We start from the raw sequence: 54,206 nt of genomic DNA on the forward strand, positions 1-54,206 counted from the left end.
GGCCAGGTGCTGCGCGCCAACGGCGGAATCATCTGAAATTCCCATTTACCACTCGATAGAAGGAGAAAGCTCATGAGCAAGGTCATCGTCATCACCGGAGCGTCCAGTGGGATCGGCGCGCTCAGCGCTCGCGCCCTCGCCGACGCGGGGCACACCGTCTACGCCGGGATCCGCGACACCGCGGGCCGCAACGCCCCCCGCCTCGAAGAAATCAAGGCCTACAACGAAGAGCACGGCACCGATCTGCGCGGTATCGAACTCGACGTGTCCTCACAGGACTCTTCGGATGCCGCGATCGCGGCCATCGTCGCCGAGCACGGGCGGCTCGACGCCGTCATCCACAACGCCGGACACATGGTCAGCGGGCCGGCCGAGGCCTTCACGCCGGAAGAGATCGACCGCGTCTACGACACGAACGTCCTGGGCACGCAGCGCGTGAACCGCGCGGCACTGCCGCAGCTTCGCAAGCAGGGCAACGGTTTGGTCGTGTGGGTGTCCAGCAGCAGCACCCGCGGCGGTGTCCCGCCCTACCTCGCGCCGTACTTCGCGGCGAAGGCAGCCATGGACGCCTTCGCGGTCAGCTACGCGGCTGAACTCGCCCGCTTCGGCGTCGAGACGTCGATCATCGTGCCGGGCTCGTTCACCACGGGCACCAATCACTTCGCCAACGGCGGACGGCCCTCGGACCAGGCCACCGTCGACGAGTACGAGGTCAAGTACCCGAACCTGGTCGAGCAGGTCGCCGCGCGGCTGGGCGCACTCGCTCCGGCGGACACCAGCGTCAGCGCGGTCTCGGACGCGATCGTCGCCGTCGTCGACGCCCCCGCCGGCAAGCGTCCGTTCCGCACCCACATCGACCCGGCGAACGACGGCGCGGAAGAGGTCGCCGCGGTCGCCGACCGCATCCGGGTCGAGTTCCTCACCCGCATCGGCCTGGAAGACGTCCTCCACCCCGCGTGAGCCCCCGCCCCGCCCCGCAAGTCGCCGTCGAGTTGCGATACCTAGCGCCCGCAACGATCGCAACTCGACGGCGAGTTGCGGTCTGGTGGGTCAGGGGACGTCTTCCAGGAACGGGCTGAGGAGGCCGGGGATGGCAGCATCGGCGAGCTTGAGAGCGTCGGACTCGGCCATGTCGGTGATCGGGTACGAGCCATGGCCCGCGGCTACCGTCGCGACCAGGGTCATCAAGCCGGCCCGGTGCTGGAAGAACGACCGGTCCATTTTCCAGCCGATGATCGCGTCCCGCTTCAGCGTCAGCGTCTCCCGCTCGAGCGAACCCTTGCGGCTGAGGACATAACGTTCGGTCAGCGCGTGTCCGAGGTTGCGATAGCGATCCCAGCCGACGACCGCGGCGATCGGTACGAAGACCAGCGCGACCTTCCACAGCCAGCCCGGCAGGAACCCGATCCACGCACCGAGGAACAGCAGGACGGCCAGCAGCAGTACCCCGCCGATCGCCCGGTTGAGCCTGCGGTTGAGCGCCCGGCGAGGATGCCGCACCAGCGGCACGGTTCCCGGGTCCGACTCCTCGCGAAGCACGCTGGCGGCGACCTCGTGGGCTCGCTCGGCGGGAGCGAACGGCAACAGCACCGAACCGCCCGTGCGTGCCGTCAAGCCGCTCGCGACGGCGACGCACCGGGCGCCCCCGAGCAGTCGCACCGGCAGCGGCTGGCGCAGCAGGATGCCGCGGAGCCGGTCTTCCTCGATCGACACGGACCGCGTGGTGATCAGCCCTCGCCGCACGTGCAGCGCGCTGTTTCCCCGCGTCAGCCGGAAATTCCAGAACGACAGGACGTAGCCGGCGACCGATGCCAGCGAAACGAGCACCATCAGCCCGACGGCCGCTACGACGATCGCGAGCGCGGACGGTCCCGCGGTGAAGTACTCGGCCAACGACCGCAGCGGCCCGAACCGGCTCGGGTCCACATGCAGCTCGTGGGCGTAGTGATAGACGAAACCCACGATGGCGCCCACGGTCGCGAGGCCGGACAGCGCGAACGGTGAGAACCGGATCCAGCGCCGGTCGAACACCGCGAGCACGCTTTCCTTGGGCTGCACCGAAATCGCCCCGGCCCCGCTGTCAACCGGCGCACCGTCACCGGGTTCGGCGACTTCCGGGCGTCGATGCAGCAGCACCGTGGTCAGGCGCTGGGCCTCGGCCCTGGACACGGCGTCGAGCACGAGCTCGTCGCTGCGGTCCTTGGTGTGCCTGCCGGTCCCGACCTTCAGCGCGGTCAGCCCGAACAGCCGGTGCTTGAGCTCCGCGGTGCTGTCGACCGTCCGGACCCGGTCCAGCGGCACCGCGCGGTGCCGCCGGTGCAGGATGCCGGTGCGCAGCTCCATCTGTTCCTCGGTGACCCGGTACCGGGCGGTGAGGATGTGGGCGACGCTGACGACCACGGTGAACCCGGTGGCGGCGAGCGCGATCCACTGCCAGAACCCGCCGGCGCGATCGAACAGCAAGGCTCCGACCGGCAGCGGGAGTGAGCGGATGACGTCGACTGCGGGCCGGACCAACAACATGCGCCAGTCGAGCCGGCTCCACGCCACCTCGGTGGAGACGGGCGCGGCCGGGGCCTCGACCGTGCTCATGTCCCGTCCCCGTGCGTGGCCTGCGTGGTCGTGGTGAGCTCGTCGACCAGCTTCAGCGCGACGGCGTGGTCCAGCGCGTGGATGTGGATCGGACCGCCCGCCGACGCCGTGGTGATGGTGACCTTGGCGAGCCCGAACAGCTGCTCCACCGGACCCCTGGCCACGTCGATCGTCTGCAGCCGCGAGATCGGCGCGATCCGCCACTGCTGCTTGATCCAGCCGGCCTGCGTGAACACCGCCTTGTCGGTCGCCTCCCAGCGGTGCACCCGGAACCGCCACGACGGCATCACCAGGATGTGCAGCGGACCGAGCACCGCGGTGACGATGAGGGTGGCGTGCGCCCACTGCACGTCGGCCGCGAACAGCAGGACGAACTGCAGACCGGCGATGACCACCCAGCCCATCAGGGCGCCGAGCGTCCAGTAGGCGATGGCCTTGCGGCTGACCCGGTTCTTCGGCGGGCGCAGCCGGACGGTGCCGCGTTCGGGCGTTTCCAGGGAGCTCACTTGCTCACCGTGCCCGAATCGGCAGCATTTCGCCAGCAAACTGCCCCAGGTAGGCGGCCAAACCGTCACCTTCGGCGAGCGGAGCTGTCAACGCGACATAACCGTCCGGACGCACGATGACGAACGCGTCCTCGATAACGCCGTAACCGCTCCTCGCGTGCCCGGCGTCGTCGACCAGATCGACGTCGATCGCGAAGCACTTGACCAGCTCAGGGAACCGCTCGCCGAGCTCGCGCAGTACCGGCGCGCCGGCCGCGCCGAAACCGAGCACGGTGAAATGCGAACCGCGGAACAGGTCGAACAGCCGGACCGCGGTCCCCGCCGCGTCGGTGACCGGGGCGTCCGGTGCCCGTTCTCCGGCACGCACACCTGTCCGGGAACCGTCGAGATCGGTGGACAGCGAGCTCCCGGGATACGCGAGGCCGAGTTGGTGGCCGTCGGGGGCCATCCCGGCACCCACGCCCTGTGAGTCCTCGCCGGCCATCGACTCCACGACCCGCGCCAGCCCCGCATTGCTCACCTCGAGCGTCCATTCGGCCACTGGCAGCCGCTCTTCGCCGTAGGTGTCCAAAAGGGACTCGTCCGCGGTGCCGGCGAGTACCGACGCGAGTTTCCAGCTGAGGTTGTAGCCGTCCTGGATGCCCGTGTTCATCCCGAGCCCGCCGGCCGGCGGGTGCACGTGTGCCGCGTCGCCCGCGATGAACACCCGGCCCACCCGGAACCGGTCCGCCATGCGCACGCTGACGCGGTAGGTCGACAACCAGGTCTCGTTCGAGAACCGGACGTCCAGCCCAGCGACTTGGTCGAAGATCCGCTGGAAGTACTCCAGGCTGGGTTCGGGCAGCCGGCCCTGGTCGTCGAAGCCGGCGAACGGAACGCCCTGGAACTGCCAGGACCGCGAGTCGGGGAACGGGCAGAGCGCCACGAACCCGACCTCCGGGCGGATCCACTGGTACCAGCGGTCCCCGACCAGTCCATCGACCTCGATGTCGCCGATCACCATGCCCTGCGAGCCGCTTTCACCCTCGAAGCCCACGCCCAGCGACTTTCGGACCGTGCTGCGACCGCCATCGCAGCCGACGAGGTATCGGGCTTCGATGCGCTCACCGTCCGCACAGGTGACCATCACGGTTTCGCCGGAGTCCTCGAACGCCGTCAGCTCGACGGACTGCTCGACCTGCACCCCGAACTCCGCCAGCCGCTCACGCAGGATCTGCTCGGTCCGCCACTGCGCGATCATCACGCCGACCTCGTAGGGCATGTCGGGCGTCGGCACCCTGTCCGCGTACGGATCGGCGTCGAAGGTCATCTTGTCCCGCAGGTAGCGGCGCTGCGGCAGGTGGCTGAACCCGGCCGCGAGGATCTCCTCGACGACCCCGAGGTCCTCCAGGACCTCCATACTGCGCGCGGACAACCCCTTACCGCGCGAGCCCGCGAACGGCTCCGGCGATTTGTCGATGATCCGTACCCCGGCCCCGCACCGCGCGAGCCCCAGCGCGAGCGTCAACCCCGTCGGTCCGGCTCCAGCCACCACCACATCGATATCAGTCATCTCTCCCCTTCCCCCAGTGGTCACCATCATGCTTACCGGAGAAGCGGGGACGGATGCAGTCCATTTGTCACGAAACGTCCGCAAGGAACCGCGGCAGCGACTGGTGGCGGCCGCTCACAGGTGGTTGCGGAGGTCCCAGGTGCGGTTGACGGCGGCGGTGAACGCGTCGGTACCCAGTTTCCCGGACTGCAAAGCGCTGACCAGCGCGGCGCTCGCGGCGTCGCCCTGACTGACGTCGCGGGCCGAGCACAGGAGTAGGTCCATCCCCGCGCCGGCGGCCGTGACCGCGCGCTGGGACGTATCGCCGAAGGCCTGAAGCGCACCGGCTTCCAGCGCGTCCGTGATGGTCACGCCCCCGAACCCCAGCCTGCCGCGCAGTTCGTTCTGGATGACGGTCAGCGACAGTCCGGCCGGGTGGCTCGCGTCGAGGGCCGGGTAGGTGGCCCACGACGTCATCACCATCTTCACCCCGGCCTTGATCGCGGCCGGGTACGGCGCCTCGTCGACCGAACGCAGGGTGGCCAGCGACGCGTTCAGCGTGACCGGTGCCGCGTCGGTGTCCTGGGCAGTGGCCGCCGAGCCGAGACCCGGGAAGTGCTTCGCCGTCGCGACCACGGAAAGCTTCTGCTGCGCGGTGACGAACGCGCTACCCGCGGCGGCCACCACGGTGGGGTTGCTGCTGTACGAGCGCTGGAACCGGTCGATGAAGTTGCCCGGCTGCGTGAAGACGTCGAGCACGGGGGCGAGGTTGATGTCCATCCCGGCGCCCGTCAGGTTCTGTCCGGCACTCGTGCCGGCCTGCGCGGCTTCGCCGGCGGGGTCCGCGGAGCTGCCGATCGTCTTCTCCGAGTTCACCGGCTCGCCCGGCAGGCGGCGGACCTTGCCGCCCTCCTGGTCGGTCATCAGCAGCAGCGGCAGGTGGACCGGGCTCTGCGCGGCAGCCTGCTTGAGCTGGGCGGCCACCGCGGCGATCTGCGCGGAGCTGGAGATGTTCTCCCCGAAGAAGATCACGCCGGCGGCCTGCCCGGCCTTGATCTTGGCCAGCAGGCCGGCCGGCGGTGTGAGACCGGGATAGGAGTAGATGATCCGCTGCCCGGCAAGCTGCTGCGGGGTCAGCGCGGCGATCGACGAGCCACCGTTGGGGCCGGGCAGGAACACGAGCGGTATCGCCGCCAGAGCGGCCAACAAGATCCGGAGCCACCGTGCGGGGCTGAACCAGTTGCTCATGTCACCTGACCTCACTCCGACCGGTAAGACGCGCGTCCTGCGGAAGGGTTGGCTCTCGACAGAATCTGACCACGCTACCGAAGAACATGAACATCTTCCACAAAACGCGCGCCCTCATCGTCGGGGCTCATCGTCGAGGCCTACTGCTGCGGGTAACCCTGCGGGGGCTGCTGCTGCTGGGGCTGTTGCTGCTGTTGTTGGTGCGGTGCGCCCTGTTGGGGAGCCGCGCCGCCGGCCGGGACGACGTAGACGGCGGTGCCGTAGGCGGCGATCTCACTGGCCGTCTGCGCGATCTCGTTGCAGTCGAAACGAAGGGCGAGCACGGCGTTCCCGCCCTTCGCCATGGCTTCCTGGCAAAGTCGGCCGAGTGCCTCGTTCCGCGAGTCCGACAGGAGCTTGGACAAACCCTTCAGCTCACCGCCCGCCATCGCCTTGAATCCGGCACCCATCGTGGAGAACATGTTGCGGCTGCGGACGGTCAATCCGAAAACCTCGCCGAACACCCGAACCACCTGGAAACCGGGCAGATCGTTCATGGTGGACAGGAGGATCGGGAACTGGGGGCCTGGCTGAGTCATGGGCAGATGGTAGCCACCGCCGCGCGCCGCCACCCGGCGAAACGCAAGATTCAGTCGCCTTTCGCCGTGTCGTAACGGGCCTGCGCGGCTTCGACTTCGACCATCTGGCTTTCGACCAGCTCGACCAAGCTCAACAGACTGTCCGCGGTCTGGCGGCCCATCGGAGTGAGGGTGTAGTCGACCCTAGGCGGAATAGTGGCCTGCGCCTCGCGATGGACGAACCCGTCGCGTTCGAGCGCCTGCAGGGTCTGGGCGAGCATCTTCTCGCTGACCCCGTCGACACGACGTCGCAGCGCGTTGAACCGCAGCGTGCCGTCGCGCAGCGCGACCATGGTCAGCACGCCCCATCGGCCGGTGACGTGCTCCAGCGTGGCCCGTGACGTGCAGGCTTTGGCGAACACGTCGAAGACGAGCTTGCCGTGCTCGTCCACCCACTGCGTCATACCGCCACGGTACCGCACGATCCCCAGCGCCGAACAAACTCAGTGATCGTACTCACCCCAAGTTGTTACTTTCTAAAAGTTAGTGCATTCTCTGGGTAACCCCTAACCGAGGAGAGCGCGAAATGATCGTTGTCACCGCAGCCACCGGACAGCTGGGTCGGCTGGTCGTCGAAGGCCTGCTGAAGAAGGTCCCGGCCACCGAGCTCACGGTTGCCGTCCGCAACCCGGACAAAGCCGCCGACCTGGCCGCGCTCGGCGTGCGGGTCAAGGCCGCCGATTACAGTGACGCCGCATCGCTCGCCGACGCCTTCGCCGGCGCCGACAAGGTCCTGCTGATCTCCGGCAGTGAGGTCGGACAGCGGATCGCGCAGCACACGGCCGTCGTGACCGCGGCCAAGGAAGCCGGCGTCGGCCATCTCGTCTACACCAGCGTGCTGCACGCGGACCAGAGCACGCTCGGCCTGGCGCCGGAGCATCTGGCGACCGAGCAGGTCATCCGCGAGTCCGATGTGCCATTCACCTTGCTGCGCAACGGCTGGTACACCGAGAACTACACGCAGACCATCACGCAGGGCGCCGAGCACGGCTCGTTCAGCGGAAGCGCCGGCGAGGGCCGGATCGCGAGCGCCTCACGCGCCGACTACGCCGACGCCGCCGTCGCGGCCCTGACCGGCGAAGGCCATGTCGGCAAGGTGTACGAACTCGCTGGGGACCGCAGCTGGACCTACGTCGAGCTGGCGGCCGAACTCACCAAAGCCACCGGCAAGGACGTCACCTACCGGGACCTGCCCGCCGACGAGCACCGCGAGTTCCTTGTCAGCGCAGGCGTTCCAGCCGCGCTCGCGGCCACACTGGCCGACTTCGACCGCGGGACCGCGCACGGCGACCTCGACGACACCTCAGGTGACCTGCGGACGCTCATCGGCCACGCGACCACCCCACTCGCCGAAACCGTTTCCGCCATCCTGGCCTGAGGCTGGTGGTGCGGCGTTGCGGCCCGGGCGCGAACGACTCGGGGGACGTTGAGTACAAATCATTGGTATCGGGGGACGTTTCGTACACAGCAAAGCCGCACCGGCCAACCCCAGCAGTCACACCGACACCACCACAGCCCCACTGACGTGGGCCTCTGATCCAGCCCCCGTCCCCCAGCCGCATCGACGTCACTTCGGCACGACAAGCAGGGTCACCGTGCGGTTGCGGGCGGCGTCCGGGAACGGGCCCTGCGCCTGGTCCGCGGTCGCCAGGGTGAACGCCGTCAGCGAGCCGTCGCCGCCGCGCGCCAGGTAGCCCGCCGCCACCTGGGCCCGAGCCAGCGCGACCGTGGATCCTCCGCTCGTCCGGCCACCGGCGGCCGCGACGGCGTGCCCGACCACGGTCGTGGTCACGTTCAGGCCCGCCAGCCGGTGGCCGAGTTCGGTCAGCAGCGGCCCGCTCGCACGGCCGACGTCGGTATCGCGGACGAACACGCCGTCGTCGAACACCACCTCGGCGTCTCCGGTACGCCTGGTGACGTACACACCGGGCATGGCCAAGGCCTTGACGATGGCGTCGAGGCGGTCGGTCTGTCGGCCGGCGGCGGATGCGTTGTCGGCGGCGAGCCCGTCGAGGCGTCGCTGCAGCGCGTCGGCACGTTGGGTCTGGGCGTTCACCTGCGCGGAACCGGCCACGGGGACGGGCTGCCGGTCGGTCCCGCTGGACGAGAGCCACACGACGCCGCCGACGACCACCACTCCGGCGAGGGCAGCCGCGAGGACCGTGACCCGGCCCGCGTTCACCACGGGACGCGCGCGACGACGACTCACGGCGATCTGCGCGATCGTTTCGCGACCCGCCGCGGCGGCAGAGTTGTCGGGTGTCAGTGTCAACACCCTTTCCCAGCAGCGGTCCGCCTCCGTCAGTTCACCGAGCTGCGCGTGAACCCTGGCGCGCAGATCGAGCGCCTCCACCGTCGGCTCACCGGCGGCGTCGAGGGCATCGAGCAGCCGCGCCGCCTGTGCCAGGTCGCCGTCGTACGCGGCCGCGTGCGCGCGGCCGAGCGTCAGCCGGTGCTTCAGCGCGGACCGCAGCGGTTCGGTCATGCCTTGACCACCCCGATGAACTTCTCCTGCTCGGCCTGCGGCATCAGGCGGTACAGGCGCTGGTTGACCGCGTCGAGCAGCCTGGTGTCACGCGCCGAGATGGCCTGCTTGCCTTCCCGGATCAGGGAGTTGACCTGAGTCGACGGCGGCAGCACCTCGATCAGGCCGTAGAAGAGCTTGACCGGCCAGTCCGGACTGCGCTGCTCCAGCCGGACCAGCAGCGTGCCGACCCGCTCGACCTGCGTACGCATGGCGGCCGCGTCCCCGGAGTCGATCGCGTCCTGCGACCGGCGCCGCGCCTCGGTGAGTTCCTGCCGATCCGCCGGACTGCCCGACTGTTCGACGAGCCCAGCAGCCTCCTCGATGAGGCCCTGCAGCTGCCGGACCAGCGCGGGCAGGCCGGCGGCATCCTCGATGTCGTCCAGTTCCGCCTCCAGGTCGCGCAGGCGGTCCTCGGCCGCGGCCGCCGCGCCGACGTCCACCTTGGCCATCCGCACCTGGTCGCGGACCGTCTGCAATGCATTCTCGCCGTCGAGTTTCTGCAGTCGCCGCTGGGCTTCTGGCGACAACGCGGAGGCGGTCAGCGAGCTGAACCGGTCCTCCACTTCGCGGAGCCGGACCTCGAGTGCCTGCACGGTCGCGGGCCGGACGTTGTCCAGGTTGATCTCGGCCTCGAACTGCGCCTCGACCAGCGGGACGACGGCGACCACGGTGACCAGACTGGACGTGTCGATCTCGAAGGCGACCTCGACCTCGCTGCCCGCGGGCAGATCGATCCGGATGTCCCGCGGCCGGATCTCCAGCATCCCGACCTCGCGGTTGCGGTCACCCCGGCTCCGCTCGCCCTGGACGACCGGGATGCGCACGACAGCGTCCGAGTCGTTCCGCTGCAGCTCGCTCGAGGTCCGGAAGTAGTCGCGGGCCTTGGTCGGGAGGGTGGCGCCCTTGCGCACCATCGGCGCGAACGAGCGATCGGCGAGCTGGATGCCCAGCGAATGCGCGATCCGTGGCCCACCGAACTCGATGCCGTAGGTGAACGACAGCGTGTCGGGGGTCAGCTTCCGCCGGGTACCGGTGTCGTCGGTCAGCTCGACGGTGAACCTGGAGGTCCGGTCCGCGTCGATGTCGACTTCGGTGGCGAAGGCACCGTTGGCGTTCAACGCGATGCGCGCGGAGCGGAACGGCGGTTGCCCGTCAGGGTTGGCCAATGTCACGGAGTAGCCCGTCCAGTCCGTTGTGGACGAACCGATGATCCGACCGGCGGCGGTCGGCGTGAGCGTGCTGACGCTGGGCTCGTAGGACAGTTCGGCGACGAACTCACCCGCGACGGCCACCGGAGTCGCCCGGGGACGCCGGATCGTGCTCGCGAAGATCGCCGCGCCGCGAGCGACCACGGTGGTCGGGTCGAGACTGGTGTCGAGTTCGATCCCGAGCCCGTGACGCGGGTCCGCCAGCCGCTCGCGCAGCCCCGGCGAGAGCGTGACACCGCCGACGAGCAGCAGGCGGTCGATGTCGTCGGTCTTGAGGGAAGCCTCGGTCAGCCCGTCACGGCAGAGGTTGATCGCCCTGACGTAGAACGGTTCCGCGATCGAATCGAGCTGATCGCGGCGGAGGGTGTACTCGAAGGTCCAGGCACCGCCCCGGCCGTCGTTGAGTTCCGTCTGGATTTCGAACTGCGCGCTGCGGGACAGCTGGATCTTCGCTTCCTCGGCCACTTCCTTCAGTCGCGCCAGTACCGCCCGCCACTTCGGATTGTCCCGGCGGAGGTCGCGCAACCCGAGTTCGGCCGACGCCGCGGGCGCCAGCACCCGTTCGACGAGCGCCCAGTCGATCAGCTTCCCGCCGAGGTAACGGTCCCCGGAATGGTTGAGCACCCGCAGGTCGCCGTCCCGCTTGCTGACCACGGCGGCGTCGAAGGTGCCGCCGCCGAAGTCGAACACCATCCAGTAACCGCGGTCGGAGGAATCGTGGAACCCGTAAGCGAAAGCCGCCGCCGTGGGTTCCTGCACGAGCGGGCAGGACGGGCCGAAGCCCGCGAGCTCGGCGGCCTCGGTGGTGGCCTTGTTTTCGTTCAACGTGAACGCGGCGGGGACCGTGATCACCGCGGACTCCGGCGCGGCGCCACAGTGGTGCGCCGCGTCCGCGCGCAGCGACTTGAGCACCTCAGCCGACAGCTCCTGCGGGGTCAGCGACCGGCCGGCGCTGACAAACTCCTTGCGCGCGTCGGCCAGCCCCATCTCCTGCTTGAACTCCGCGGCGGCGTTGTCCGGGTCGAACCCGACGCGGGACCGCGCCCGGCGGCCGACATGGATCGTGTCCGGTTTGGGCAGCCAGATCGCCGACGGTGTGATGTCCCAGCCGTCGTTGTTCTTGACCACGGACACGGTGCCGTCTTCGACCACCGCGATCGCGCTGTTCGTGGTGCCCAGGTCGATGCCGACGTCTATGGTGTCGCTCTCACGCATGGTCGTTCCTCACTGGGTTTCGTGCGGCTGGGTCAGGGGATGCGGGGTTTTTGGGCGTAGGTGCGCCGACGATCACCTGGCCCATCTGGATGAGCCTGCCTTCGAAGTAGAGCGACGGCCGGATGGTCTGCAGGATCGTCTCGGCGAACAAGGTGTCGTCTTCCTGGAAGACCAACACCTCAAGGGATCGCCCGGCATGGAACGCGTCGCCGTCGTGCTCCTGCAGGACCAAACCGGCCGCGGACAACGAATCCCGGCAGGTTTGCAAGTAGCGGCCGGTTTGGCGCGACCTCGCCGAGGGCTCCTCACCTGACTGGACGAGCCTCCGCTGCGCACGCCACAGGTTCGTGGCCGCGTCGGCCAACGCCTTCTCGTCGAGTTCGGATCGAGGTTGTTCCAACGGCGCGCGGACATCGTCGAGCAGCCGGTCGAGCTGCTCACGCGCCCGCGCTGCCAACACCGGCGGCGCGATGCGGAAAGCCTTGTGGTGCCGGTGTTGCCGGAAAACCGCTCGGAGCCTGCTCACATCATCACCCCCCGGCGCCAAAGAATGAGCTTGGCCAGGTAAAGCTCGCTCAGCTGTGGTGACAAGTTGACGGCCTCCTCCATGAGATCGGCCGCGCGGCCGAGTTCGCCGGGGATCCGGTGCAGCGCGAGGGCTTGGTCGGCCAGGCGCCGGGCACGGCCGGTGGGTGGTCTGGTCGAAGTGGACGTGCTGTGCACGGGACCGCGCGCGAGGTTTTCCTTGCGCTGCCGCAAAGCGTCACCGAGCGCGCGGGCGGTGGACGGGCGGGCGCCGGGGTCGAGTTCGAGCGCGGCCAGCACGATGCGGTCCAGCTCGGGATCGACGTCTTCGTTGTAACTGCTCGGCGGCAGCAGCGGACGGTTGAACCGGGCGTAGGAGTACGACGAAAACTGGTCGCCGTCGTCGAACGGGAGATGGCCGGTGAGCAACAGGTAGGCGATCGTGCCCACCGACCACACGTCGCTCGCGCAGGAATAGCCCTTGTTGCGTAAGACTTCCGGGGCCATGAACGCGAACGTGCCCTGCGCGCTGGCCAGCAGTGTGAACGGGTCAGCACGTTTGGCCAGCCCGAAGTCGCTGACCCGCACGCGCAGGCCGGCGCCGTCGTAACCGACGAGGATGTTGGCCATCGTGATGTCGCGGTGCACGATCGGCGGATCCTGGTCGTGGGCCACCGCCAGCCCGTCCGCGATCTGGGTCATCACCTCGGCCACCAGGTCGGTCGGCACCGAGGGGCGGTGCGCCGCGGCGAGGCGTTCGAGGCTGCCGCCCGCGACGTACTCCATGGTGAAGAAGCCGCGCATCCCTTCCGGGGTCTGCACTGTGCTCGCTTCGAAGAACCTGACGATGTTCGGGTGCCCCAACGTCGACAGCAGCCTGGCTTCGCCGAGCATCGCGCGGGTTTCGGCCTTCGAGGCGACCTTCTTGAACAGCTTCATCGCCTGCCAGCCGAGGTATTCGTGCTGCACCCGGTGGACCTCGGCGAACGCTCCTTCGCCAAGGAGCCGGTCGATGACGAGGGTGTCGCTGACGCGGTCACCACTGTTGAGGAGTGTCATGGCTGTCCGCCGTACTGCAGTGTGACGGCCGAAACATCGTCGACCGCTTCCCCAGCATGGCCAACCAGCCCCTCGCACACCACGTCGACTTCGGTCCAGGTGCTCAACGCGTCGCCCAGGAGGCCCTCATCGACGTTGGCGACTAGGCCGTCCGTACAAAGCAGGAACCGGTCGCCGGGCTCGAGCACGTGAAGCGAAATCCCGGGGACCACCTCGCCCGGCATGCCCACGAACCTGGTGAGCCGCCCGTCGAGCACGTGGTCCTCGGTGAGCCGGGCGAACCGGCCACGACGCGCGCGGTAGATCCGGCTGTCGCCCAGGTGCACGGCCAACGCCAAGCCGTCCCGGATGACGAGCAGGGCGAACGCGGCGCCGGTCGTATCCGGACCGCTTCGCGCGGCCGCGCGGACGCGCTCGTTGAGTTCGGCCACCAGCCCGGTGACCACGTCGGCGACCCCTGGCTCCGCCAGCATCGGCACATGGACGTGCACCAGATCGCGTAGCTCGGCGGCGACCAACTTCGCGGTGGCCGCAGCGTCGGCCAGTCCGCCGATCCCATCGACGACGAGGAAGATCCCCCGGACGGCGTCGGCGACCACCCGGTCCTGGTTCTCCCGGTGCAGGCGACCGGTCTGGCTCGCCGTGGAGTACTCGATCACGGCTGACCTCCGAGGTTCGGCGGCGCGACGTTGAGGCGGTAACCGATGCCCGTGACCGTTTCCAGGATCTTCGGGTCCGACGGCTCGACCTCGATGCAGCGGCGCGCGGCCCGCACGACCCCGGCGATGTCGCCCCGGGTGTACGCCCGATGCGACGCCCACTCCTCACGAGCGCCCCACAGCGCGGTGATCAGCTCCGCGTGATCGCAGGCGACAGCCTCGCCCTGGGTACTGCGGCCTGCCATGTACCTCAGTAACTGGTGGCCCTGCGGGCGCAAGCCGGCGATCGGCGTCTCGGCTCCACCATCGCGGCGGTAGGCACGGGCTTCGACCCAGTCGTACCGCAGGCACGGGCCGGTGTGGCGGACCGCGGGCGGCGAACCGAACGGCGCCGGCCGGGTGGTGTGCGGGTCGAGGAAGGTCAGCTCCCAGTAGAGCGGCTCGCCGCCCGCGGTCATGTCGCCGAGGATCAGCAGCTGATCACCGTGCTGCAAACGTTTGCGTCCCCGCAGGTGCTCGGCGGTCCCGCCGTGCCGCAGCAGCGTGCCGTTGACGCTCGCGTTGTCGGTCACCGACCACATACCGTCGGCGAAGTCCAGCGTGCAGTGCAGCCGCCCGACCCAGCGCTGCGGGTCCGGCCCCAGCGCGACGTCCGGGGCATGGTCCGGCGCGGCGCGGCCGACGGTGATCGGCCCGGTGCCCAACTCGACGCCGCTCGCCACGCCGTCGGGCGAGCTGATCCGCAAGGCCACCGCGCGAGCTGCCACCGCGTTGTCCTCCTGGTCGACGTCGAGCTCGGCGCTCATGACAAACCACCGGTGAACGGCTTGTCGTCGGACTGGCTCATCGTGCAGATGGCGTAGATCGGTGCCTGCGGGTGCACCCACCAACCGTGGTCCGGCGACGTGACGTGGTAGGTGTAGTGGCCGCTAGAGGTCACGCTGTTCGCAAGTCCCTGGCAGGCGGCATCCGCCGCGGCGGTGACCGCGGCCGCGCCCGGCCACGGCGCATCGGGTTGGTACAGCGCGGGATAGCCCAGAATCTGTGCCCAATGCGGCTGGTCGCAGCGCACGATCGGAACGCCGACCGGCGACACACCGTCGACCTGCTTGGTCTGGACACAGGCCCCCACCGGTGGGTCCGACGAGATGTCCCTGGCGAACATGTCCATCGGAGTCGGCAGGTTCGCGGGTTTGCGGTACGGGTCGACGAGTTGTTCGCCCGGCAGCTGCTTGCCGTCGATCCGGTGCACCACGCATGGCGTGTAATTCTCGAAGGGCCGCCCACCGGAGTTCCAGCTCACCGAGGCGGGAATGTTGAAGGCGCCCGTGTACAGGTCATGGGACAGTCCCAGGCCCGAGACCAGCGACAGGCACTCGAATTGGGCCAGCGCTGCGGTCTGGTCTTTGCCCGGGTACGGCGCAGGCGAGGGCGCGATCGCGGGATAGCCGACCACCTCGCCCCAGTGCGGCTGGTCGCAAGGGACCACCGGCACGTCCGACCTGCCGTTGTCCCACCCCTGCTGGGTGGCGATGCAGGTGCCCACCGGAGCATCGTCCTTCACCGACTCCGAGTAGACCGTGGCGGTGACGACCTTCGGGGCGGTGCCACCCTGCCAAAATGCGTAGACACCGAGGACGACCAGCCCGAGGATGACCAAGAAGGCCACGAACGATCCCACTCTCGAACCGACGGATTCCTGGTACCTGACGCGTCGGTACTTCGGCCTGGACTGCGGCTGGTAGCGGTTTCGCACCGGCCGCTGGGAAGCGGGTCTGCGGACCGGGGGTTTGTTGGCGGGCCTCGGTGTCCGCCCGCTGAGTTCGTCGAGCAGCCGGTCGATTTCACTCGCGCCAGGAGCGCCACGTAGCTGCCGTTTGAGGTTGCGGAGCGTACTTTTCGCCAGGTCAGGGCGGCCGAGTGAGACGAACTCCGCGACTCGCGCCTTGATCGTTTCGAACACCGCGACGATCTCGGCCAATGTCGCGCGGTTCTGCTTGATCAACTCGGTGGTGCGGGGATCAGTGGCAAGTTCCGTGGCGGTGGTGAACCACCGCCGAGACGAGTCGTCGGCGGCAGGCCCGAGCTCTTCCATCAACCCGGTCGCGCAGTTGTTGAACAGGACGGCGACCTCGTTGCGTACGTCGGCCGTGCGGCGGTGCAACCGGTGCGGCACCAGCGGGTCCAGGCGGGCCAGCGCCGGCAGGACCTCTTCGTAGCCGATGGTGGACGCGTACTGGAACTGACCGGCGTCGATGTGCCCCATGGCTTTCGTGATCGCCGCCTTGGCCGCTTGGTAGAACGGCTCGGCAGCCGCCTCGAGCTGGTCGGCGACCACGCCCGAGGGGGCAGGCCACGCCCTGGCCAGGTCAGCGAGACGGGTCTGGTTCGACGGCGAGGCGACGGCGAGCTGGATCAGCGGCTTGACCAGCGCGACCGGCAGCTCGTCGCGCAGCAGGTCGATGACGGACTCGTCGAGCTGGCGGTCGTCCAGTGCGATGATCCGGTGCCGGAGGTGGTCCCAGAACACAGTTCGGCGCAGCAGTTGCCGCCACTCCTGCGCGGCGTCCTTCCACAGCTTTTCGAGGCGCTCCAAGTCTTTGCCGACACGTTTGCCGCCGGTGGCCTCCCGGTCGAGCGCGGTGCTGTGCGCTTTGACGGCCGCGTCGTGCCCCCGGTGCAGGTTCTGGGAGCAGCCGCACGTGGCGTCGGGGGTGTCCCATTTCCAGAACAGTTCGTCGACGAGACGGCGGCGCGGGTCGCCGAGAATGCGGTCGAAAGCGGCCCGAACCTCGTCCGCACCAACGGGAAGCGAGTGCCCGAGGTCCACGTCGGCCCCGCTGACGAGGGCCGGGACGACCTTCTGCTGCCGATGCCGCACGGTCCGCCGGTCGGCGTCGGTGGGCAGGCCGGTGATCCGGAACGCGTTGCGCCGGTAGAGCTGCGGACCGGCCACCTCGAGCAGCCCGGTGAGGATCGGGTCGAGCACGCCTGACCCCCTTCGGAAGTTGCTGCGTCGCAAGCAAAGCCTGGCCGCACCCCGGCCCCCGGATCAATGGGAGCGGGATGGAATCCGGATAGGCGCCCCGCTGCCCAGACCCTCGCACGCACCCCCCGGGACCCCTCCCCAAGTCATGTTCATGGGGTGGCAGGTGTCGTTACCGCAACTCGACGGCGAGTTGCGATCGTTGGGACACCAAGTACCGCAACTCGACGGCGAGTTGCGGTACAGGCAGGGCACTTTTGCGCCCGCAGGGTCAGGCGTGGACGACGAGGACTTCGTAGGTCGGGTTGGTGGGCGGGTACCCGGTGTCCAGGTGCGAGTTGACCACGGCGAGCCGGTCACCGAACTTGACCGAGGTCATCGGCACCCGGAACAACGGGTCGGTGATCACCTTCTCCAACGTTCCGGCGCGCAGGTCTTCGGTCAGCCGGAATCGGCTGATGTGGTTGGTGAACCGTTGCGTGGCCCACAGCTGCCCTTGGCTGAACAACACACCGTTGGTGTCGGGGATGTCGACGTTCGCGACCACTGAGCTGGTTCCGTTGAAGGGATTGATCGTCACGAGCGACGCTGTCCCTTCGGGGGCGGCGAACAAGGTGCTCCCGGACGGGGTGGACGCGAGGTCGTTGAGGAAGAACGTCCCGGGGCTGCCGGCCGCGGGCCCGCTCAGGTTCACCGTGCGTACCGGTCCCGGAATCCCGAACGCGTCCGGCACGAAGTAGAGCTTCGGCTGGAGGGAGTCGGAGAACCACGCGCCGTACGGAGTCACGGTGACGCCGTTGACGAACGAGTTCGTCGCGTCGCCGACGTCGTACCTCGCGACCAGCGCGCGGGTACGGGTGCTGTAGACGTACACCTTGCCGGGGCCGCCGGCGGCGAACAGCAGGTCGTGCCGCTCGTCCAGGCCAAGGCCGACGGTCGTGACGCCGTCCGGCACGTGGATGAACGGCTCGGCCGCGCCCTGCCGGATGTCGCCTTTGAAGATGGTGCCCCGGAACAGGTCTCCGGCATAGAACGTGCTGCCCTCGCCCGCGGTGAGGGCTTCGGCCGACACGGCACCGGGCAGGACGATCACCTTCGTCGACGACGTCGCAGCCGCCGGTGCGACCAGGCCCAGCGCCAGGGCGAACATCGCTGTCACCAGGGTCAATGTCTTTCGCATGATTGCTCCGTTCGGTCTGGAGGGCCACTTTGGCGACCCGTTACCAGACCCGTCGAACGGCAATCGACGTTTTCGACAGAACCCGCGAAAAAACCTGACTCTCCTGTCCCATGCGCCAGGCATGACCACCGCAACTCGCCGTCGAGTTGCGGTGCTTAGCATCCGCAACGACCGCAACTCGCCGTCGAGTTGCGATCGTTGCGTGCGCTAGGCGGGCCACTCCACGACGGTCAGTCGCGCCAGGTGTTGTTGAGGAACGCGTCGTCTTCCTCGGTGTCTTCGTCCGTGCTCCGGTGGCGAGCGCGACGCGGGGAGGCCGGACGCTCAATGCGCTCGACGCGCTCGGGTATCACTGGCGGCCCGGAGGTGAACGGCGCGGGCGGGGCGGTGAAGGCGTCGTTTTCCGCCTTGTGACCCTCCGGCTCGAAATCGTGCTCCGCGACCTCGGGCGCGGGCGCCTCGGCGGCCTCTTTTGCCCGCTTGCCGAGCTCACGACGATGCTGGACGTACCGCTCGGCGGCCTGGACCTGCTTCGTCATGTATTCGTGCGAGCTCTTCTTGATCGTCTCACCGTGCTGCTCGAGCAGCGCCCGGCGTTCGGACTGCTCGCGGACGAGCCCGTCCATCCTGGCTGTCAGTCCCTGGATCTCTTCGGCGGCCATCTGCGCTCCCCTCACCGCCGCCGGGGAAGAGGCGGCTGATCATCGTCATCGTCCAGCGAACCGGAGATCCGGTGGCCGGCGGGATCGCCGACCGTCTCGAAGAGGCCGCCGTCGACGCGGTACCCACGCGGACCGCGCTCCTGGTCTCCGCCACCGCCACCGCCACCGCCACCGTGGGCACCGCCGCCGCCCATGGCGCCCATGCCCTGCATGCCGCCGACCGGCTGGCCTGAGGACGGATCGCCGGCGGCAGCGGTCATGGCGGGCTGGAATCCGGCCGGACTCTGCGACAGGCCGGCTGCTGCCCCGCTGTGTGCCCCCGCCCCGACCTCAGCCGGCGTCGCGGCACCGATCAACGAGCTGTGACCGATCGACCCGTGCAACGGTCCGGCCGGAACGCCACCACCCGCCCCGCCGCCGCCGAGCGCAGCATGCGACAGACCCGCGGTGGACGGTTCCGTGTGGTGACTGACGTCGTGCGGGACCGGCGCGGAGCTGGGAAGATGCCCACTCCCGATGCCCGAGTGCACGTCGACCGGGGTTTGGCTGCCCGGACCGGCCGCCTCGCCCAGGGTGTACGTAGTCGGGGTGCCCTTGCCGTCGTCGACCGTGACGACGGTCGGGCCGGCCGGACCGTCCGGCCGCTCGGCCGTGATCTTGGTGTCGCCGTCGGTGAAGTGGATCTTGCCGTCCGGTCCCGGGTGGTAGGCGCCATCCGCACCCGGCTGCCCGGCCTTGTCGGCGCCGGCGTGCCCCGGGCTTCCCTGGGGCCCGAAATCCGACGGCGAGCCAGGCTGCGCCCCGGTGGCCGCGGTGTCCTTGGCCCAATCGAGCTTGAAGTCCTTGTCCGGGCTGGTTCCGTCACCGATCTTGATGTCCATGTGGCCATCCGGACCGGGCGCGGTCATTTCGAACGTTTTGTCGCCCTGTTTGACCGTCAGCGTCTCCGGCCGATCGCCGGTTGCGCCAAGCGGATCGCCGGTGGGACTCATGGCCGGTCCCGGTCCTCCGATCCCGCCGGGGCGGCCGAGCGGGCCACTGCCGGCGGGGTTTCCGCTCGTGGGGCCCAGGGGCGGGATCGACGAGGGCAGCGTGCCACCCGGTTTGGAACCGCTGCCCGGCCCGCCCATGGGGGGAATACCGCCCAGCGGCGCTCCGCTGCCCGGGCCACCGGTGCCGGTCGGCCCAAGGTCACCCGACGGCGAAGTCGAACCGGGAATCGGCGGAATCGAACCGGGCGAACCACCACCGGTACCCGACGGCGGAGTCGAACCGGGAATCGGCGGAATCGAGCCCGGTGAACCACCACCGGTACCCGACGGCGAGGTCGAACCGGGAATCGGCGGAATCGAACCGGGCGAACCACCACCGGTACCCGATGGCGGAGTCGAGTCCGGAATCGGCGGGATCGACGCGGGCGAACCACCACCAGGGTTGCCACCCGACGGCGGAGCCGAGACAGGAATCGGCGGGATCGACGCGGGCGAACCACCACCGGGGTTGCTACCCGACGGCGGAGCCGAGACAGGCACCTGCGGTGAGCCGCCACCGCCACCCGGACCACCGAGAGTGCTCCCTGACGGCGGAGTCGAATCGGGAACCGGAGGCACCGAGCCGCTCGGAGGAGGACCACCATTGCCTGGCGTCGCGGGCGGCGTATTGCTGCTCGGCCCCCCGCTACCGGTCCCACCGGAGGTCGTGGTGCCACCGAACTCGTTCCGGACCTTGCTCATGACCCCGTCCAGCGTGTCGTACGCCTGATCGACGAGGTCGTGGGTGTCCTTGCAGGTCTTGACGAAACCCTCGTAGAGCCGATCCCACATGTCCGGGTTGAACTGGTTCTGCACCCACTGCTTGGCGAGGTCCTTACCGTGGCTCTGGATCTCTTTGTCGTCGCAGCAGCCGTCGTCGTTGAGCGTCTTGACCAGGTTGGTGCCGAAGTTCAGGTCCATCCAACCCGCGATGGCCGCGAGGTCGTCCACACTGCCGTGTTCGCCATTGGCGACGGAAATGACCTTCTGCGCCATGGTGAAGTCGGCCTTGCCGACCTGGTCGGTATACATCGCGATGATCGCGTCGGCTTTGCCCTTGCACAGCTGGAAGACCGTGGTCACCGTGGTCGTGACCGCTTGGGACGCCCCGCTGAGCGTCTGCGACAGCTTGGTCGCCTTCGGCTGGATGTCGTTGTTGTTCTTGTCCCAGGCGGCGTTGGCCGCGTCGCCGGTCCAGGTCTGCATCAACGAGTTCAGTGCGGAACCGGTGTCCTGAATGGTCTGGTCCACTGTGGTCGACCCGGTGTGGAAGTGGTCGGCGTCGTCCATGAACTGCTGGAACTGGATGCCGCGCTGCTGGTCGAACGGCTGCTGGATGTCCTTGTCGAAGTCGAGCGCGCGGGTGTTGCCGCGGCAGTCGTCCGGGATCTTCGCGAGCAGGGAACCGAAGGTCTGGAACACCTTCAGCGCGGGCGCGGCGGCGTCGAACAGCTCGTCGGAGGTTTTCGTGCCGACCTGGTTCGAAGCGGGCGGCTGCTTGTCGTCGAGCTGGGACTTGCCGTCGGTGACGGCCTTGGTCTCCTGGTTCTCGTTGTAGTCGGCCTGGTCGCCCTTCTGCTTGGCCGCGGTGTAGGCGTCGTCGGTCGAGCCGCCGATGGGCACGAAGCCGGCGGGGCCGCCGTACGCGGTGGCGTACCGCTGTGCGTCCTGGTGGTCTTCGACGGCGGTTTCGGGGTCTTGGGGGTTCGGCGGGTTCTCGTGGAGCCAGCTGTTGATCAGCATGGTCTTCGAATCGGGCGGGACGCTGGGGTCATCCAGCAGCGCCTTGACATCGGCCCAGCTCTTCGCCATTATTCCGCACCCGCGTTCGTGATCGAGCCGCTCTGCGACGAGTCGCTCTGGCCGTAGCTCTTGGCGCCGGCGCCGAGGGTCGACCCGTACCCGGAGAGGGTGCTGCTGTAGCCGTTGACCGAGTCCCACAGCGCCTGCGCGCCGGTGGTGTACTTCTGCGAGTGCTGCCCGTGCGCCTTGCCGAACCCATCCGCCGTGAGCGGCGTGGTCGACAGGTCCGGGTTGTTGTTCAGCAAGTCCTCGGCCAGGTGACCGACCGTCTTCGACGCCGACGCCAACGCGTCGGTATCGGCGGTATACCCCCCGCTCATCTTTCGACCCTCTCCTCAGGTGTCTCGGCGGCGTTTCCGGCCGCCAGTACTTCCGCGAGCACGTGAGCCACGGCCGCGATGTCCGTGAACTCGTCAAGCCGGTCGAGGTCGATCGTGATGGCGTACTGCACTTCCAACGCCGCGAGTAGGCGAACCCGGCCCTTGGAATCGATGCCCAGCTCCTCGAGCGGCGCATCGTCTTCAACGAGAGCGGGGTCGAGCCGGAAGGTGTCGCTCACGACTCGCGCGACGGCGGCACACAGATCAACCACGTCGATCACCATATCGCGTTCTCGCCGCGGATCTCGCGATCTTGCCGCTAGAGGTGCGCGGAAGGTCACCCGGAACGACCAGATGTACCGCACGCAGCGTCAGGTCGTGGGTGCTCGATACAGCGCGTAGCACGGCCCGCCGGACTTCCTTGGCGTCGGCCCCGGCGTCCGGTGTCCACTCCGCGACCACCACCGCGCCCTCACCACGGTCATCCTTGACGCCGAAAGCCGCGACGCGACCGCGACGGACGGACGGATGCGCCTCACCCACCGTCGCCTCGACGTCCTGGGGATGGTGATTGCGACCGTCGAGGACAATGAGGTCCTTGAGCCGTCCGGTGAGGTAGAGGTCGCCGCGGTGCAGCACCCCGAGGTCTCCGGTGCGCAGCCAACCGTCCACTCCGTCGAGTCGAGCCCCGAACGCGTCGTCCTCGCGTCGCCAGTAGCCCGACCCGACATGCGGGCCGTGGACCCAGACCTCGCCCACCGAGCCCTCCGAAAGAGACTGTCCATTCCGGACAATGCGCACGAGCTGGCCGACCGGGCGTCCGACGGACACCAGCTCCTGGCCTCGTGCCACCGCCACCGCCGTGCCGCGCGCGAGCGCCTCGCGGTCGAACGCGGTGACCGTGGGCCCCTCCGGGCCTGCGCTCGTCACGTACACCGTGGCCTCGGCCAACCCGTAGGACGGGCGATGCGCCTCGCGCCGGAAACCGTACGGGCCGAACGCCTCCTGGAACCGCTCCACTGTGTCCGGACGAACTGATTCACTGCCGTTGAGCGCTATCCGCACCCCCGAAAGATCCAGTCCGGCCAGGGGACCGGTATCGGCGGCGAGGTCGAACGCGAAGTTCGGGGCGGCGGTGAACACCTCGGGATAGTCCGACATCTGCCGCAGCCAGCGCTCGGGCGCGCGGAGGAACTCCAACGGCGCCATGAACACCGACCGGGCGCCGGCGAAAACCGGCAGGCACAGCAGCTGGATGAGGCCCATGTCGTGGAAGAACGGGATCCACCCGGCACACGTGGTGCCCTCGCCGACCTCGTACGCCCCGACCGCCTGCCAGCAGCTGGCGACGACCGCGCGATGCGGGATCACCACGCCGGCCGGCTCGCGGGTGGACCCCGACGTGTACTGCAGGTAGGCCGGGCTTTCCGGGTCCACGGGCACCGGATCGCCACCGGGACCGGCCAGGTCCTCGAGCACGACGACCTGGGAGCCCGGGGCGAACTCGCGGACCCGGTCCGCCGCGCCCCGGGAGGTCAGCACCACCTCCGCCGCGCAGTCGGCCAGGACCCCGCCGAGCCGTTCCCGCAGTGAGCGACTCGAGGGATCCATCAGCGGCACCGCGACCAAGCCCGCGGCCAGGACCCCGAAGAACGCGACCGGGTAGGCGAGCTCCTGCCCGGCGGTGATGGCGACCCTGTCGCCGGGCCTGGCGAGCTCACGCAGCCTTGCCGAGACCACCCTCACCCGCTCGACGAGTTCTGCCCAGGTCAGGGTCTCGTCAACGCAGTCGACGCCGTCAGCGCCGCTGGCGTAATCCTGATGGGTGAACACCGGCCGCTGGTCGGCCGCGCGGCGGAACAGGACCTCGACGATCGACGTGCCCAGCACTTCCGCCGGCACGGACATCGGCGTCATCGGCATGGGACCCAGTATGGACAGTCCGTGGCGGGCGCCGCACTTCGTGTTCTACGGCTCCCTAGCTGCTCGGATCGACGCCGGTCAGGTCGACGCTGGCGGCCCACAGTCGCGCGGCGAGGTCGGTGTCGGCCAGTCGGCCTTGAACGGGTTCAAGCCTGGGCTTACCTCGCAGCCCGAACACGCGCGGACCCCACAGCTGGCCGCCCTGAACGCTCGGGTCGAGGACGGCCCGCACCGCTGGCCACGCGCCGGCGTGTTTGCCGTGCAGGACGAGACCGGCAGGCAGGCCGCCCAGCCGCTGACCCGTGGTCCGGACCTGGACGGGCGGGCGGGACGCGGTGAGCGAGTCCAGCGCGCCGCCGGGGTGGTTCACCACGCTCAGCGTCGGGCTGCCGGAGGCGCGCAGGCGACGGTCGAGTTCGAAACCGAACAGCATCTGCGCCAGCTTCGACCGGGCGTAGGTGCTCTTGGGCTGGTAGTCCCGCGTGTTTTGCAGATCGTCGAGGTCCAGCTGAGCGGATTTGCCGACAAAGCTGCCGGTGGTCACGACGCGACCCGCCGGCGACGCGTCGAGCAGTGGCGTCAGCCACCGCACCAGCACGAAGTGCCCGAGGTGGTTGGTGGCGAACGTCAACTCGTGGCCGTCCGGGGTTTCACGCCGTTGCGGCTGGTCGAGCATCACCCCAGCGTTGCACACGACCGCGTCGAGCCGCTCGACCTCCATCTCGTCCACCGAGGACTTCAGCGAGGAGAGGTCGGCCAGATCCAGCCGGAGGTGACGCAGGCGCGCGCCGGGGACGCGGGAGCGGATGGAGGCCATCGCGGCGTCGGCCTTGGCGGCGTCCCGGCTGCCAAGGATGACGGTGGCTCCGGTGACGGCGAGTTGCTCGGCCACGAAGTACCCGATACCCGCGTTTCCGCCGGTGACCAGGAAAGTCTTCCCCTCGGCACGCGGCAGCCGGTCGACTTCCCAGCGGTGGGTTTGGTCTGCGGACGGCATGGCGACTCCCCTGGGCTGAAGGCTGCTACTCCGCCAGTTAAGCGGAACCAGTGAGACATCGTTCGGAGTCCCTTCGCCTGCTCATTTCCGCCAGCAGCGGAACCGCTGCCCCTGGGACCCGCACCGGTGCCAGGATGACCCGATGGCGGACATTCTTCCCTTCCACCGCAAGCGCACCCCCGACTCCGAGGGTGAGCCGGAACCCCTATGGCGCGAGGCGCTGGGCCGGAACCTGCGGGCGGCCCGGGAGGAACAGGGTGGCCGGCTGGTCGACATCGCCGAGCGGGCCGGCATCTCGCCGCAGTACCTGTCCGAGATCGAACGAGGGCGTAAAGAGCCCTCCAGCGAGATGATCGCCGCGGTCACCGGTGCGCTGGGGGTGGAACTGGCCGACCTGCTCGCCGACATCGCGGGCGTCATCCGGCGGAGCCACGGCACGGGTCCCGCGGTCGGACGCCGCCCCTCGGGACCCGTGCTCATGGCCGCCTGAGGGCGCCTTCAGATTCGGAGGTCGAGGACGCGGTCCGCGAGCCCGTAGCCGACGGCACCCGCCGCGTCGAACACACGGTCACGGTCGGTGTCGTGCCGCAGGTCCGCGATCGCGCGACCGGTGTGCGTGGACAGCACCTCCTCCAGCTGGGTACGCACCCGCACCACCTCGTCGGCCTGGAGGATGAGGTCCGGGATCGTGCCGCGGCCCTGCGCCGCGGGCTGGTGGAGCACGACCCGGGTGTGCGGCAACACAAAGCGGTGCCCAGCCTCGCCCGCGGCCAGTAGCACCGCACTGGCCGCGACAGCTTGTCCGACGCACGTCGTGGCCACCGGCGCCTTGATGAAACGCATGGTGTCGTACAGCGCGAGCATCGCGGACGGGTCACCACCCTCGGAGTTGATGTACAGGTTGATCTCCTGTTCCGGGTTGTCCGCCTCCAGGTGCAGCAGCTGGGCGATCAACGCGTTCGCCACCCCGGAGTCGATCCCGGTGCCGAGGTAGACGATCCGCTCGGACAGCAGGTGCGAATAGACGTCCATGATCCGCTCGCCACCCGCGTTGCGCGTGATGACATTGGGAATGGTGTACGTGCTCATGCCGGAGCTCCTGTCGCAGAGGCGAACCCCAGCGCGGGGGCACGCACGGGCACAACCTGGTCGAGGCTGTCGACGACGTGGTCGATGAAGCCGTACTCGCGTGCTTGCTCGGTGGTGAACCACCGGTCGTGTAGCGAGTCGGCGAAGATCCGGTCGACCGGCTGGCCGGTGTCCGCCGCGATGATCCCGAGCACGGTGTCCCGCATGTGCCGCAGATCGTCGGCCTGCACCTCGATCTCGACCGCCGATCCGCTGATCCCCGCCGAGCCCTGGTGCATCAGGATGCGGGCGTGCGGGAGGGCGAAGCGTTTGCCAGGGGTGCCACCGGACAGCAGGAACTGCCCCGCACTGCACGCCAGTCCCAGCGCGAGCGTGGCCACGTCACACGGCACGAGCCGCATCACGTCGCGAATGGCCAGCATCGCGGGCACCGAGCCGCCGGGCGAGTGGATCCACAACGCGATGTCCTTCCCGGGATCCTCGCTCGCCAGTGACAGCAGCTGGGTGGCGAGCACTGTCCCGTTGTCGTCGTCCAACACGCCGTCGAGGACGAGTACCCGCTGGTTGAAGAACCGTTCTCGGAGTCGCTGATCGAACAATGGCTGTTTCTCGTTGTCGGTCATGCTCCGACAATGCCGCCGCGCCGGTGCTGCTCGCCGGTTTCTCTGCCGTGAGCAGATCAGCCCTCAGCAGAGTGGCGGACTGCGTTTACGACTGCTGGACGGCCGCGGCTTGCGTCGACTGGGACCGTCGCGCGAGGACGATCATGACCACCGGAATGAGGAGGTGACACCGATCGTGATCCGCTCGCGGGCCGACGCCGACGCGGCACGGAGGCCCAGGAACGCCAGACCGAGGTTCGCGAAGGCGATCTCGAACATGAGCGGAGTACGGGTGAAGCCGATCGCGTCCGCCATGACGTTCGGGATGCCTTGGAACGAGACGGTCATCCACAGGCTGCCCCAGCCGAGTGCGGCGATCGCCCACCACCGCTGCCAGATCTCGAGTCGCTCGGCGCCGGCGTGGACTGGGCTAGGTAACTCATCGTTGTCAAGAGCTGAATCCTGCATAGTTAATATTAACTAGTCAACATCGAGGTAGGCTGACGTCGTGGACGATGGAATCTCAGATCTGCTGCACCGAGTGGTCTCCCTGCTGGGCGACGTCGCTCGCCGGCACACAGGCCAGGACGGCGAACTCACCTACAGTCAGCTGCGACTGCTGGGCGCACTGGAAGACGTCGAGCCGGCGACTCAGCATCGGCTCGCGCAGGCCCTTGGCGTCTCCGACCCGGCGGTCAGCCGGGCACTGCGGCCACTGGAACAGCAAGCACTGGTCAGGATCACCCTCGACCCGCAGCACGCGCGGCGGCGACTGGTCGAGCTCACCACCACCGGCCGCGAGACCTACCACGCCAACGGAAAACCACTTGCCGAAGCGCTCCGGCTTGCCTTGCAGGAACAGGGATTTCCCTACGACCGCTACTTCGCCGACACCCTCCGGCTGGCCGAAATCCTCGAATCCGACTGAGTGCGGTTACCGGCCTACAAAGCAAGGTCTGAACAGAAACATTGGCCTGTGACGCACGATCTCGACCGATGTTTCAGTCCAGTTTCTCTCCGGGTGTCTTGTGCCAGCCGGCGATCCGAGCTCGGGGCCGCGTCCGCGATTTCGGACCAGGGGTCGTTCATCAGCAGCGCCACTGCGTTCCGCGGCGAGCGCGGGTGCGTCGCGACACCTCTGCGGACCGCTGGCAACAGGCCCCGTGCCTCGCCCGGCTGCCGACCTGTCCCGGGCACAAGAAGAGAGCCCCCCTGCAGGCAGGGGGGCTCTTTCCGTACTGATCTGTCTCAACCGTGCGTGCGCCCGAAGGGATTCGAACCCCTGACCTTCTGATCCGTAGATCAGTGGAGCCAGTCCTTCCCAGTGCGTTGGAGTCCGCAGTGCCAGGTCAAGACCGCTAAATCTCGCTGACCGACACCCCGTAGTCCACCCCGTTTCCGGTAGTCCGTGATACGAGAGTGAGACGGTCAGCGCTGGCGTTCTGGAGCGCTCTTGACCAGTTTCCGCACGTACTCCCCGGTCCACTCGTGGTCGATCTCGCGCACGATGTCCGCCTGCCGCTTGCCGGCGGCGTACTCGGCCCGCACGCCAGCGATGAGCGAGTCGCGAGCCCGCTCAAGTTCAGCTTTGGCGTGCCGGTACTTCTCGGTGAGCTCAGTTAACGATGCGCGTTTCGCAGTCATCCACACAGCCTGACACAACAGAGTTGCACAAACAAGTTGCCCAACCCTGTTGACAGCCCAACTCAGTTGTACAACACTGTTGGGACAGCAAGCGAAAGACGGCCCCCGGCGGTGCTTGAGACACCAACCGGAGGCCTTGATCAGACCGGAGATCTGACCCATGAAGAACCGTACTGCGACCCTGACCCGCCCGAAGCCCCGCCCGGTGTCGACTCGGCCAGCGCCGCGGCCCACCTCGCCGCCTCGGCCGCGCCCCACGATCATCGACCAGCTCGAACGCGTCTGCTACTGCCGGTCGTGCGGGTCGGCAGACAACCCACGTGCCGCCTACTGGGCACGCAAGTTCGAGGCGGCCGAGCGCGACCTCTACTCCGCGGCCGGCGAACCTATGCCGGAGCCGACTTGCCCGCGGGTGGCGGCCACTGACGACGTCCGGCGCGAGCAGACGGCCAAGAAGCGTGCGGCCGACACCCGGACCCTGGACGAGGTCGCCGACAGCATGCTGTCGCTCCTCGACGACGCCGGTCTCGAGCAGTTCCTCGACGGTGACGCCGCATGAGCGCCGACCTGCAAGCCCTCACCGACGAGCTGATCCGGCGGCGCGACGAGCACCTGCAGCTGGTCGAGATGCTCGGCGGCGAGCGGGACCGTGGCTACGTCAACGGCTACGGCTCCGCACTGGCGCTCCTGCGCATCTACACCGGCGGCGAGTACGGCCAGGACCGCGGCGCGCAGGGCCTCGGCGGTGCCGCATGACCGCGGACACCACCGTCCTGCAGCTCGTCCGCCAGGCCGTCGAGCAGGCCCACGCGGCGGGCTCCCCCGCCCCCGGTCGGCCGACGCTGGCGCGGCTCACCGGCGCCACCGAGCACCAGGTTCGCCAGGCGCTCGCCAGCCTGGCGACCGACGACACCAGCGTCACTGTGCCCGACGACGAGCCCACCGACGACGGCCTCGAGCGGCCCGTCGACACCGGTGCGCTGGTGACGGTCGCCGAGCCGGACCCGCCAGCGCTGGCGCCAGCTGGCGAAACGGTCACCAGCGTCACGCCAGGTGGCGGGAAGCTGGTGGCGTGGGCCGGGTTCCTGTTCGGCTCCGCCACCTCGATCGCCGCCAACGTGCTCGCGTCCAGGCTCGTCCCTGCCGGTGCCGCGCCAGGCTGGCAACCCAGCATCTACGCCGAAGTGGGCGCCGCAGTGTGGCCGCTCGGCCTGCTCCTGTCCGTCGAGGCACTGTCCCGCGTCCGGTGGCCGGCGGGCGCGCTGTGGAACCTCGCCCGATACGGCGGCGCCGGCACAGTCGCGCTCGGCTCCGCGGTCATCTCCTACGGCCACATCCGCGAAGTCCTGCTCTCGTGGGGATACACCGACCTCGGCGCCGGTGTCGGCCCGCTCGTCATCGACGGCCTGATGACGATCTGCGGTTTCGCGATGCTCGCCACCAGCGGCACCAGCAAGGGCGGTGACCAGCGATGACGAACCCCGAAGCCACGCCGATCGTCGGCGAGCTGGTCGACGCCGACCACGATGGGCTGCCCGACACCACCCACACCGCCGAGCTGGACACGAGCGGCCAGGTGTTCGACGCCGAGCTGGTCGAGGACCCGCCGGTGGCCGTCGACTCCGCGCGGGTCGAGCGGCTGCCGCTGAACCTGCGGGTGAAGCGGGCCGAGCGGCGCCCGGTGCTCCCCGAGTGGATCAAGTCCCGCGAGGAAGCGCAGGCCGTAGCCGAGTGGCTGGCCGGGCACATCGCGCACGTCGCCGCTTTCCACGCGGTCCGGCTGCCGCTGTACCTGGCGAAGCTGGCGATGTGGTCACCAGTAGGGCTGGTGACCGCTGGCGCCGCTGGCGTGCGGTGGGTGTTCGACGCCGAGGCCGCGCCGTTGCGGGTCGACGCCGTGCGCCGCACGGACGCGGAGATGTACCTCAAGCTGGCACGTGAACGTTCGCACCGGGTGCGCCACCGGATGTGGCTGGCGGGCATCCTGACGGCCCTGGCGACCACTGGCGGTGTGCTGGCGTGGCTGCTGGCGCCCACGCTGATCCTGGCCGGGATGTCGACGGCCGTGATGACCGTGTTCGGGTTGATCGGGGCGCCGCGCGACAAGCCGATCGCCGGTACCGCGGTGGTGGTGGAGCGCTACCAGCGGCTCACCAGCGAGATGGTGGAGCGCTCCCTGTCCAGCCTCGGCGTGGCCTCGCTCAGCGGGAAGGGCGTCAAGATCACGTTCGCCGCGCCGATCCAGCGGGACGGGCCCGGCTGGCGTGCGGAGGTCGACCTGCCGTTCGGGGTGACCGTCGCCGACGTGTCCGAGCGCCGCGACCGGCTCGCGTCCGGCCTGCGTCGCCCGCTGGGCTGCGTGTGGCCCGAACCGGTGTCCGAGGAGCACCCCGGGCGCCTGGTGCTGTGGGTCGGCGACCTGGCGATGAACAAGGCGAAACCGGCCGTGTGGCCGCTGCTCAAGGCCGGACAGGCGGACATCTTCGCGCCGGCGCCGTTCATGACCGACCAGCGTGGCCGCCCTGTCGGCGTCGACCTGGTGTTCAACAACATGCTGATCGGCGCGATGCCTCGTATGGGCAAGACGTTCTCCGTGCGCGAGCTGGTCCTGTTCGCCGCCCTGGACCCGTACGTCCAGCTGCGCCTGTTCGAGCTCAAGGGCACCGGTGACCTCGGGATGTGCGAGCCGGTGGCGCACCACTACGCGTCCGGTTCGGATACCGGCACCCTCGACGCGTGCATGGCCAGCCTGCGCGAGCTGTACGCCGACCTCGAGAAACGCTCGAAAACCATCACCCGGATCGCGAAGGAAGACCGGGCCCGCTGCCCGGAGAACAAGGTCACCGCCGAGCTATCCCGCGACCCGAAGCTCGGCCTCGGGATCGTGTTCCTGACCATCGACGAGTGTCAGGAGTTGTTCTCCCACAAGGATTACCGCGACGAGGCCGAGCGGTTGTGTGAGGGCCTGGTCAAGCGTGGGCCAGCCATGGGCATCATCCTCGTTCTCGCCACCCAGCGGCCGGACGCGAAGTCCCTGCCGAAGTCCATTTCGGACAACGCGGGTATCCGGTTCTGCCTGCGCGTCATGGGCCAGGAACCGAACGACATGGTGCTCGGGACCAGCTCCTACAAGAACGGCATCCGGGCGTCGACGTTCTCCGCGAAGGACAAGGGCATCGGGTACCTCGTCGGCGCCACTGACGACCCGATCATCGGCCGGACGTACTACATCGACGGCCCGGACGCCGAGAAGGTCATCGACCGGGCCCGGCTGCTACGCGAGAAGGCCGGCACCCTCACCGGGTACGCGGTCGGCGAGGACCAGCCGCTCACGGTCAACGTCGCCGACGATGTCCGCGCGGTGTTCGCCGGGCCCGAGGAACGGCTCTGGGGATCGACCATCCTCGAGCGCCTCGCCGTGTACCGACCGCAGGTCTACGGATCGTGGGGCGCGGACCAGCTCGCCGCGGCGCTCAAGCCCTTCGGGATCCGGCCCGAACAGGTCTGGGGCACCACCGATGAGGGCAAGGGCGCGAACCGCAACGGCTACGCCATCGAGTCGCTCGCTAGGGCCTTGACCCACTAGGCCTAGACCCGCCCCTAGGCCCGCAGGGGTCGCCTGACCTGCGAACTAGGGCCTAGGGGCACATCCGCTTCCCACCTCGAGAACCTCACGGAGGACACCTTGTGGACCCTGATCCTCGTCGCCCTAGGCGCGCTGCTCGTGTACGGACTAGCGTGCGTGATCTGGCCTTACGCCTCGTGCGGTAGGTGTAAGGGGGAGTCGGCCGCTTCCGGTCGCCATCCGGCCGAACATGGCGCCCCTGCGGCCGGTGCGGCGGCAGCGGCCAGCGCATCCGGATCGGCCGGCGCCTCTGGGACATCGGACGGTAGTCCTCGTCACCATCTGATCGTTCATCAGAAGGCTGCTGTACGGCGCGCCCTGACCAGCACAAACACTCGACCATCTCACGTGATCTCACAGTCGAGTCGACGAGCATCGTGGCCAGCTACCCTGGTGGTTGCCTCTTCGCGGAGGAACGCCCCCGGGTAGCTCCCGGGGGCACGCGAAGTGGTCGACTCCGCGAATGAGGGATGCCGTGTGTCCGACTCCACTGATCTTGGCCGCCGCGTGCGCGAGATCCGGTCCTGGCGAGGCCTGAACCTGCGCACGACCGCAGACCTGGCCGGCCTCTCGCATGGCTACCTGGGCAAGCTGGAGCGCGGCGAGAAGCCGGTGAACAGCCGCCAAGTCCTCGAGGCGCTGGCGATGGCGCTGCGCGTTTCGCCCGACACCCTGACCGGCATCCCGGAACCGACCGGGCGCGCCTCGGTCGAGTCGGACGACACCGCGACCACGCTCGCTGACCTGCTCAGCGGTTGGTGGGTCGGCGAGATACCCGATGCTCCTGGCCGGCCGTTGCAGGAAGTCCTCGCTGACCTGATGGCGTTCCACCACTCTCGCAACAGCTCGGGGGCACAGGGCGCCGGTGACTACCCGACGCAGGTGGCCAAGTTGTCGCCGCTGATTCGCGACCTGCTCGCCCTGGCGGCCGACCCCGTGACCGGGCGCGAGGCGCTCGCGCCGCTGCTGACCGCCTACCACGTCGCGGGCAGTATCGCGGCGCGCCTACACGTCCCTGGGATGCCGTCGATGGCGGCCGAGCGTATGCGGCAGGTGGCCGACAAGCTCGACGATCCCGTGTGGCAGAACGTGGCGACGTGGGGCCGAGCGCACTTCATCTCCTCGACGAATCGGCCGCGGCAGTACGACCTCGCGGTGTCGGTCGCCGACGAGGCACCGGCGGGCCGGTTGGAGACCCGCGGAATGGCGAACCTGACGGCAGCCCTGGCCGCCGCTGCGCAGGGACACGGCGATGTCGCGGAGACACACCTGGCGGAGGCCGCGGCTATCGCCGAGCGGATCGAGCCGGACGTATCGCCGTGGCCGGCGGGCATCATGCAGTTCGGGCGGACGAACGCGGGCATCTTCCGGGTATCGATCGGCGTCGAGCTCGGCCAGGGGGCGCGCGTCGCTGAGATCGCCTCGACTGTGCGCCCGGAGACGATCTCCAGCGGCCGACAGGCGTCATTCTGGACCGACTACGGCCGAGGACTGATGGAGTCGCCCAAGCACCGAGACGCCGGGTTGGCCGCGCTGCTCAAGGCCGAGTCGCTGGCTCCGGCGCAAGTGCATCGCAATGTGTTCGTGCGCGAGGCTGTGGCGGATGCACTCGCGACGGCTCGCCGTGACGCGGGCCGGCGTGAGCTCCGCGGACTGGCATGGCGGATGGGCGTAGCGCCGACCGGGTGAATCGATGGGCATGTGTCCCGAGGGGACACAAAGGCTGACCTTTCGCTCTTAGCGTCGACCGTGTGACGAACAGCAACGAGCACCCCGAGCGGCGTGGGCACGTCCAGACCGTGATCGTCCAGGCTGTCGACATGCTCGGCCGCCCGGTGCCGGTGTCGGTGTCGGTGCTGAACACCGATGGCGGCCTGCAGATCTCCCTACGCGTGGACGACGGCGACGAGGTGATCCTGCCGGACTACTCGGCGATCAACCTCTCAGTCCGGCTGCAGGAAGCATTCCGCGCGAAGCTCGAGGGTGACCGGTGATGCGGGGGTTCAGCAACTCCGGCGCCGGTCCGGACCCCACTGCGACCGGGGCCGCCGAGGACAAGGCGCGCCGCGAGCGCGAGCAGGCCGAGCGGGACGCGGCCGACGACGAACAGGACGACGACCGGTGAGCGCCCGCATCGAGATCACTCCGGCGAAGCCCTACGTGGACTGGGTGCTCCGCGAGTACATCGAGGGCAGCACGCTCCACTTCTACAGCAAGTCCGAGCTGGCCGACCCCGGCATTCAGTGGCTCGTTCCGTGGTGCCAAGCGGACGACATGTACCCGGCGCGTCACCCGAAGGTCGAAGTCAAGGCTGACCCGGTGGCCGCGCACGTCAATGCCTGCGTCGGCTGCGCCAACGCGGACCGTCGAGCCCGCGGCGACCGCCCCTAATCCCCCGGCCGCCGCGCTTCCCCCGACGGTGCGGCGGCTGGGCCTCCACTCCCCCGGTGCTGCGACGGCCCCCCGCAACGGCGCGCACCGGGGCCACGATTTCCCGGCCGGTCAACTCCCGCATTGGCCTGCAGGTCACCGGTCGGGAATCAGCTCCGTGTACACGGGCCAACCGTGAGATGCCGTGAGACGGCTCCCTGTAACCGCAGGTCAGAGCCTCTGAAATTGGCCCCATCTGATACCGAATCAGACGCGAAAGCGCCCCCCGACAGCACGTCGTCGGGGTGCGCCTTCGCGTCGTGGCTACCGACACCGGTTGAGACAGACAACGAGTGTTGTCAGTGTGTAACTGATCATGAGCGCCAGTCCGGTTAGGCGACGAGTGGCAAGTAGCTAGTGGAAAGGGCAGTGGCAACTACGCGGCGTCGTCAGCGGCCCGCTGGGCTGCTTCGCGGAACCGCGCTAGTTCGGCCGCTGCCTGCTCGGCGGGGGTTGGTGCGGGCGCGAGCATCTCTTCGGCGATTTCGGCGTTCAAGGCCGTCCTGTGGGCTCGGATCCGTGCTGTCTGGTCGTTGGCTGCCCGGTCCGCGATCACTTCTTCGAAGCTGGCGTGGCCGTATTCGGCCTTGAACTTGGCCGCGTTCGCGGCGGTCTCTCGTGCCTGCTGCGCGGCCTGGTACTCGGCGAACACGACGCGTTCGAGTTCGGCCTTGAGCTCCGGGAGCCGGCGCGTCGCCGGGCCGAACTCGTATGCGTAGTTCGGCTGCTGGTGGGATCGGACGATCCGGCCTTCCAGCTCGGCGATGTCGGACTTGATGTCGTCGCTGGTTCGGGGGCGCTCTTCGATGGTCATGCCGGGTCCTTGCTTGAGGGTGCGGATGGTTTTTCGCCGGTCGGCGAAGTGTTGGGGTGTGCGATGAGGCCGCGTTCGGCGAGGTGTTGCAGCTTCATGGCGTGTCGGCGGACGAGTCCGCGGTCACGGGCGACCTGGAATACCACGCGGGCCGCCTGGTTGCGCGCCCGGCGGCCGGGCTGCGCGCCCTCGTCGGTGTGGTCGTCATGCATTGCTGGTCACCGTCTCCTTTTCCTGCCGACTACTCGCGTTGCGGCAGATCAGACAGGTGGCCGAGAGGCCAGTGCCCGGCCGGATGTACCGCCCTGCATCGGTGCCGTGCTCGCAGCGCATTTGTGGGTCGGCGCGGGCGCGTTCGAGCGCGTCGGCGATTTCGATGGATTGCCGCTCGCTGCGGACATGTGCGAGCCGGTCGGTGAGTTCGCCGTTGGCGGCAAGGCTGGTGACGTAGCCGATCAGGGAGGTTTTCGCCTCGCCGGTGAGCTCTTCCATGAGGATTTGAATCTCCTCCTCCCCTGCGTCTGGGCACGCTCTGGCAATGACGTCGGCGACGCGCGCACGCGGAGAGGGTTTTTCTGTCTTCTTACTGTCTTCTTCGGGGGAACTGTGGTTCCCCCCGTGCGTCCCTGTGGTTCCCCCCGTGCGCCCCTCTGCGACATGTCGTGTAGTTCCCTGGGGAACCTGACGACCTGTCGTGTGGTTCCCCTCGTACGGTCGCATGGGAGCGAAAGCCAGGTCGTAGACGACGGGTCGTCGGTCAGCCCGAATACCGACAGCTGCGCTCTGGTCATCCGGTCGACGGATCAGGCCGAGCTCAAGGAGTCCAGCGATGTCCTTCTTGACCTGCCGAGGCGTCTTGCGGGCGTACCTGGCGAGCGCGCCTTGGCTCGGATACGAATCCCGGCCACTGTCGTTGGCATGCCGAGCAATGCCCACGAGAGTGACCACGAGTGACGGCGGCAAGTCAGGGGCATCGTCTAGCACCCAGAGCACAGCTCGGATGCAGAGCCACTCGGATCGATTGTTGTCGTCGCCGGCCATCAGGCAGCCGTCCACCCTGGCGCGCGCAGGGCTGCTCGGCGCGCGCACGGGGTATCCTTGACCGGGATGTTGCGTTGGGCCCCCGGTGAAATCCGGGGGCCTTTCTCGTGTTCGGACACGTGCCGCGTCCCTCTCGTCTGATTGCTGATCAGGTGGCCCGGTTTTCAGGCCTTCTGACCTGCGGTGATGAGGCGGCGTATCACGCGCTCTCACGCGCTGGCTCAACTTCGAGCAACGCAAGGATCGACGCGGTGACCACCCGGTAGCGCGATCCGACCTTGATCACCTTCGCTGGGAAGTCACCTCGGCGCGCCAGTTCGAACGAGTAGGACCGGCTGATCCCAAGTGCCCCACCGGCCATGGGTACGCCGACGACAGGCGGCCAATCGCGGATCTCGTCAATAGGTGTCGACATTTCCCGGGCTCCATTCGTCACATCGGTGAATTTTCTATGCGATGTGCTGTGTGCCCACTGTTCTACACGTCCTGTTGCGTTCGCGCAATCCGCACAGTACGTTCAGCGATGTGCAGAATGACTCGATACCCAGCAACGTCGTAGGCGACCGTGTCAGGCAGTACCGCAAGGCCCTGGTCTGGTCCATTGAGCAGTTGGCCGAGCGATGCGCGGCCATCGGCGCAACGAGCCTGACCGTGCCGGCGCTGTACGTCATCGAGAGCGGGCGCCGCGAGAAGGAAACCAACCGGCGGCGTCGAATGATCACCGTTGATGAGTGGCTTGACCTGTCGAAGGCGCTCGGCGTGGCTCCCCTGGCGCTGCTGCTCCCGTACGAGCGGAACGCGGACTACCTGATCACCAGCGAGATAAGCGGAACCGCCGAAGCGGCGTACCGCTGGATCATCGGCCGGTGGCCAGACCTACGACCGGTACGGGAGTCCTCTCTAACGGACGAGGAGAAGCACCGCTACGCCACAAATCGCCCCGCCTGGATGACGGAAGCTGTCGAGTTGACGGCCGCCGAAGCGGGACAACATTTTGATCGTGCCGTCCAGGTTGCCCACTTCGTAGCCCACGCAGCATGGGAAACCGGACTGACTCGAGGGGAGGGCGCGGCATTCGTAGGGCTACTCAAGGACCTCGTCGCAAATATCCTGACCACCGCAGAGCAGGACCCCAACTACTTCGACAAGGTCAAAGACGTCGACAGCGAAGACCTAGACGGGAAGGGAAATACTCGTGAGTGACCCGATCAAGAAGATCACCCTCAAGAACGGAACGGTGAGATACCGGTTCGTTGTGGACATCGGCAGCGACCCGATCACCGGGAAGCGCCAGCAGAAGACCTACACGTACGACCTCAAGCGCGAGGCGATCGCGGAGCGCTCGAAGATCATTAACGAGACCGCGCAGGGCACCTACGTGCGGCCATCGAAGATGACGCTGGCCGAGTACCTCGACGAGTGGTTGCCGCCGGTCGTCCGGGATCTCTCCGAGAACACGAAGCGGAGCTACGCCGACGCGCTCCGGCCGGCGCGTGACCGGCTCGGCCGCAAGCAGCTGCAGGCGCTCACAAAGGCCGATATCGAGCAGCTCGTCACGTGGATGCTCACGAGCGGCCGCAAGCGCGGCGGCAAGGTCGGTAGCGGGCTGTCGGGCCGGTCGGTGGCGCTGACGCTGGGCAGGCTCACGGCGGCACTGAAGACGGCCCTCGATGAGGGGAAGGTCGTGCGGAACGTCGCCGCGCTGGTCAATCCGCCGGCGTACAAGCCGAAGAAGCAGGGAACCTGGTCGAAGGCCGAGGTGCAGACGTTCCTGACGACCGCGGCGACCGAGCGACTGCACGCCGCGTGGCGGATGTCGCTCTACGGCCTCCGGCGCGGCGAGGTGCTGGGGCTGAGGTGGGCCGAGGATGTCGACCTCGACGCCAAGACCATCACGATCAACCTGACCCGCGTGCTCGTCGACTACAAGATCATTGTGAAGGAACCGAAGTCAGAGAACGGACTCCGGACGCTGCCGCTGGACGACGAGCTCGTCGCCGCCCTACGCGCACTGAGGGCGAAGCAGGCCGCGGAGAAGCTCGCCGCCGGTCCGGCCTACGCCGACAGCGGTTGGGTGGTGGTCGACGAACTCGGCGAGCCGGTGCACCCGGAGCGCTACTCGGACGACTTCGGCCGCGTGCTCGCGCGGGCCGAGGTACCCCGGATTGTGTTGCACGGCGCGAGACATACGGCGATCTCGCTGATGGAGAAGTCGGGCGTGCCGATCAGCATCATCAGCAAGTGGGCCGGGCACTACGACGTGAAGTTCACCTATGGCGCGTACGTCCACGCTGAGGACGAAGATCTGCACGAGGGCACTGCCGCGCTGGGCAAGCTGTACAAGATCAACTAGGCGTGTGAGAAATTGTGAGACATCGAGCCCGGACGCAAATCAGGGCCCGTACCTCACCGAAGTGAAATAGGGCCCTGACCTGGTACTGCTGTCTCAACCGTGCGTGCGCCCGAAGGGATTCGAACCCCTGACCTTCTGATCCGGATTCGGTGCCTGTCGACCTTGACCATAGTTGATCGACATAGCCCGTGAACTGCATGTACGCCGCTCGAACGAATCACTAGCTAATCGTCGTCGCCCGTCATCTGCCACCGATTTCCGGCAATTTACTGGCAACAAGTTGATCAGCCACAGCAGATTTCGCAAACCCAACTTCGAAGGAGTGTGAGTTCAGGGCGATACTGATCGACAACGATCCAAGGCTGCCAATAACCACAATTAGCGATGACTCAAGCACTCAACGTAAGTATCGTTGAGAGTTCAGCGCTTGCCCGTCTAGCCCCAAACGGGTGAATTTTCAACGAGCTTACCCTGTGGATAACTTGCCGTTCGTTAGCTTAGCGTAGCGATTGACGCCAACGCAGACGGACCTAAACACCACTAGGGGGCATCCAGGCGCATCAAAACACACCCATAGCCTGTGGATAAGTTATCCACAGGTAGAACATGTACTTGATCTTTATCGGCTTGACCACTACATCTTGTGTCTCGAACCGCTTGCGCTGAGGCTCGAGGGCAGTCACGCTTGCCTTGTGAGACCGAACACGGTCCGCGTTCACCTCTTCGACAACCGGAGCCAGACATGACCTTCAAGATCACGAGCAGCGGAGCTCAGTGGTACTTCAACATCATTTCCACTAACCACAACGTGCTTGCGACGAGCGAGCGCTACTGGAACCGCGGCGACGCTGTCCACGCTGCCCAGACGATCATCGACCAGGCAGGGGGTGGCTCCATCACCTACTGATCATCTCGTTGGAAATGCCCCCGTGCCCCGAAGTGCTACCAACACCTCGGGACCCGGGGCCATTTTCCAAAGTAGCGGGTTGATCTGCGGGAGTACATAGCCCATGGTGTGCTCGTTCCCACCTCCAAGTGCGGGGCCTCTTCGCCATTCCGTCTGACCTGGCGTAGCCCGATCACGCCGTGTCAAGGGGGCTCCTCCGTGCCGGCCGAATCTGCCTCGGGAAGTCGCCCCCTTGACGCGGCGTGATAGCCCTGGTGGAGGTCTGACGGAATGGCGACAGGCCACACACGTACCGCAGCATGCCTCGCTACTCCCCCATCCCGGAGACCTGCCGTCCGGCGAGGACATCTCTTGTTCAGTGCGGCCTGGCGGTCCGTCCGGACGGGTGGTCGCTGGCTGGTTCTTCCGCGGGCGACTGCCGGGGACCGGGCGCCAGCCCGCATGCCCCGGCAGGGCTTGCCCGCGGATCAAACACCTGGCCAGCGGCCCCGGAGGGGCCGCCTTGAACAAGTAATGAAACTCTGAACACGGAGGCTGCAGCAGCGCCTCACGCTCGGAGTCAGGCGAACAGCAGATTGATGCCGTCGTGCGCCCGGACGGCTGGCTTAGCCTCGAAGGCGTCCAGCACACGGACAGCGAATGCTGGCGCCATCAGATCGCTCACTTCTTCCTTGGTGAGCCACCGGACCGCGTGGGCCTCGTCGGTCGGATGAGTGGTCCCGTCCTCCGGCGCGCAGCGGAACACCAGGGCAACGATCCCCCGGGACATGTTCTTGTAGACGCCGGTCAAGGCTTCGACCTTGACGGACAGGCCGGTCTCTTCGGCAACTTCCCGGCGGACGCCGTCTTCGAACGACTCATCCAGCTCAAGCACGCCGCCGGGCGCCTCCCAATGTCCGTTGTCCTGGCGCTGGATAGCCAGAACACGATCGCGGGCGTCGATGACCACGCCCGCGACACTCACCGAGTGTTTAGGGGTGTCACCCATGAAGACCTCCGCACATTAAGCGGCCTGCACCTGCGCAAGCCGTGGTTACTCGTATGCAAGACTACTGCACCTCTAGACGTGTCACGAGGAGTCCCGATGCTCAACCTCGACCAGATCGACCGTGATAGCGATCAGTCGCCGTACCGCCAGATCGCATCAACCCTGCGGGATCGCATCCTCGCAGGCAACGAGGGCTACCAGCAGGGTGACAAAATCCCCTCCGAAGCCGCGCTCATCGAACACTTCGGCGTGGCACGCATGACTGTTCGACAGGCCATCAACGAACTCCGCGGCGAGGGACTGATCGTCTCGGAGCACGGCCGTGGCGTCTTCGTCCGCCTCGCTCCCCCTGTTCGACGTCTCGCCTCCGACCGGTTCGCTCGCCGTCACCGGGATGCCGGTAAAGCCGCGTTCCTCGCTGAAGCTGATGCGTCCGGCTACAAGCCAGAGGTCGACAGGATCGATGTCCGGCGAGGACCGGCACCGAAAGCCGTTGCGGAACGACTCGGCCTGGCGAACGAAGCTGAAGTCGTGATCCGCGCCCGCCGGTACCTCGCCAACGGCCGCCCTGTGGAGACAGCCGTGTCCTACATCCCCGGAGAGCTCGCAGCAGGCACCGCAATCGAGCAGGCAGACACCGGCCCCGGCGGCCTGTACGCACGGCTCGAGGAAACCGGACACATCCTCGACCGGTTCACCGAGGAGGTCGGCGCACGCATGCCAGTTGCAGAGGAGCGTCAGAGCCTCGGCATCAGCCCCGGCACGCCGGTCTTGACCGTGCTGCGGACCGCGTACGACACGAAGGGCATGGCGGTAGAAGTCTGCGACACCGTCAAGGTCGCCCCCGCCTACCTGCTGCAATACGACTTCCCCGCACGCTGACGTTCGCGTATGCGAACAATGAGGTCGGCTTCCTTGCACTCCTCTAGACGTCTATGTAACTTAGAACTCGTCTAGAGGAGTTCTCCTCCGGATGACGACAACGAAAGGCACCACGATGAGGAACATCCCGGTGAACCTGTCCGGCTACAAGCTCACCATCGCCGAAGAGCCCGAGATGAAGATGCGCAAGGACCAGAACGGCCGCGAAGAGGTCGTCACCGACCGGGAGGGCATCGCCAAGTTCGTCGTCTCGGTCTTCGCCAAGATCAAGGGCGAGAAGGGCGAGGAGATCAAGGTGACCCTCGACTCCGACCCCAGCGGCGCCTTCGAGGACGGTGACCGGGTCGAGCTGATCAACCCGCGCGTCTCGCCGTACTCCTTCAAGAACGACCGGGGCGAGACCGTCTCCGGTGTCGCCTTCGCCGCCGCGGGCCTCAAGCCCACCGAATAGCGACCCGCCGGAGGCCATCGCCCCGGCTACGCAAATAGCTCCATTCACATCGTTTTCCCCGTTCATTGAGAATTACATAGTGAGCCCACTTATGCCCAAAATCGCCGTAATACGGCTACGCGCATTGATTCCCGGACACCATTTCGCCGGGAATCTTTGGGTCTAACCGTCCCACGCGAAAGGCATTCCCATGATGGAAAACGACGACGTCTTTATCGGCCAACTGAGCGAATGGCCGTGGCTCCACCTCGCCGAAGACGACCAGGAGATCGGGTGATCAGCCGCAAGGGCCTCGACGACCTCACCGCGGACTACAAGGAAGCGCTGGGCCTGGTCAACAAGGCCGCACACACCCTCGAAGACAACTACATGATGGTCGGTGGCGCCGGGGAATCGTTCGTCCGCAAGTCCTCGGCCCTGATCGAGCACCTCAACGACGTGTACGGCGAAATCCAGCAAGTCATACACCAACTCAGCGAGGTGAAAACCGATGACTGAGCCCGCGCCACTAAATCGCGATTGGCTCGACGACTTCGACATCCGCACAGAAAGCGAGACGAAATGACTGACACCGCATTCCCCGCCCGCGACGGGCTGTCCTCGTTCAACCCCACCGGCCCCAAGCGGGGCGCGTGATGGCCATCCACGACTGCACCGCCCACTACTTCCTCTCCCCGACCCGCATTGCGACCTGCACCGTGTGCGGCTCGCAGTGGCAGATGTGAGGAGCCCCGCATGCCTGGCGCACTGTTCTACCCCCTGTGGCTCCTCCTGGTCGGCTGCCTGACCCTCGCCCTCCCGGTCGCCGGGGTCCTCGCCCTGATCGGCGGAGTGATCGTCGTCCTGCGGACCCGGGTGGCCACCCGATGAGCACCGAGACCGACCTCTTCGGCAACCCGCTCGACGCACCCCAGGGCACCCGCCCGCAACGACCGCCCGTCAACGATCTCCCGCTGGTCGAAAGGGTCCTCCAGATTGCCGAACTCACCGGGTACGTACTGGTCGGCCCGTCCGAACGGGTCTTCACCCTCGGTGGCCGACACGAGATCGAGGCCGCCCCCTCCCATGAAGGCGACGCTGTCCACCAGCTCATTGACGCTGGCTGGCTGACGAAAGGAGGAAGCCACACCTACCACTGCTACGGCCACACCGGCACCGGCAACGCCGTACTCGTCCCGCGCGCCACCAAGCACAAGGCCCGGCACTGGCGCTCGCTCGCACCGATCTCCTGCACCCGCACACGGAAGGACCCGCGATGACTTCGCAGACCATCAACAACCACGCCAAGGCCCGCTACCTCGAATTCGAGCACGCGCTCGACGGCGTCCGTGCCGCGTTCGACGAGCTGGCGAAGCTGTCCAAGAACCTCAACGACAAGAGGGGCGCCGACCGGTTCGAGGGCTGGCAGGTCCCCAGCAAGACCGAACTCGAATCGGCGCTCCGGGCGGCCTCGGTGGGGCTCGACGAGCTGAAGGCCGACGCCACCAAACGCAAGGCCGAACTCGTCGCCCGCGGCTGGCGCGTCTAGCCAGCACCCCCGCCCACACCACCAACCGGCACCAGAGGAAGGCACCCAGATGAGCAGTCACCAGGTCGATCTCAAGCTCGGCGAGCTGGACGCGGCCATGAAGAAGCTCCGCATCGCGATGAAGGCACCGATCGTGCGCACCGCCGGGTTCAGGAAGACCCACGACCGCGCGGCCCGCTCGATCGCCGCGGCGACCACCACCTTCGAGTCCGCCCGCCCGCTGTTCAACACCGAGCCCGGCCAGCCCCGCGCACGCCGCCGCTGACCGAACCGAACACCCCGATCACCGCATTCCGCAGATGACGACACCGCGCGACGTAGCTGGGCCGTGACCCCCGAGACCGGTGAACCGATCGGCGAGGGGCCACGGCCCTTCCGCGTTCGCACCGACTCAGGGAGAACACCCCATGGCTACCGCCAAGAAGCACAAGACCCGCATCGAAGCCAAGTGCGCCCTGTGGCTCGCCCGCCACCCCGCCGCACTCGCCGCCCCCGCCGCGATCAGCACCAGCGTCCTCGAGCTGGGCGCGGTCACCACCGGAGGAATCGCCGCCGGGGTCGTCGCGACCGGCCTGGGCTGGTACCGGGCACACCCGGCCTCCTTCACCACCCACGCCGCCCCGCGCATTCGCTCGGCCCGCCGCCGCTGGACTCGCTACCACGGCCGCCCGTGGCGCACCACGCTCGACGCCTGCAACCTGGTCACCGAGGACCGCCGGACCGGGGAACTCCACGTCCCCCGGATCGTGAAGCTCTCCTCCCCCACCCCGTCGATCGACGTCGTGCGGGTGCGGCTGTGCAAGGGGCAGTCGCTGCGGACCTTCCAGGACGTCCAGGAGGAGCTGGCGTCCGCGTTGGGGGCCGACGTCCTCGGGATCGTGAAGACCAGCCCGCGGCTGCTCACGCTGACCCTGGTGCACGGCAACCCGTTCGACGACATCGTCCCGCCGGCCGAAATCCCCGACGAGGCCGATGACGTGGACCTCACCGCGTTGGAGCTGGGGGACACCGAGTACGGGCAGTCCTGGACCGAACCGCTGATCGGCCAGCATTGGCTGATCGCCGGGGCCACCGGCTCGGGTAAGGGGTCGCTGCTGTGGAACCCGCTGCGCGCGATGGGGCCGATGATTCGCGACCAGCTGGTCAAGGTCTGGATGATCGATCCCAAGGGCGGGATGGAAACCGAGCTCGGCCGACCGCTGTTCCACCGCTACGCCACCTCGGCCGATGAGCCGGTGGAGGACGAGGACGGCGACGACCAGGACCCCATGCTGGCGCTGCTGGTCGAGTTCCGCGACGAGATGAAGGCCCGGCAGGAAGTCCTCCGGGACCGCAAGCAGCGCAAGTTCACCGTGGCACCGGACACCCCGTTCCACGTCCTGATGATCGACGAACTGGCCATGCTCACCGCGCTGGGTGGCAGCCGCGCCACGGTCACCGCCGTGAACAAGATCCTCGCCGAGATCCTCACCCAGGGCCGGGCCGCCGGATTCGCCGTCATCGCCTACGTCCAGGAACCCACCAAGGACATCGTCCCGGTCCGTGACCTGTTCACCCGCCGCATCGCGCTACGGCTCGGGTCCAGTGGTTACGTCGACATCGTCCTTGGCGACGACGCCCGGCTCCGCGGTGCCCTCGCCGACGAGATCCCCGAGACCGACCACGAAGGCATCGGCTACCGCACCTCGGAGAAGTCCCGCAACCCCATCCGGGTCCGGGCCGGTCACACCACCGACGACGACATCACCGAACTCGTCCGGCAGTGCACACCGCACCAGGTTCCCGACGACGGCTCGAACGTTTACGCCATCCACGCCGCCTGATCCGTCCGGAAAGGACACCACGATGACGACCGCCGTTGCTCCGCTGGGCAGTATCGCCAAGCTCGCCACCCTCGCCGCTCGGCTGGTTCGGGATACCCCCGCACCCGAACCAGCCAGCGTGACCCTGTACCCGGAGTCCTTCAGCATCAGCGTCCAGCCAGCCCACACCTACGACCCCGTGGCCACGATCGGCGCCTTGCTGATCTGGACACATCGGCTCACCCGGCTGCATGCGGACTGGTGGCACACCGCGACCGGGGACCTGCACATCACGGTCGTCGGCAGGGGGCCGTGCGGGACTCGCGTCCACGTGTACAGCTCGTTCGCCTACCGCCTCGCCCGCCCGCATGTCCTGCTCCACAAAGGAGACACCGAGTCGGTGACCCCGGACGAGCTGTACCGCCTCGCCGTCGAACTGCGCACCGAGAAAGGCCACACCTCATGATCACGCTCAAATTCCTCGCGACCTGGCTCAAGATCATCGGCTTCACCGCCCTCGCGCTCCTCGCCGAAGGGGTGTTCGTGCACAGCGTCGGCTGGTTCGTCGCACTGGCAGCGGTGACCGCCCTCGTCTTCGCCGGTCTCACCGTCGCGCTGTGGCGGGAATGGCGCTCGGTGCGCAACGGCTCCGGTGCCTACACCTACCAACTCATCCACTACCTGCGCGACTGACCAGGAAGGACAGTCCCATGACCATCGCCGACCAGGTCCCCGCCGCTGAATCCGAGGTGTGGCACTCAGCGGTGTCCACGCTCGAAGACGGCCTCGCGATCTACCCGCTCCGCTCGCTCGACGGGGTCCGGTTCTGCGGGGCGACGGTGTCCAACACCGCCGTGTCCGGCACCGCGACCGACGTCCTTCTCCGGGTCACGGAGAGTCCTCGCGGGACCGGCACGGCCTGGGAGATCTCGATGCCACCGGAGTTCGCCCGCTACCTCGCCGCCCTACTCGACGCCCACGCCCGCTACATCCAATCCGCCCCCACCCGCGACTAGGAAGGAGCGACACCGTGTCCACACAGGACCCCGCACCCAGCACCGCCGACCGGCTCGTCACCGCCGTCCGCGTCCTCGTCACCATGGTCCTCGGGGGCATCGGTGCCGCCGCCGGATTCACCCACACCCACGACTGGGCCGCCCACCACGGCCAAACCGGGTGGCTCGCCTGGGCCGACGCCATCGTCATCGAAGGCATCGCCATCGTCGCCGGATTCGAGGTCCAGCACGATCACCGCACCGGGGCCACCGGCAAAGTCACCTTCCCGCTGCTCGTCCTCGTCGCCGGGTTCGGCGTCCAGATGGCCGCACAGGTCGCGCTGGCCGAACCCACGCCCGCCGGGTGGCTGGTCGCCGCGATGCCCGCACTCGGGTTCCTCGTCGTCGTGAAACTCCTCATGCGACGCACCCCGGAGGCCGAATCAGCGGCCCCGCGCTCGCCCGCCGCCCCGGTCCCGCCGCCGGCCGAATCAGCCCCGGCGCTCAACGGGCGGCGACCGGCACCCTCCTCGGTCCTGTCGAAGCTCCCGGCGGGGATCCGCAAGACCATCACCGCGGCCACCGAGGACGCCCACACCGCCGGACGCCAGGTCACCCCCGACGACCTCACCGCCCGGGTCACCCTGCCCGACGCCATGGTCACCGCCCTGGTCACCGAACTGAACACCGCGGTCAACCACCACCCCGCGACCGCCTGACAGACACCCCCAGCACAACCGCACCGAAGGCGGGCCAACGAACACCGTGGCCCGCCTTCGCCGTGCCTGCACCAAGGAGAGCCATGACCACCGAGAACACCGGGGCCGCACTGGCTACCCGCATCACCGAGCACCTCACCCGCCCCAACATCCGCGCGGTCCGGGCACGCGCCGAGAACACCGGGGGCTGCCTGCAGCCGGTCCACCTCTCCGGGTACCGCACCCTCACCGACGCCGCCACCGGCCGGACCCTCAACCACCACGCCGGGGTCGTCTACACCGCCTGCGGCAACCGCCGCGAGTCCGTGTGCCCCGCCTGCTCCGACCGCTACGCCGCCGACGCCTTCCACCTCATCCGTTGTGGCATGTCCGGAGGCAAGACCATCCCCGACGACGTCGCCGACAAGCCCCGCCTGTTCGTCACCCTCACCGCCCCCGGCTTCGGCGCGGTCCACGGCCGCCGCACCACCCGCACCGGCAAACGCATCCCCTGTGCCTGCGGTGAGTACCACCACGATGCCGACCCCCGCGTCGGTACCGCGATCGACCAGGACGCCTACGACTACCGCGGAGCGGTGCTGTGGCAGGGCCACTCCGGGGAGCTGTGGCACCGGTTCACCATCCGGCTCCGCCGCGAACTCGCCACCGCCGCCGGGCTCCGGGTCGCAGACTTCCCCCAGCACGCCCGGCTGTCCTACGCCAAGGTCGCCGAATACCAGAAACGCGGCCTCATCCACTTCCACGCCGTCATCCGCCTGGACGGCCCTGAGGGTGCCGCCGATCCGGCCCCGGACTGGGCCACCCCCGACCTCATCGATCACGCCGTGCGGGCCGCCGTGGCGACCACCACGGTCACCCGCACGCTCACCATCGACGGGGCCGCCGCCGACCACGTGTTCACCTGGGGGAACCAGGTCGACATCCGCGCCATCCGGCCCGCACACGCCGCCGCGATCGAGGACGATGCCGGGCGAATCAGCGACCGCGCGCTGGCTGGGTACATCGCCAAGTACGCCACCAAGGGCACCTCGACCAGCGAGGTCGCCGACCGGCCCATCCGGTCCGAACGCGCGATCGACGACCTCGCCATCCACCCGCACCACCGGCGGATGGTCGCCGCTGCCTGGGACCTCGGAGGCAATGAGGGCCTGGGCTACCTGCGCAAATGGGCGCACATGCTCGGGTTCCGCGGCCACTTCCTCACCAAGTCGCTGCGCTACTCCATCACCTTCAGCACCATCCGCGGCGAACGCCGCACCCATCAGCACCTCGCCGCCCTCGACGCCGCCGGGATCGACCCCGGTGCGGTGCTGGTCGTCAATCACTGGAAGCACACCGGCAACGGCTACCGCACCGAGTCCGAACGCGACATAGCCGCCGCGATCTACGAAGGAAAACGCAATCACCGTAAGGAAAAAATCGCAAAGGAGCACACCTCATGAGCCCCAAATTGCTTACCGTCACCGACCTGTCCGACCACCTCGGAGTACCCGTCAACACGCTGTACCGCTGGCGCACCAATGGCTACGGCCCCGCCGGACGCCGCATCGGCAAGCACGTCCGGTACCGCCCCGAAGACGTCGACGCCTGGGTAGAACAGCAAGGGGGTGCCTGATGGGCAGGCTTCGACTCCCGCTCGGCACGGCCGGTGAAATCACGACGAAGCAGATCGGGGCATCGTGGTCGGCGAGGTGTCTGTTCCGGCACACGAACGGGACCTACGTCGACATCCGGAGACGGGCGAAGACGAAGGAGGCAGCCAAGGAGAAGATCCGCAACGCGATCAAGGGCCTGGTCATGCGCAGTCCGGGTGCTGGGCTGACTCCGTACAGCCTGTTCAAGGAGGTCGCTGCTGCCTGGCTCGCCGAATACCGAGCCGATGCCGAAAACGGGATCTTCTCCTTCACTTCGGTGGACAGTCACACCGACAACCTGCGCAACCACGTCCTACCCGTCCTGGGTGAGCTGACGATCATCGAGACGGGACCGCCGGTGATCAACGCTCTGTGCCAGACGAAGCTGAAGGCGCACAGTCTGAGCCTCGCCAAGCAGATCAAGGCGGTGATCGGCAACGTGATGACCTTCGCCGTCCAAGCCGGACTGATCCTGACCAATCCGGTTAGGGAGATCGCCCCGCTCAGCGAACGCCGTGCCAAGGTGAAAAAGGCCGCTCCTCGCTCGTTGAGCAGGGTCGACCTACTCGACTTCCTGGCCAAGCTGGACGCCGACGAGGCAGCCAATGTCGCGGACCTGCCGGACCTGGTTCGGGGCTTCATCGCAACCGGCGAGCGTCGGGGCGAGATGATCGGGGCCGACTGGCCAGACTTCGACGAAAAGGCCGCTGTGCTGAACGTGTCGGGCGGCATCATCCAAGCCCGGGGCAAGGGCACAGTGCGGAACAAGGGGAAGACCGACAACGCGGTGCGCCCGATCGCGCTGCCGGACTGGTACGTGACCATGCTGGTCGAACGGCGCGAGCGGCTGGGGCTCGCTGACCCAACCGGGCCGATCTACCCGAACAGCCGGGGTGGGTACCTCAACTTCCAGAACCTCACCAACCGGCACTGGCTGCCGTTCCGGCGACGGGCTGGCTACGAGTGGGTGACCTTCAAGACGCTCCGCAAGACGGTCGCCACCCTGCTCGACGACGCCGGGCTGACAGCACGCCAGATCGCCGACGTGCTGGGTCACGCACACCCGTCCATGACTTTGGATGTCTACATGGGGCGTGGTCAGCAATCTCGAGCCAGCGCCGATGCGCTCGACACACTGCGCCTCGGCAAAAACGGCAATTAACTGGCAACAGGCCCACACCCGGCCCGGCTGGCCAACCTACCCCGGACATAAGAAGAGAGCCCCCCTGCAGGCAGGGGGGCTCTTTCCGTACTGATCTGTCTCAACCGTGCGTGCGCCCGAAGGGATTCGAACCCCTGACCTTCTGATCCGTAGTCAGATGCTCTATCCAACTGAGCTACGAGCGCGTGTTCAGTTGTTCTAACCTAGCACTCGCCTGAACGAGCACCAGCGGAGGCTCCGGGATTTGAACCCGGGAGGGGGGGTTACCCCCAACCGCATTAGCAGTGCGGCGCCATAGACCAGACTAGGCGAAGCCTCCCCGGAGTAACGACCACTGCCGAGCAAGCGTACACAAAGCGCGTCAGGCCCCGCAAAGCACCCCCACCCTCATCGCCGCAGCATCCTGAGCAGCCACGGAGAGCGTCCGCCGAGGCCTTCGGCTTCGAACGTGGCGAAGCCGACGCGCGGGAGTTCGCGGATGCCCGGGTAGACCAGGTACCGGGGGACCCAGCGGGGCTGGAACTTGGCGTTGAAGCGGTACAGGCTCTCGATCTGGATCCAGCGGGACGCGAGGCGCAGGATTTTCGCCGCCGTCCTGGCGACCGGGCCGGCGCCGATGCGGTGGCCTTGTTCCATCAGCGCACGGAAAGCGGCGAAGTTGAGCGAGACGTGCTGGATCTCCTGGTCGCGGCAGGCGATCAGCAGCTCGGAGATCATCAGCTCGTTGATGCCGTTGTCGGCCGCGCGGTCCCGGCGCATGACGTCCATGGACAGCCCGTCCGGGCCCCACGGGACGAACTGCAGCACCCCGCGCACCCGCCCGTCCTGCTCGGCGGTGACCAGCACGGACCCCGGGTCGCCCATGCGGCCCAGCGCCATCGAGAACCCGCGCTCGGTGTCGGTGCCGCGCCAGTTCGCGGCCAGCTGCACCAGTTCGGCGAGCTCGGCGCGGGTGAGCTCCTCGGCCTTGCGCACGAGGACCTTGTAGCCGGCCCGCTTGGTCCGGGAGACGGCCTGCCGGACGCCGCGCATGATCCGCCCGTCGAGGGTGAACCCGTCGACGTCGACGATCGCCTCGTCGCCGATCTCCAGCACTTCGAGGCCGAACCGGGCCCACACCGTCGCGCCCAGCTCGGAGCAGCCCATCACCGCGGGGATCCAGCCGTGCCGCCGGCAGACCTCGAGGTACTCCTCGATCGCACCCGGCCACGCCTCGTCGTCGCCCAGCGGGTCCGCCGAGCACAGCGCGACCCCGGCGATCACCCGGTAGGTCAGCGCGGCTTTGCCGGACTTCGAGAACACCGCGAACTTGTCCTTGCGCAGCGCGAAATAACCGAGCGAGTCCCGCTGGCCGTGCTCGTCGATCAGGACGCGCAGCCTGTCCAGCTCCACTTTGGACAACTCCGGGTGCGGCTCGGCGGAGCGCAGCAGGAAGTACGCCGCGAGCAGGGTCGCCCCGATGCTGAACAGGAGCCCGATGGTCGCGGTCAGGTCCTCCAGCCACATGCCGTGGAACTCGGCAGGCCCGCTGACCCCGACCAGCGCCAGCGAAGACTCCGACACCCGGTCGGGCACCGACATCGGGGTCAGCACCTTGGCCGACGACACCGACAGCAGGATGAAGTTGATCCCGAACCCGGCTACCAAAAGCTGGACGAACACGCCTATGGCCCGCCAGCGGCCGGTGACCGGGTCGGGCAGCGCGACGAACCGGTGCCGGGTCGCGATCAGCGCCACCAGCAGCACCACCGACACCACCCCGGCGCTGCGGCCGTGCTGCACCCCGAGGTGCGACACCGCGAGCAGCACGGTCGCCCCGACCGCCAGCTGCCACGCGCGCTTCTTCCGCCTCCGCAGCCCGGAGGCGAGCAGCACCAGCAGCACGCCGGTGACCAGCACCACCGCCGTCGCGGCGACGGTCGCCTCCTGCGGCAGCCCGAGCCACGCCGACATCTGGCCGCGCAGGTTCCGGCGCCCGGCCGGAATCAGCGCCGAAACGATCGCCATCAAGCCGGCCAGCCTGGTCACCCAGGTGACCATCGTCACCGACGTCGCGCCGGCGACCTCCCACTTGGTGTGTACGCCAGCACTTGTCACGTCAAAACCAACAAGATCGCTCGCCCCATGCTTCCCCCCTCAACCAGTTCCCCGCAGCTGTCCGGCCAGCTCCACGAACGGCGCCAGTGCGTCGGGGTTGGCCAAGGCCTCCCTGCTCACCGCGCGTTCCGGAGCCACCCCGGACAGGATCTTCTTCACCGGCACCTCGCACTTCTTACCGTTCAAAGTGCGAGGAACCTCACTCACCACGACGAATCGATCGGGTACATGACGCGGCGAAAGGGCCGAACGCAGCTCCTTGCGCAACGCCGGTTCGATATCCGCGAGCTCTGCCCCCAGAGCGAGTACCAGGAAGCACAATAACCGCCCATCGGCGTTGCCCGCCGCCGAAGTGTCGATGACCAGCGAATCCGCAACCAGGTCGAAACCTTCGACGACCCGGTAGAACTCGGCCGTGCCCATCCGCACGCCGCCGCGGTTGAGCGTCGAGTCACTGCGGCCGTAGATGACGCTCGAACCCCGCGACGTGAACCGGATCCAGTCCCCGTGCCGCCAGACGCCCGGGTACATCTCGAAGTACGCCTCACGCAGCCGCGAACCGTCCGGGTCGTTCCAGAAGAAGACCGGCATGGACGGCATCGGCGCGGTGACGACCAGCTCCCCGACCTGCTCGACCACGGCGTTGCCGGCCTCGTCGAACGCCGCGACAGCGGCGCCGAGCGTGCGGCACGACAGCTCCCCGAGCCACACCGGCAGGTCCGGCGCCGCCCCGACGAGTGCCGCGCACAGGTCCGTCCCACCGGACACCGAGCAGATCTGCACCCCCCTGCCGACCTCGTCGACGATCCACCGGAAGCCCTCGGCGCTCAGCGGAGCGCCGGTGGACCCGAGCGTGCGCAACCCCGTCAGGTCGTGGTCGGCCGACGGCCGGATCTTCGCCTTGAGGCAGCTCTGGATGTACGGCGCGGACGTGCCGAAGTAGGTGACGCGGTGCTGCTCGGCCAGCCGCCACAGCACGCTCAGGTCGGGATAGCCGGGGTTTCCGTCGTAGAGGACGATCGTCGACCCGACGAGCAGCCCGGAGATCAGCAGGTTCCACATCATCCAGCCGGTGGTGGTGAACCAGAAGAACCGGTCGCCCGCCCCGAGGTCGTTCTGCAGCGCGAGGGCTTTGAGATGCTCGACGACGATGCCGCCGTGGCCGTGCACGATGCCCTTCGGCAGCCCTGTCGTGCCGGAGGAATACAGGATCCACAACGGGTGCGCGAACTCCACCGGTTCGAAGGCCGGCTCCGCGCCCGCGTTTTCCGCGAGAAGCGTGTCCCAGTCGAGGGTTCCGGCCAGGGTGCTGCCGCCCGCGTAGTCGATGAGCACGGTCGCTTCGAGTGACGGGATCTGCTCGATCAGTTGCGCCACGGTCGATCGGGTGTCGAATGAACGTCCATTGTAGACGCTGCCGTTGACGGCGATGAGCACCTTCGGCTCGATCTGTCCGAACCGGTCCGACACCGCGCGCACGCCGAAGTCCGGGGAGCACGAGGACCACACCGCGCCCAGGCTCGCCGCGGCCAGGAACGCCACCAGCGTCTGCGGGCAGTTCGGCGCCAGCGCGACGACCCTGTCCCCCTTCGACACCCCGAGCGCGCGAAGACCTGCCCGCGCGGCTGCCACCTGCGACCGCAACGCGCCGTACGTCAGCTGCCCGGATCGGCCGTCCTCGCGGTGGAAGATCACCGCCAGCTCGTCATCGGCCTTCGCCGCGCCCGCGACCCCGCCGGTGAGCGCGTGCTCGGCGTAGTTCAGCGTGCCGCCGTCGAACCAGGTCGCCGACGGCATGACGCCGGAGAGCACCTCGCGCGGCCGTTCGTACCAGCGGACACCGAGGAATTCGGCCACCGCGTCCCAGAACTCGGCGGCGCGGCCGACGGAGAACGCCCATAACTCGCCGTAGTCACCGACTTCGACATCACGCTCAGTGCGCAACCACTGGCGGAACGCCTCGATCTTCGTATCGGCCACCCGGCTCGGCTCAGGCCGCCAGAGCACTTCCGGAGCATCGGCAGGGTGCGTCACACGCTGATCTTATCCGCCAGGTCCGACACTGAGGGGTTAACGCAGGTGCGCGTCGAACCAGTTCAGCGTCCGCTGCCACGCTTCGGCCGCCGCGCCGGGATCGGCGTCGAAGCGGTGGTTCGCCCCGGGGTACCGCACGACGTTCGTGACAACCCCGGCAGACGCGGCCGCGTCACGGAGGCGCTCGACGTCGAGCGCACCGGATTCGTCCCCTGCGTCGCCGTAGATCCCGAGCCACGGGCTGGTCAGCTTGCCCGCGATTTCGACGAGCGCGGGCAGCTCGCTCACGCCCTGGCCGCCGACGCTGACCGCGGCACCGAGCTTGCGGTGCGACGCGACCACGAGCGCCGCACTGCCGCCGAGGTCGAACCCGACCACGCCGAGCAGGTCCGCCTGCACGCCGTGTTCGACCAGCCAGGCGAGCGTGCTGTCTGTGGCGTCCAACACATCCTGCTGCGTGAGCCCATGATCCTCGCCGACGCCTTCGATATGCGGCGCGACCGTCAGCCAACCCTCCCCCGCCAACCCCGCGACCAGCAGGCGAACCCCGTCCGTCACGCCTTCGCCCTCGTGGAGAACCACCAGGCCACCCCGGATCGACCCGTCCGGTTCGGCGAAGGTGAGGCGCAGTGAGCGGCCGTCCGCGCGCGTGTAGTCATCGGTTCGGGTCAGCGTCATGCAGCTACTCAACCACCGCCGGGTAATCAGGAGAAGGCCTGGACGCGGGCGTATACGGTGAGAGCAATCTCTCGGCGACCCGCTTCGAGCCCTTCGAGCACCCTTCGAGCACTGAGGAGTCACCCACATGTCCGGTGTGTCC

The 54,206-nt window shown here is 68.1% G+C and carries 63 protein-coding genes, 2 tRNA genes and 1 pseudogene (2 of these 66 only partly in view); 32 read left to right on the top strand and 34 right to left on the bottom strand.

The genetic code is table 11. The annotated features are described in order from the left end of the window. Window positions 1-36: the final stretch of an SDR family oxidoreductase gene (locus JWQ81_RS30500; RefSeq protein ID WP_297547036.1), read on the top strand. The gene continues 699 nt to the left of window position 1, outside the view; the window shows 36 of its 735 coding nt (coding positions 700-735); the start codon falls outside the window, past its left edge; the stop codon is at window positions 34-36. Between the two features lie 36 nt (window positions 37-72). Beyond that, window positions 73-960 carry an SDR family oxidoreductase gene (locus tag JWQ81_RS30505; RefSeq protein WP_297547038.1) on the top strand — a complete coding sequence of 296 codons (888 nt, stop codon included), beginning with the start codon at window positions 73-75 and terminating at the stop codon, window positions 958-960. Window positions 961-1,050: 90 nt separating this feature from the next. On the opposite strand, the gene JWQ81_RS30510 is transcribed toward JWQ81_RS30505, so the two are convergent. From JWQ81_RS30510 to JWQ81_RS30535, 6 genes are all read right to left on the bottom strand, one after another. Beyond that, the gene (locus JWQ81_RS30510) at window positions 1,051-2,592 is read right to left on the bottom strand and encodes a PH domain-containing protein (protein WP_297547041.1); all 1,542 of its coding nucleotides are present in this window, start codon (window positions 2,590-2,592) and stop codon (window positions 1,051-1,053) included. Then, on the bottom strand, window positions 2,589-3,098 hold the full coding sequence (locus tag JWQ81_RS30515; protein WP_297547043.1) for a PH domain-containing protein: 510 nt from the start codon (window positions 3,096-3,098) through the stop codon (window positions 2,589-2,591). The genes JWQ81_RS30510 and JWQ81_RS30515 overlap by 4 nt, the downstream gene beginning before the upstream one ends. Before the next feature lie 4 nt (window positions 3,099-3,102). Beyond that, window positions 3,103-4,650, bottom strand: a complete 1,548-nt coding sequence (locus JWQ81_RS30520) for an FAD-dependent monooxygenase (protein WP_297547046.1) — start codon at window positions 4,648-4,650, stop codon at window positions 3,103-3,105. A 114-nt stretch (window positions 4,651-4,764) separates the two neighbouring features. After that, a complete protein-coding gene (locus JWQ81_RS30525; protein ID WP_297547055.1) occupies window positions 4,765-5,877 on the bottom strand; it encodes a glycoside hydrolase family 3 N-terminal domain-containing protein in 1,113 nt (370 codons plus the stop codon). A 140-nt stretch (window positions 5,878-6,017) separates the two neighbouring features. Beyond that, the gene (locus JWQ81_RS30530) at window positions 6,018-6,455 is read right to left on the bottom strand and encodes a YbjQ family protein (RefSeq protein WP_297547057.1); all 438 of its coding nucleotides are present in this window, start codon (window positions 6,453-6,455) and stop codon (window positions 6,018-6,020) included. Window positions 6,456-6,505: 50 nt separating this feature from the next. Next, the gene (locus JWQ81_RS30535) at window positions 6,506-6,898 is read right to left on the bottom strand and encodes a helix-turn-helix domain-containing protein (protein WP_297547059.1); all 393 of its coding nucleotides are present in this window, start codon (window positions 6,896-6,898) and stop codon (window positions 6,506-6,508) included. A 122-nt stretch (window positions 6,899-7,020) separates the two neighbouring features. Here JWQ81_RS30535 and JWQ81_RS30540 point away from each other — a divergent pair, with 122 nt between their 5' ends. Further along, the gene (locus JWQ81_RS30540; RefSeq protein ID WP_297547061.1) at window positions 7,021-7,872 is read left to right on the top strand and encodes an SDR family oxidoreductase; all 852 of its coding nucleotides are present in this window, start codon (window positions 7,021-7,023) and stop codon (window positions 7,870-7,872) included. A 189-nt stretch (window positions 7,873-8,061) separates the two neighbouring features. On the opposite strand, the gene JWQ81_RS30545 is transcribed toward JWQ81_RS30540, so the two are convergent. From JWQ81_RS30545 to JWQ81_RS30610, 14 genes are all read right to left on the bottom strand, one after another. Then, a complete protein-coding gene (locus JWQ81_RS30545) occupies window positions 8,062-8,979 on the bottom strand; it encodes a hypothetical protein (RefSeq protein WP_297547063.1) in 918 nt (305 codons plus the stop codon). Beyond that, window positions 8,976-11,444: an Hsp70 family protein gene (locus JWQ81_RS30550; protein ID WP_297547065.1), complete on the bottom strand. Its 2,469-nt coding sequence runs from the start codon at window positions 11,442-11,444 to the stop codon at window positions 8,976-8,978. Before JWQ81_RS30550 ends, JWQ81_RS30545 begins: the two co-directional genes overlap by 4 nt. Further along, window positions 11,437-11,970 (bottom strand): hypothetical protein, encoded by a 534-nt coding sequence (locus JWQ81_RS30555; protein WP_297547067.1) that lies wholly within the window; start codon window positions 11,968-11,970, stop codon window positions 11,437-11,439. The genes JWQ81_RS30550 and JWQ81_RS30555 overlap by 8 nt, the downstream gene beginning before the upstream one ends. Beyond that, entirely contained in the window at window positions 11,967-13,028 is a 1,062-nt protein-coding gene (locus tag JWQ81_RS30560; protein ID WP_297547068.1) for a serine/threonine-protein kinase, read from the bottom strand. Before JWQ81_RS30560 ends, JWQ81_RS30555 begins: the two co-directional genes overlap by 4 nt. Then, window positions 13,025-13,687: a protein phosphatase 2C domain-containing protein gene (locus JWQ81_RS30565; RefSeq protein ID WP_297547071.1), complete on the bottom strand. Its 663-nt coding sequence runs from the start codon at window positions 13,685-13,687 to the stop codon at window positions 13,025-13,027. The genes JWQ81_RS30560 and JWQ81_RS30565 overlap by 4 nt, the downstream gene beginning before the upstream one ends. Continuing rightward, window positions 13,684-14,493, bottom strand: a complete 810-nt coding sequence (locus JWQ81_RS30570; protein ID WP_297547073.1) for an FHA domain-containing protein — start codon at window positions 14,491-14,493, stop codon at window positions 13,684-13,686. Before JWQ81_RS30570 ends, JWQ81_RS30565 begins: the two co-directional genes overlap by 4 nt. Further along, window positions 14,490-16,676, bottom strand: coding sequence for a septum formation family protein (locus tag JWQ81_RS30575; protein WP_297547075.1), 2,187 nt, complete (start codon window positions 16,674-16,676; stop codon window positions 14,490-14,492). The genes JWQ81_RS30570 and JWQ81_RS30575 overlap by 4 nt, the downstream gene beginning before the upstream one ends. Before the next feature lie 268 nt (window positions 16,677-16,944). Next, a complete protein-coding gene (locus JWQ81_RS30580; RefSeq protein ID WP_297547077.1) occupies window positions 16,945-17,853 on the bottom strand; it encodes a hypothetical protein in 909 nt (302 codons plus the stop codon). A 230-nt stretch (window positions 17,854-18,083) separates the two neighbouring features. After that, window positions 18,084-18,515, bottom strand: coding sequence for a hypothetical protein (locus JWQ81_RS30585; protein WP_297547079.1), 432 nt, complete (start codon window positions 18,513-18,515; stop codon window positions 18,084-18,086). Between the two features lie 11 nt (window positions 18,516-18,526). Continuing rightward, window positions 18,527-21,358, bottom strand: a complete 2,832-nt coding sequence (locus tag JWQ81_RS30590; protein WP_297547081.1) for a WXG100 family type VII secretion target — start codon at window positions 21,356-21,358, stop codon at window positions 18,527-18,529. Continuing rightward, entirely contained in the window at window positions 21,358-21,669 is a 312-nt protein-coding gene (locus JWQ81_RS30595) for a hypothetical protein (protein WP_297547083.1), read from the bottom strand. Before JWQ81_RS30595 ends, JWQ81_RS30590 begins: the two co-directional genes overlap by 1 nt. After that, window positions 21,666-21,941, bottom strand: coding sequence for an acyl carrier protein (locus JWQ81_RS30600; protein WP_297547085.1), 276 nt, complete (start codon window positions 21,939-21,941; stop codon window positions 21,666-21,668). Before JWQ81_RS30600 ends, JWQ81_RS30595 begins: the two co-directional genes overlap by 4 nt. After that, entirely contained in the window at window positions 21,934-23,592 is a 1,659-nt protein-coding gene (locus tag JWQ81_RS30605) for a fatty acyl-AMP ligase (RefSeq protein ID WP_297547087.1), read from the bottom strand. The genes JWQ81_RS30600 and JWQ81_RS30605 overlap by 8 nt, the downstream gene beginning before the upstream one ends. Window positions 23,593-23,647: 55 nt before the next feature. Further along, the gene (locus tag JWQ81_RS30610; protein WP_297547089.1) at window positions 23,648-24,589 is read right to left on the bottom strand and encodes an SDR family NAD(P)-dependent oxidoreductase; all 942 of its coding nucleotides are present in this window, start codon (window positions 24,587-24,589) and stop codon (window positions 23,648-23,650) included. A 142-nt stretch (window positions 24,590-24,731) separates the two neighbouring features. On the opposite strand from JWQ81_RS30610, the gene JWQ81_RS30615 reads away from it, so the two are divergent. Next, a complete protein-coding gene (locus tag JWQ81_RS30615; RefSeq protein WP_297547091.1) occupies window positions 24,732-25,079 on the top strand; it encodes a helix-turn-helix transcriptional regulator in 348 nt (115 codons plus the stop codon). A gap of 8 nt (window positions 25,080-25,087) precedes the next feature. Here JWQ81_RS30615 and JWQ81_RS30620 read toward each other — a convergent pair whose 3' ends face one another. The 3 genes and pseudogenes from JWQ81_RS30620 to JWQ81_RS30630 form a co-directional block, all read right to left on the bottom strand. Beyond that, entirely contained in the window at window positions 25,088-25,678 is a 591-nt protein-coding gene (locus tag JWQ81_RS30620; protein ID WP_297547094.1) for an ATP-dependent Clp protease proteolytic subunit, read from the bottom strand. Then, window positions 25,675-26,301, bottom strand: a complete 627-nt coding sequence (locus JWQ81_RS30625; RefSeq protein ID WP_297547096.1) for a ClpP family protease — start codon at window positions 26,299-26,301, stop codon at window positions 25,675-25,677. The genes JWQ81_RS30620 and JWQ81_RS30625 overlap by 4 nt, the downstream gene beginning before the upstream one ends. An 85-nt stretch (window positions 26,302-26,386) precedes the next feature. Beyond that, window positions 26,387-26,691, bottom strand: a pseudogene (locus tag JWQ81_RS30630) (DUF6790 family protein); the annotation flags it as partial. Between the two features lie 97 nt (window positions 26,692-26,788). Here JWQ81_RS30630 and JWQ81_RS30635 point away from each other — a divergent pair. Continuing rightward, entirely contained in the window at window positions 26,789-27,208 is a 420-nt protein-coding gene (locus JWQ81_RS30635; protein ID WP_297547098.1) for a MarR family transcriptional regulator, read from the top strand. Window positions 27,209-27,708: 500 nt separating this feature from the next. Here the strand turns inward: JWQ81_RS30635 and JWQ81_RS30640 are convergent, their stop codons facing one another. Next, complete coding sequence (locus JWQ81_RS30640) at window positions 27,709-27,924, bottom strand: hypothetical protein (RefSeq protein ID WP_297547100.1); 216 nt, start codon at window positions 27,922-27,924, stop codon at window positions 27,709-27,711. Window positions 27,925-28,084: 160 nt separating this feature from the next. Here JWQ81_RS30640 and JWQ81_RS30645 point away from each other — a divergent pair, with 160 nt between their 5' ends. From JWQ81_RS30645 to JWQ81_RS30680, 8 genes are all read left to right on the top strand, one after another. Further along, entirely contained in the window at window positions 28,085-28,483 is a 399-nt protein-coding gene (locus JWQ81_RS30645) for a hypothetical protein (RefSeq protein ID WP_297547102.1), read from the top strand. Next, a complete protein-coding gene (locus tag JWQ81_RS30650) occupies window positions 28,480-28,680 on the top strand; it encodes a hypothetical protein (RefSeq protein ID WP_297547104.1) in 201 nt (66 codons plus the stop codon). Before JWQ81_RS30645 ends, JWQ81_RS30650 begins: the two co-directional genes overlap by 4 nt. Further along, window positions 28,677-29,399 (top strand): hypothetical protein, encoded by a 723-nt coding sequence (locus JWQ81_RS30655; RefSeq protein ID WP_297547106.1) that lies wholly within the window; start codon window positions 28,677-28,679, stop codon window positions 29,397-29,399. The genes JWQ81_RS30650 and JWQ81_RS30655 overlap by 4 nt, the downstream gene beginning before the upstream one ends. After that, window positions 29,396-31,510, top strand: coding sequence for an FtsK/SpoIIIE domain-containing protein (locus JWQ81_RS30660; protein WP_297547108.1), 2,115 nt, complete (start codon window positions 29,396-29,398; stop codon window positions 31,508-31,510). Before JWQ81_RS30655 ends, JWQ81_RS30660 begins: the two co-directional genes overlap by 4 nt. Before the next feature lie 516 nt (window positions 31,511-32,026). Then, window positions 32,027-33,238, top strand: coding sequence for a helix-turn-helix transcriptional regulator (locus JWQ81_RS30665; RefSeq protein WP_297547109.1), 1,212 nt, complete (start codon window positions 32,027-32,029; stop codon window positions 33,236-33,238). 62 nt (window positions 33,239-33,300) lie between these two features. Then, window positions 33,301-33,543 carry a hypothetical protein gene (locus tag JWQ81_RS30670; RefSeq protein ID WP_297547111.1) on the top strand — a complete coding sequence of 81 codons (243 nt, stop codon included), beginning with the start codon at window positions 33,301-33,303 and terminating at the stop codon, window positions 33,541-33,543. Continuing rightward, on the top strand, window positions 33,543-33,674 hold the full coding sequence (locus tag JWQ81_RS30675; RefSeq protein ID WP_297547113.1) for a hypothetical protein: 132 nt from the start codon (window positions 33,543-33,545) through the stop codon (window positions 33,672-33,674). Before JWQ81_RS30670 ends, JWQ81_RS30675 begins: the two co-directional genes overlap by 1 nt. After that, entirely contained in the window at window positions 33,671-33,940 is a 270-nt protein-coding gene (locus tag JWQ81_RS30680; RefSeq protein WP_297547114.1) for a hypothetical protein, read from the top strand. The genes JWQ81_RS30675 and JWQ81_RS30680 overlap by 4 nt, the downstream gene beginning before the upstream one ends. Window positions 33,941-34,355: 415 nt before the next feature. Here JWQ81_RS30680 and JWQ81_RS30685 read toward each other — a convergent pair whose 3' ends face one another. From JWQ81_RS30685 to JWQ81_RS30700, 4 genes are all read right to left on the bottom strand, one after another. Beyond that, entirely contained in the window at window positions 34,356-34,793 is a 438-nt protein-coding gene (locus JWQ81_RS30685) for a hypothetical protein (protein WP_297547116.1), read from the bottom strand. Then, entirely contained in the window at window positions 34,790-35,005 is a 216-nt protein-coding gene (locus JWQ81_RS30690) for a hypothetical protein (protein WP_297547118.1), read from the bottom strand. The genes JWQ81_RS30685 and JWQ81_RS30690 overlap by 4 nt, the downstream gene beginning before the upstream one ends. Then, on the bottom strand, window positions 34,998-35,285 hold the full coding sequence (locus JWQ81_RS30695) for a hypothetical protein (protein WP_297547120.1): 288 nt from the start codon (window positions 35,283-35,285) through the stop codon (window positions 34,998-35,000). The genes JWQ81_RS30690 and JWQ81_RS30695 overlap by 8 nt, the downstream gene beginning before the upstream one ends. 748 nt (window positions 35,286-36,033) lie before the next feature. After that, the gene (locus JWQ81_RS30700; protein WP_297547122.1) at window positions 36,034-36,249 is read right to left on the bottom strand and encodes a DNA-binding protein; all 216 of its coding nucleotides are present in this window, start codon (window positions 36,247-36,249) and stop codon (window positions 36,034-36,036) included. Between the two features lie 50 nt (window positions 36,250-36,299). Between JWQ81_RS30700 and JWQ81_RS30705 the strand changes: the two genes are divergently transcribed. From JWQ81_RS30705 to JWQ81_RS30715, 3 genes are all read left to right on the top strand, one after another. Then, window positions 36,300-37,037, top strand: a complete 738-nt coding sequence (locus tag JWQ81_RS30705; RefSeq protein WP_297547124.1) for a helix-turn-helix transcriptional regulator — start codon at window positions 36,300-36,302, stop codon at window positions 37,035-37,037. Then, entirely contained in the window at window positions 37,030-38,187 is a 1,158-nt protein-coding gene (locus tag JWQ81_RS30710; RefSeq protein ID WP_297547126.1) for a tyrosine-type recombinase/integrase, read from the top strand. The genes JWQ81_RS30705 and JWQ81_RS30710 overlap by 8 nt, the downstream gene beginning before the upstream one ends. Window positions 38,188-38,929: 742 nt before the next feature. Next, the gene (locus tag JWQ81_RS30715) at window positions 38,930-39,094 is read left to right on the top strand and encodes a YegP family protein (RefSeq protein WP_297547128.1); all 165 of its coding nucleotides are present in this window, start codon (window positions 38,930-38,932) and stop codon (window positions 39,092-39,094) included. 559 nt (window positions 39,095-39,653) lie between these two features. Here the strand turns inward: JWQ81_RS30715 and JWQ81_RS30720 are convergent. Then, window positions 39,654-40,082: an NUDIX hydrolase gene (locus JWQ81_RS30720; RefSeq protein ID WP_297547130.1), complete on the bottom strand. Its 429-nt coding sequence runs from the start codon at window positions 40,080-40,082 to the stop codon at window positions 39,654-39,656. 96 nt (window positions 40,083-40,178) lie between these two features. On the opposite strand from JWQ81_RS30720, the gene JWQ81_RS30725 reads away from it, so the two are divergent. The 15 genes from JWQ81_RS30725 (at window position 40,179) to JWQ81_RS30795 (ending at window position 49,255) form a co-directional block, all read left to right on the top strand. Continuing rightward, window positions 40,179-40,964: a GntR family transcriptional regulator gene (locus tag JWQ81_RS30725; RefSeq protein WP_297547132.1), complete on the top strand. Its 786-nt coding sequence runs from the start codon at window positions 40,179-40,181 to the stop codon at window positions 40,962-40,964. Between the two features lie 115 nt (window positions 40,965-41,079). Continuing rightward, entirely contained in the window at window positions 41,080-41,415 is a 336-nt protein-coding gene (locus JWQ81_RS30730) for a hypothetical protein (RefSeq protein WP_297547634.1), read from the top strand. A 273-nt stretch (window positions 41,416-41,688) separates the two neighbouring features. After that, window positions 41,689-41,913 (top strand): hypothetical protein, encoded by a 225-nt coding sequence (locus JWQ81_RS30735; protein WP_297547134.1) that lies wholly within the window; start codon window positions 41,689-41,691, stop codon window positions 41,911-41,913. 237 nt (window positions 41,914-42,150) lie between these two features. Further along, on the top strand, window positions 42,151-42,285 hold the full coding sequence (locus JWQ81_RS30740) for a hypothetical protein (RefSeq protein WP_297547136.1): 135 nt from the start codon (window positions 42,151-42,153) through the stop codon (window positions 42,283-42,285). After that, complete coding sequence (locus tag JWQ81_RS30745; protein ID WP_297547138.1) at window positions 42,282-42,674, top strand: hypothetical protein; 393 nt, start codon at window positions 42,282-42,284, stop codon at window positions 42,672-42,674. Before JWQ81_RS30740 ends, JWQ81_RS30745 begins: the two co-directional genes overlap by 4 nt. Beyond that, a complete protein-coding gene (locus JWQ81_RS30750) occupies window positions 42,671-42,943 on the top strand; it encodes a hypothetical protein (RefSeq protein ID WP_297547140.1) in 273 nt (90 codons plus the stop codon). Before JWQ81_RS30745 ends, JWQ81_RS30750 begins: the two co-directional genes overlap by 4 nt. A 49-nt stretch (window positions 42,944-42,992) precedes the next feature. Further along, entirely contained in the window at window positions 42,993-43,208 is a 216-nt protein-coding gene (locus JWQ81_RS30755; protein ID WP_297547142.1) for a hypothetical protein, read from the top strand. A gap of 142 nt (window positions 43,209-43,350) precedes the next feature. Further along, window positions 43,351-44,766, top strand: a complete 1,416-nt coding sequence (locus JWQ81_RS30760; RefSeq protein WP_297547144.1) for a type IV secretory system conjugative DNA transfer family protein — start codon at window positions 43,351-43,353, stop codon at window positions 44,764-44,766. 22 nt (window positions 44,767-44,788) lie between these two features. Then, window positions 44,789-45,211 carry a hypothetical protein gene (locus tag JWQ81_RS30765; protein WP_297547146.1) on the top strand — a complete coding sequence of 141 codons (423 nt, stop codon included), beginning with the start codon at window positions 44,789-44,791 and terminating at the stop codon, window positions 45,209-45,211. After that, window positions 45,208-45,438 carry a hypothetical protein gene (locus JWQ81_RS30770; RefSeq protein WP_297547148.1) on the top strand — a complete coding sequence of 77 codons (231 nt, stop codon included), beginning with the start codon at window positions 45,208-45,210 and terminating at the stop codon, window positions 45,436-45,438. Before JWQ81_RS30765 ends, JWQ81_RS30770 begins: the two co-directional genes overlap by 4 nt. Before the next feature lie 17 nt (window positions 45,439-45,455). Further along, a complete protein-coding gene (locus JWQ81_RS30775) occupies window positions 45,456-45,761 on the top strand; it encodes a hypothetical protein (RefSeq protein WP_297547150.1) in 306 nt (101 codons plus the stop codon). A 14-nt stretch (window positions 45,762-45,775) separates the two neighbouring features. Then, on the top strand, window positions 45,776-46,459 hold the full coding sequence (locus JWQ81_RS30780; RefSeq protein ID WP_297547152.1) for a DUF2637 domain-containing protein: 684 nt from the start codon (window positions 45,776-45,778) through the stop codon (window positions 46,457-46,459). 83 nt (window positions 46,460-46,542) lie between these two features. Beyond that, window positions 46,543-47,901 (top strand): replication initiator, encoded by a 1,359-nt coding sequence (locus JWQ81_RS30785; protein ID WP_297547154.1) that lies wholly within the window; start codon window positions 46,543-46,545, stop codon window positions 47,899-47,901. After that, window positions 47,898-48,074, top strand: a complete 177-nt coding sequence (locus tag JWQ81_RS30790) for a helix-turn-helix domain-containing protein (protein WP_297547156.1) — start codon at window positions 47,898-47,900, stop codon at window positions 48,072-48,074. The genes JWQ81_RS30785 and JWQ81_RS30790 overlap by 4 nt, the downstream gene beginning before the upstream one ends. Beyond that, complete coding sequence (locus JWQ81_RS30795) at window positions 48,074-49,255, top strand: tyrosine-type recombinase/integrase (RefSeq protein ID WP_297547158.1); 1,182 nt, start codon at window positions 48,074-48,076, stop codon at window positions 49,253-49,255. The genes JWQ81_RS30790 and JWQ81_RS30795 overlap by 1 nt, the downstream gene beginning before the upstream one ends. 111 nt (window positions 49,256-49,366) lie before the next feature. On the opposite strand, the gene JWQ81_RS30800 is transcribed toward JWQ81_RS30795, so the two are convergent. The 5 genes from JWQ81_RS30800 to JWQ81_RS30820 form a co-directional block, all read right to left on the bottom strand. Further along, window positions 49,367-49,440, bottom strand: a tRNA-Arg gene (locus JWQ81_RS30800). A gap of 44 nt (window positions 49,441-49,484) precedes the next feature. After that, window positions 49,485-49,574 (bottom strand) — tRNA-Ser (locus tag JWQ81_RS30805). Window positions 49,575-49,642: 68 nt separating this feature from the next. Next, a complete protein-coding gene (locus tag JWQ81_RS30810) occupies window positions 49,643-51,295 on the bottom strand; it encodes a phosphatidylglycerol lysyltransferase domain-containing protein (RefSeq protein WP_297547635.1) in 1,653 nt (550 codons plus the stop codon). A 96-nt stretch (window positions 51,296-51,391) separates the two neighbouring features. Continuing rightward, a complete protein-coding gene (locus JWQ81_RS30815) occupies window positions 51,392-53,386 on the bottom strand; it encodes an acetoacetate--CoA ligase (RefSeq protein WP_297547160.1) in 1,995 nt (664 codons plus the stop codon). A gap of 36 nt (window positions 53,387-53,422) precedes the next feature. Beyond that, window positions 53,423-54,064, bottom strand: a complete 642-nt coding sequence (locus JWQ81_RS30820) for a dienelactone hydrolase family protein (protein WP_297547162.1) — start codon at window positions 54,062-54,064, stop codon at window positions 53,423-53,425. A gap of 136 nt (window positions 54,065-54,200) precedes the next feature. Here JWQ81_RS30820 and hisC point away from each other — a divergent pair, with 136 nt between their 5' ends. Next, window positions 54,201-54,206 carry the start of a histidinol-phosphate transaminase gene (gene hisC / locus JWQ81_RS30825; RefSeq protein WP_297547636.1) on the top strand. Its footprint extends 1,050 nt past the window's final position, so 6 of the gene's 1,056 nt are visible here — the first part of the coding sequence; the start codon lies at window positions 54,201-54,203; its stop codon lies off the right edge, out of view.

Source organism: Amycolatopsis sp. (assembly GCF_025464955.1).
Lineage (GTDB): Bacteria > Actinomycetota > Actinomycetes > Mycobacteriales > Pseudonocardiaceae > Amycolatopsis.

Excerpts from the sequence above, each read along its gene's own strand:
- JWQ81_RS30540 (WP_297547061.1), top strand. The coding sequence starts at position 7,021 with ATGATCGTTGTCACCGCAGCCACCGGACAGCTGGGTCGGCTGGTCGTC.
- JWQ81_RS30775 (WP_297547150.1), top strand. The coding sequence starts at position 45,456 with ATGACCATCGCCGACCAGGTCCCCGCCGCTGAATCCGAGGTGTGGCAC.
- JWQ81_RS30745 (WP_297547138.1), top strand. The coding sequence starts at position 42,282 with ATGAGCACCGAGACCGACCTCTTCGGCAACCCGCTCGACGCACCCCAG.
- JWQ81_RS30725 (WP_297547132.1), top strand. The coding sequence starts at position 40,179 with ATGCTCAACCTCGACCAGATCGACCGTGATAGCGATCAGTCGCCGTAC.
- JWQ81_RS30750 (WP_297547140.1), top strand. The coding sequence starts at position 42,671 with ATGACTTCGCAGACCATCAACAACCACGCCAAGGCCCGCTACCTCGAA.
- JWQ81_RS30770 (WP_297547148.1), top strand. The coding sequence starts at position 45,208 with ATGATCACGCTCAAATTCCTCGCGACCTGGCTCAAGATCATCGGCTTC.
- JWQ81_RS30645 (WP_297547102.1), top strand. The coding sequence starts at position 28,085 with ATGAAGAACCGTACTGCGACCCTGACCCGCCCGAAGCCCCGCCCGGTG.
- JWQ81_RS30820 (WP_297547162.1), bottom strand. The coding sequence starts at position 54,064 with ATGACGCTGACCCGAACCGATGACTACACGCGCGCGGACGGCCGCTCA.
- JWQ81_RS30585 (WP_297547079.1), bottom strand. The coding sequence starts at position 18,515 with ATGGCCGCCGAAGAGATCCAGGGACTGACAGCCAGGATGGACGGGCTC.
- JWQ81_RS30660 (WP_297547108.1), top strand. The coding sequence starts at position 29,396 with ATGACGAACCCCGAAGCCACGCCGATCGTCGGCGAGCTGGTCGACGCC.
- JWQ81_RS30605 (WP_297547087.1), bottom strand. The coding sequence starts at position 23,592 with ATGCCGATGACGCCGATGTCCGTGCCGGCGGAAGTGCTGGGCACGTCG.
- JWQ81_RS30560 (WP_297547068.1), bottom strand. The coding sequence starts at position 13,028 with ATGACACTCCTCAACAGTGGTGACCGCGTCAGCGACACCCTCGTCATC.
- JWQ81_RS30620 (WP_297547094.1), bottom strand. The coding sequence starts at position 25,678 with ATGAGCACGTACACCATTCCCAATGTCATCACGCGCAACGCGGGTGGC.
- JWQ81_RS30685 (WP_297547116.1), bottom strand. The coding sequence starts at position 34,793 with ATGACCATCGAAGAGCGCCCCCGAACCAGCGACGACATCAAGTCCGAC.
- JWQ81_RS30520 (WP_297547046.1), bottom strand. The coding sequence starts at position 4,650 with ATGACTGATATCGATGTGGTGGTGGCTGGAGCCGGACCGACGGGGTTG.
- JWQ81_RS30700 (WP_297547122.1), bottom strand. The coding sequence starts at position 36,249 with ATGTCGACACCTATTGACGAGATCCGCGATTGGCCGCCTGTCGTCGGC.
- JWQ81_RS30570 (WP_297547073.1), bottom strand. The coding sequence starts at position 14,493 with ATGAGCGCCGAGCTCGACGTCGACCAGGAGGACAACGCGGTGGCAGCT.
- JWQ81_RS30550 (WP_297547065.1), bottom strand. The coding sequence starts at position 11,444 with ATGCGTGAGAGCGACACCATAGACGTCGGCATCGACCTGGGCACCACG.
- JWQ81_RS30545 (WP_297547063.1), bottom strand. The coding sequence starts at position 8,979 with ATGACCGAACCGCTGCGGTCCGCGCTGAAGCACCGGCTGACGCTCGGC.
- JWQ81_RS30760 (WP_297547144.1), top strand. The coding sequence starts at position 43,351 with ATGGCTACCGCCAAGAAGCACAAGACCCGCATCGAAGCCAAGTGCGCC.
- JWQ81_RS30615 (WP_297547091.1), top strand. The coding sequence starts at position 24,732 with ATGGCGGACATTCTTCCCTTCCACCGCAAGCGCACCCCCGACTCCGAG.
- JWQ81_RS30510 (WP_297547041.1), bottom strand. The coding sequence starts at position 2,592 with ATGAGCACGGTCGAGGCCCCGGCCGCGCCCGTCTCCACCGAGGTGGCG.
- JWQ81_RS30535 (WP_297547059.1), bottom strand. The coding sequence starts at position 6,898 with ATGACGCAGTGGGTGGACGAGCACGGCAAGCTCGTCTTCGACGTGTTC.
- JWQ81_RS30525 (WP_297547055.1), bottom strand. The coding sequence starts at position 5,877 with ATGAGCAACTGGTTCAGCCCCGCACGGTGGCTCCGGATCTTGTTGGCC.
- JWQ81_RS30675 (WP_297547113.1), top strand. The coding sequence starts at position 33,543 with ATGCGGGGGTTCAGCAACTCCGGCGCCGGTCCGGACCCCACTGCGACC.
- JWQ81_RS30640 (WP_297547100.1), bottom strand. The coding sequence starts at position 27,924 with ATGACTGCGAAACGCGCATCGTTAACTGAGCTCACCGAGAAGTACCGG.
- JWQ81_RS30595 (WP_297547083.1), bottom strand. The coding sequence starts at position 21,669 with ATGAGCGGGGGGTATACCGCCGATACCGACGCGTTGGCGTCGGCGTCG.
- JWQ81_RS30580 (WP_297547077.1), bottom strand. The coding sequence starts at position 17,853 with ATGCGAAAGACATTGACCCTGGTGACAGCGATGTTCGCCCTGGCGCTG.
- JWQ81_RS30650 (WP_297547104.1), top strand. The coding sequence starts at position 28,480 with ATGAGCGCCGACCTGCAAGCCCTCACCGACGAGCTGATCCGGCGGCGC.
- JWQ81_RS30730 (WP_297547634.1), top strand. The coding sequence starts at position 41,080 with ATGAGGAACATCCCGGTGAACCTGTCCGGCTACAAGCTCACCATCGCC.
- JWQ81_RS30590 (WP_297547081.1), bottom strand. The coding sequence starts at position 21,358 with ATGGCGAAGAGCTGGGCCGATGTCAAGGCGCTGCTGGATGACCCCAGC.
- JWQ81_RS30625 (WP_297547096.1), bottom strand. The coding sequence starts at position 26,301 with ATGACCGACAACGAGAAACAGCCATTGTTCGATCAGCGACTCCGAGAA.
- JWQ81_RS30795 (WP_297547158.1), top strand. The coding sequence starts at position 48,074 with ATGGGCAGGCTTCGACTCCCGCTCGGCACGGCCGGTGAAATCACGACG.
- JWQ81_RS30755 (WP_297547142.1), top strand. The coding sequence starts at position 42,993 with ATGAGCAGTCACCAGGTCGATCTCAAGCTCGGCGAGCTGGACGCGGCC.
- JWQ81_RS30715 (WP_297547128.1), top strand. The coding sequence starts at position 38,930 with ATGACCTTCAAGATCACGAGCAGCGGAGCTCAGTGGTACTTCAACATC.
- JWQ81_RS30810 (WP_297547635.1), bottom strand. The coding sequence starts at position 51,295 with ATGGTCACCTGGGTGACCAGGCTGGCCGGCTTGATGGCGATCGTTTCG.
- JWQ81_RS30720 (WP_297547130.1), bottom strand. The coding sequence starts at position 40,082 with ATGGGTGACACCCCTAAACACTCGGTGAGTGTCGCGGGCGTGGTCATC.
- JWQ81_RS30610 (WP_297547089.1), bottom strand. The coding sequence starts at position 24,589 with ATGCCGTCCGCAGACCAAACCCACCGCTGGGAAGTCGACCGGCTGCCG.
- JWQ81_RS30765 (WP_297547146.1), top strand. The coding sequence starts at position 44,789 with ATGACGACCGCCGTTGCTCCGCTGGGCAGTATCGCCAAGCTCGCCACC.
- JWQ81_RS30740 (WP_297547136.1), top strand. The coding sequence starts at position 42,151 with ATGCCTGGCGCACTGTTCTACCCCCTGTGGCTCCTCCTGGTCGGCTGC.
- JWQ81_RS30530 (WP_297547057.1), bottom strand. The coding sequence starts at position 6,455 with ATGACTCAGCCAGGCCCCCAGTTCCCGATCCTCCTGTCCACCATGAAC.
- JWQ81_RS30655 (WP_297547106.1), top strand. The coding sequence starts at position 28,677 with ATGACCGCGGACACCACCGTCCTGCAGCTCGTCCGCCAGGCCGTCGAG.
- JWQ81_RS30690 (WP_297547118.1), bottom strand. The coding sequence starts at position 35,005 with ATGCATGACGACCACACCGACGAGGGCGCGCAGCCCGGCCGCCGGGCG.
- JWQ81_RS30790 (WP_297547156.1), top strand. The coding sequence starts at position 47,898 with ATGAGCCCCAAATTGCTTACCGTCACCGACCTGTCCGACCACCTCGGA.
- JWQ81_RS30695 (WP_297547120.1), bottom strand. The coding sequence starts at position 35,285 with ATGGAAGAGCTCACCGGCGAGGCGAAAACCTCCCTGATCGGCTACGTC.
- JWQ81_RS30785 (WP_297547154.1), top strand. The coding sequence starts at position 46,543 with ATGACCACCGAGAACACCGGGGCCGCACTGGCTACCCGCATCACCGAG.
- JWQ81_RS30505 (WP_297547038.1), top strand. The coding sequence starts at position 73 with ATGAGCAAGGTCATCGTCATCACCGGAGCGTCCAGTGGGATCGGCGCG.